30 protein-coding genes and 3 tRNA genes are annotated in these 40454 nt (G+C 59.5%); 17 read left to right on the plus strand and 16 right to left on the minus strand.

From position 1 onward, the window contains the following. Window positions 1–143 precede the first annotated feature (143 nt). A complete protein-coding gene (locus tag I4W07_RS01795) occupies window positions 144–1562 on the minus strand; it encodes an alpha/beta fold hydrolase (protein WP_196025424.1) in 1419 nt (472 codons plus the stop codon). A gap of 112 nt (window positions 1563–1674) precedes the next feature. On the opposite strand from I4W07_RS01795, the gene I4W07_RS01800 reads away from it, so the two are divergent. Both I4W07_RS01800 and I4W07_RS01805 read left to right on the plus strand, forming a co-directional pair. Beyond that, window positions 1675–2961, plus strand: a complete 1287-nt coding sequence (locus I4W07_RS01800) for a glutamate-5-semialdehyde dehydrogenase (protein ID WP_196025425.1) — start codon at window positions 1675–1677, stop codon at window positions 2959–2961. Between the two features lie 171 nt (window positions 2962–3132). Beyond that, on the plus strand, window positions 3133–3732 hold the full coding sequence (locus tag I4W07_RS01805) for an HD domain-containing protein (protein WP_196025426.1): 600 nt from the start codon (window positions 3133–3135) through the stop codon (window positions 3730–3732). A 169-nt stretch (window positions 3733–3901) separates the two neighbouring features. Here the strand turns inward: I4W07_RS01805 and I4W07_RS01810 are convergent, their stop codons facing one another. Continuing rightward, window positions 3902–4660, minus strand: coding sequence for a transposase (locus I4W07_RS01810; protein WP_196025427.1), 759 nt, complete (start codon window positions 4658–4660; stop codon window positions 3902–3904). 356 nt (window positions 4661–5016) lie between these two features. Continuing rightward, on the minus strand, window positions 5017–5502 hold the full coding sequence (locus I4W07_RS01815; RefSeq protein ID WP_006235480.1) for a CarD family transcriptional regulator: 486 nt from the start codon (window positions 5500–5502) through the stop codon (window positions 5017–5019). 342 nt (window positions 5503–5844) lie between these two features. Between I4W07_RS01815 and argS the strand changes: the two genes are divergently transcribed. From argS to I4W07_RS01835, 4 genes are all read left to right on the plus strand, one after another. Beyond that, window positions 5845–7698: an arginine--tRNA ligase gene (gene argS, locus I4W07_RS01820; protein ID WP_196025428.1), complete on the plus strand. Its 1854-nt coding sequence runs from the start codon at window positions 5845–5847 to the stop codon at window positions 7696–7698. 786 nt (window positions 7699–8484) lie between these two features. Beyond that, entirely contained in the window at window positions 8485–11022 is a 2538-nt protein-coding gene (gene rho, locus I4W07_RS01825) for a transcription termination factor Rho (RefSeq protein ID WP_271739728.1), read from the plus strand. Between the two features lie 313 nt (window positions 11023–11335). Continuing rightward, window positions 11336–12736 (plus strand): hypothetical protein, encoded by a 1401-nt coding sequence (locus I4W07_RS01830; protein WP_196025429.1) that lies wholly within the window; start codon window positions 11336–11338, stop codon window positions 12734–12736. A gap of 7 nt (window positions 12737–12743) precedes the next feature. Then, a complete protein-coding gene (locus I4W07_RS01835) occupies window positions 12744–13193 on the plus strand; it encodes a VanZ family protein (protein ID WP_006235485.1) in 450 nt (149 codons plus the stop codon). A 114-nt stretch (window positions 13194–13307) separates the two neighbouring features. Here I4W07_RS01835 and I4W07_RS01840 read toward each other — a convergent pair whose 3' ends face one another. Beyond that, a complete protein-coding gene (locus tag I4W07_RS01840; RefSeq protein ID WP_196025430.1) occupies window positions 13308–14198 on the minus strand; it encodes an ROK family protein in 891 nt (296 codons plus the stop codon). 140 nt (window positions 14199–14338) lie between these two features. Next, window positions 14339–15520: a pyridoxal phosphate-dependent aminotransferase gene (locus I4W07_RS01845; protein WP_196025431.1), complete on the minus strand. Its 1182-nt coding sequence runs from the start codon at window positions 15518–15520 to the stop codon at window positions 14339–14341. A 166-nt stretch (window positions 15521–15686) separates the two neighbouring features. Between I4W07_RS01845 and I4W07_RS01850 the strand changes: the two genes are divergently transcribed. The 3 genes from I4W07_RS01850 (at window position 15687) to I4W07_RS01860 (ending at window position 15977) form a co-directional block, all read left to right on the plus strand. Then, a tRNA-His gene (locus I4W07_RS01850) sits at window positions 15687–15763 on the plus strand. 22 nt (window positions 15764–15785) lie between these two features. Continuing rightward, window positions 15786–15861 (plus strand) — tRNA-Lys (locus tag I4W07_RS01855). Between the two features lie 43 nt (window positions 15862–15904). Continuing rightward, window positions 15905–15977 (plus strand) — tRNA-Lys (locus I4W07_RS01860). A 218-nt stretch (window positions 15978–16195) separates the two neighbouring features. On the opposite strand, the gene I4W07_RS01865 is transcribed toward I4W07_RS01860, so the two are convergent. The 3 genes from I4W07_RS01865 to I4W07_RS01875 all read right to left on the minus strand — a co-directional run bounded on the left by I4W07_RS01865 (window position 16196) and on the right by I4W07_RS01875 (window position 19736). Next, window positions 16196–17722, minus strand: a complete 1527-nt coding sequence (locus I4W07_RS01865) for an FAD-dependent oxidoreductase (RefSeq protein ID WP_196025432.1) — start codon at window positions 17720–17722, stop codon at window positions 16196–16198. Window positions 17723–17978: 256 nt separating this feature from the next. Then, on the minus strand, window positions 17979–18983 hold the full coding sequence (locus tag I4W07_RS01870; RefSeq protein WP_055252290.1) for a GGGtGRT protein: 1005 nt from the start codon (window positions 18981–18983) through the stop codon (window positions 17979–17981). Between the two features lie 18 nt (window positions 18984–19001). Then, window positions 19002–19736: an iron-sulfur cluster assembly scaffold protein gene (locus I4W07_RS01875; RefSeq protein WP_022094816.1), complete on the minus strand. Its 735-nt coding sequence runs from the start codon at window positions 19734–19736 to the stop codon at window positions 19002–19004. A 317-nt stretch (window positions 19737–20053) separates the two neighbouring features. Between I4W07_RS01875 and I4W07_RS01880 the strand changes: the two genes are divergently transcribed. After that, on the plus strand, window positions 20054–20941 hold the full coding sequence (locus I4W07_RS01880; protein ID WP_196025433.1) for a transposase: 888 nt from the start codon (window positions 20054–20056) through the stop codon (window positions 20939–20941). Between the two features lie 659 nt (window positions 20942–21600). Here I4W07_RS01880 and sufU read toward each other — a convergent pair. Genes sufU through sufC form a run of 5 tightly spaced genes read right to left on the minus strand, consistent with a single transcriptional unit; the run spans window position 21601 to window position 26846 of the window. Next, entirely contained in the window at window positions 21601–22035 is a 435-nt protein-coding gene (sufU, locus tag I4W07_RS01885; RefSeq protein ID WP_196025434.1) for a Fe-S cluster assembly sulfur transfer protein SufU, read from the minus strand. Further along, window positions 22028–23353, minus strand: a complete 1326-nt coding sequence (locus I4W07_RS01890; protein WP_230317425.1) for an aminotransferase class V-fold PLP-dependent enzyme — start codon at window positions 23351–23353, stop codon at window positions 22028–22030. Before I4W07_RS01890 ends, sufU begins: the two co-directional genes overlap by 8 nt. Continuing rightward, window positions 23350–24621, minus strand: a complete 1272-nt coding sequence (locus tag I4W07_RS01895) for a SufB/SufD family protein (protein WP_196025435.1) — start codon at window positions 24619–24621, stop codon at window positions 23350–23352. Before I4W07_RS01895 ends, I4W07_RS01890 begins: the two co-directional genes overlap by 4 nt. Then, a complete protein-coding gene (gene sufB, locus I4W07_RS01900) occupies window positions 24621–26033 on the minus strand; it encodes a Fe-S cluster assembly protein SufB (protein ID WP_196025436.1) in 1413 nt (470 codons plus the stop codon). The genes I4W07_RS01895 and sufB overlap by 1 nt, the downstream gene beginning before the upstream one ends. Before the next feature lie 12 nt (window positions 26034–26045). After that, on the minus strand, window positions 26046–26846 hold the full coding sequence (sufC, locus tag I4W07_RS01905; RefSeq protein ID WP_196025437.1) for a Fe-S cluster assembly ATPase SufC: 801 nt from the start codon (window positions 26844–26846) through the stop codon (window positions 26046–26048). A gap of 224 nt (window positions 26847–27070) precedes the next feature. Between sufC and I4W07_RS01910 the strand changes: the two genes are divergently transcribed. From I4W07_RS01910 to I4W07_RS01920, 3 genes are all read left to right on the plus strand, one after another. Then, window positions 27071–27502: an RrF2 family transcriptional regulator gene (locus I4W07_RS01910; protein WP_055310594.1), complete on the plus strand. Its 432-nt coding sequence runs from the start codon at window positions 27071–27073 to the stop codon at window positions 27500–27502. A 139-nt stretch (window positions 27503–27641) separates the two neighbouring features. After that, window positions 27642–29462, plus strand: coding sequence for a hypothetical protein (locus tag I4W07_RS01915; RefSeq protein WP_196025438.1), 1821 nt, complete (start codon window positions 27642–27644; stop codon window positions 29460–29462). 202 nt (window positions 29463–29664) lie between these two features. After that, window positions 29665–31461, plus strand: a complete 1797-nt coding sequence (locus I4W07_RS01920; protein WP_196025439.1) for an AAA family ATPase — start codon at window positions 29665–29667, stop codon at window positions 31459–31461. A gap of 20 nt (window positions 31462–31481) precedes the next feature. On the opposite strand, the gene I4W07_RS01925 is transcribed toward I4W07_RS01920, so the two are convergent. From I4W07_RS01925 to I4W07_RS01935, 3 genes are all read right to left on the minus strand, one after another. Continuing rightward, the gene (locus tag I4W07_RS01925) at window positions 31482–32501 is read right to left on the minus strand and encodes a glycosyltransferase (protein ID WP_195361697.1); all 1020 of its coding nucleotides are present in this window, start codon (window positions 32499–32501) and stop codon (window positions 31482–31484) included. A 170-nt stretch (window positions 32502–32671) separates the two neighbouring features. After that, window positions 32672–33802 carry an acyltransferase family protein gene (locus tag I4W07_RS01930; RefSeq protein ID WP_196025440.1) on the minus strand — a complete coding sequence of 377 codons (1131 nt, stop codon included), beginning with the start codon at window positions 33800–33802 and terminating at the stop codon, window positions 32672–32674. 4 nt (window positions 33803–33806) lie between these two features. Then, on the minus strand, window positions 33807–34907 hold the full coding sequence (locus I4W07_RS01935) for a glycosyltransferase family 2 protein (RefSeq protein ID WP_118405878.1): 1101 nt from the start codon (window positions 34905–34907) through the stop codon (window positions 33807–33809). A gap of 514 nt (window positions 34908–35421) precedes the next feature. On the opposite strand from I4W07_RS01935, the gene I4W07_RS01940 reads away from it, so the two are divergent. The 4 genes from I4W07_RS01940 to I4W07_RS01955 all read left to right on the plus strand — a co-directional run. Beyond that, window positions 35422–35571 (plus strand): hypothetical protein, encoded by a 150-nt coding sequence (locus I4W07_RS01940; protein ID WP_195535193.1) that lies wholly within the window; start codon window positions 35422–35424, stop codon window positions 35569–35571. Window positions 35572–35918: 347 nt separating this feature from the next. Then, a complete protein-coding gene (locus I4W07_RS01945; RefSeq protein ID WP_196025441.1) occupies window positions 35919–36884 on the plus strand; it encodes a hypothetical protein in 966 nt (321 codons plus the stop codon). Window positions 36885–36890: 6 nt separating this feature from the next. Further along, window positions 36891–38981, plus strand: coding sequence for an NlpC/P60 family protein (locus I4W07_RS01950; RefSeq protein WP_196025442.1), 2091 nt, complete (start codon window positions 36891–36893; stop codon window positions 38979–38981). Between the two features lie 145 nt (window positions 38982–39126). After that, the coding region (locus tag I4W07_RS01955) for a GH25 family lysozyme (RefSeq protein ID WP_268865702.1) at window positions 39127–40454 on the plus strand (1328 nt) is incomplete at its 3' end.

Genomic DNA, 40454 nt, shown 5'->3' on the forward strand with positions numbered 1-40454 from the left:
CCATGAATGCGGCGTGGCCGCCACGGTTGGATTAGACACTCACCATTGTCGGCCTAATCCGCGGTCTTTCATGCAGCAGGGGCTCTCAATGTTTTTATGTCCTGCTCATATCGTCTCTGCCGGCAGGTGGGGACACTCCTTTGTTAGAAGATCCGGCGCAGGTCTCCGCGGTTGAGGGCCTCGTCGAAGAGGTGCTTGAACACCACGCCGCCGTGCAGGCCGTCGTGCTCGAACTCGTTGGTCACCCAGGCATGCGAGTTGCCCACGCGGCTGAGCGTATCGAGCTGCAGGCCCGAATCCACGTACATGTCGTCGAAATACACCGCGGCCTGCAGGGGCACCTCGTTGCAGGCCAGGCGCTGCGGGTCGTAGATCTTGTCCCAGCTGGTGTCTTCCATCAGCAGGTCCATGGCGGGCTTAAACGGCTTAAGCTCGGGCATCTGCTCAAACATCCACGGGAACATGGCCTCGCCGGTAAACATGAGCGGGCGTGCGAGCGTGTCGAACTCGGCGCGGTGCGCCTTCTCTTCAGCCGCGGCCCAGCCAATGGGCATAGTGTCGCCGTCGGCGTATATGAACTCCTGCAGCGTCCAGTACAGCGGATTCGTGCGCGTGTTGGTGCGCTCGAAGGCGCGCATCAAAAAGCTGTCGGATACCGAGGAGCCGCAGGTCAGCGTGCCGTCGCCGTCAACAAAAGCGTGATCGATAATCCAATGCATGCGCTCAAAGCTCGGCTTCATGCCAAAGTCGCTGCCCATGAGCTGTAGACGCTCGACCGTCATCGGCGAGCCGTCGGGCAGCACGGGCTTCTGGGCCTCGAGCGTATCGGCCAGGGCCGCCACGCGTTCGACGTCGGCGGGGTAGCGGTCGTAATACTGCTGAGTTTTAGCTGCCATGCGCGGGAAGGTGTGCGCGTAGACCTCGCTGGCGCTCGCTGGCACGTGTGGAATGCCGCCGCAGGTAAAGCTTGCCGCCACGCCTTCGGGGAAGAGCGACAGATAGCTCAACGTCAAAAAGCCGCCGTAGCTCTGGCCGAGCGTGACCCAGGGCTTGCCGCCAAAGCCCACCAGACGCAGGTACTCAAAATCGCGCACGATGGAGCTGGCGAGGTGGCGCTTGAGGAAGTCGGCCTGCGAGCGTGCTGTATCGGCGCCGGCGGCCGTTGCGCGATCACCCAGTGCCTTGATCGTGCGTCCGTCCACGCAGCTACTGCGTCCGGTGCCGCGCTGGTCGGGAAGGACCACACGGAAGTGCTTGACGGCCTCCTCGATCCAGCCGTCGCTTGTAGGCGACAGCGGACGCGGGCTCTCGCCGCCGGGGCCGCCCTGCAAAAACAGGAGCAGCGGCAGATCGTCGTTGATGCGGTCGGGCGCGCAAACCACGCGGTAGAAGAGCTTGATGCTCTCGGGCGCGCCGGCGATTGGTGCCGGCATAGCGCCGCGGCGCATGGTGCTGCCGACGGCCAGGAGCATCGGCTCCAGGCCGCGCCAGTCAAGGGGGACGTCGATGCTGTGGTCCTCGACGTAAAGGCCGGGGACGTGGTACGAAGTGATGAGGGCCATGTGAGTCTTCCGTTCGTTGCGGTGTTTCGGGTTGACCAATTCTACCGCCGCGGGCGAGGCCATGCGCAAATCGGCTACCATGGTTGCAAACTTCTAGGAGAAAGGGCCGCCCATGTCGGTCGATATAGCCACGTATGTCCACGATCTTGCCGTTGCCGCCAAGGCAGCGTCGGCCTCGCTTGCCACGGCGAGCGATGAGCAGCGCCAGGAGGCCGTGCGCGCCATGGCCGCAGCACTGCGCAACGGTGTCGACTCCATCGTCGCCGCCAACGAGCTCGATATGTCCGCCGCGCGCGATGCGGGCACTTCGGCCGGTCTGCTCGACCGTCTGCTGCTGACGCCTGAGCGCGTCGAGGGCATGGCCGCCGGTTTGGAGAAGCTCGCCGAGCTGCCCGATCCCGTCGGCCGCGTGCTCGACCACCGCGTGCTTGCGAGCGGTGTGGACCTGACCCGCGTGAGCGTGCCGTTGGGCCTGGTCGCCATGGTCTACGAGGCGCGCCCCAACGTGACGGCCGACGCCGCAGGCATCTGCATCCGTACCGGCAACGCCTGCATTCTACGCGGCGGCTCGCTGGCCTATCACTCGTGTGCCATGATCGCCGAGCTGCTGGCCGATGCGCTCGAGGCCAAGGGCTTCCCGCGCGAGGCCGTGTCGATGATCGAGTCCACCGACCGCGAGGCCACCGGCGAGCTCATGAAGCTCCGCGGTATTGTCGACGTACTCATTCCGCGCGGAGGTGCAGGCCTGATCCAGCGCTGCGTACGCGAGTCGCTTGTGCCGGTGATCGAGACGGGCACGGGCAACTGCCACATCTACGTGCATGAATCCGCCGACTTTGATAAGGCGCTCAACATTATCGTTAATGCCAAGACCCAGCGCGTAGGCGTGTGCAATGCCGCCGAGTCGCTGCTGGTCGACCGTGCTGTGGCCGATGCGTTTTTGCCCGCGGTCGTGACCGTGCTGCATGACCACGGCGTGCTGATTCACGGCGACGAGGCAACCTGCGCCGCATGCGCCGATGCCGGGCTTGTGGAGGGCGATGACTACGTCGCCGCGACTGAGGAGGACTGGGGTCGCGAGTACCTGGCGCTCGAGATGAGCGTGAAGGTCGTGGCAAACGAGGACGAGGCCATCGCACACATCAACCGCTACGGCACGATGCACTCCGAGGCCATCGTTGCCGAGGATACGGATGCTTGCGAGCGCTTCCTCGATGCTGTCGATGCCTCGGCCGTGTACTCCAACGCCAGCACTCGCTTCACTGACGGCGGCGAGTTTGGCCTGGGTGCCGAGATCGGCATCTCGACCCAAAAACTCCACGCCCGTGGCCCCTTTGCCGCCGAGGCCCTCACCACCTACAAATACAAGCTCCGCGGCACCGGCCAGGTCCGCCCCTAAACCTACCAAAAAGGGACAGGTTTATTTTGGCAGGTTTTATCTGCGGTTTTGCCGGGCGACGCGTTCGCCCGGCTTTTTCCTCCGCATGCTTTTTCTGCCTTTCGGCTTGAGCCGCGGCGATATACGATAGTGACACCGTGTCTTAGCACCGACTCACCTGGAGGTATTGCCATGTCCCAGACGCTTTCCGCCGGAATCACCCGCGACCGTGCGTTCGAATTGCTCAACGAGCACAACAAGGACCCGTTCCACATCACCCACGGCGAAACGGTCGAGGGCACCATGCGCTACTTTGCGCGCGAGTTCGACCCCGAGAACGAGGAGTTTTGGGGCATCGTCGGTTTGCTGCACGACCTGGATTGGGAGGAGCATGAGGACGATCCCGTGAACCACACCATCTATGCGGCCGAGATCCTTGAGGGCGAGGGTGCCTCTCCCGAACTCATTCGCGCTATTCAGACGCACACGTCCGATTTCAATACCTCGCTGCCCAAGCCCGAGCTGCAGATGGAGAAGATCCTGTTTGCTTGCGACGAGCTCACCGGCCTGATCGGTGCTGCCGTGATCATGCGTCCGAGCAAGAGCGTCATGGACTTTACGGCCAAGTCGCTCAAGAAGAAGTTCAAGGACAAGCGCTTTGCCGCCGGCTGCTCGCGCGACGTGATTTCGCAGGGCGCCGAGATGCTCGGCTGGGAGCTCCCCGAGCTCTTTGACCGCACCATCGCGGCCATGCAGTCCTTCGCGCCCGACCGCGACACCTTCCAGGCCTAACCTGCCAAATTGGGACAGGTTTATTTTGGTAGATTTTATCTGGGAAAACGCTTCCGTTGGACGTTATTCAGCGGAAGCGTTTTCTGTTTGACATGGAGACGCTGGCGAATGCGGTGCCTCGCGGCAGGCAGTTGCGCTTCGCCGTATCCGTAACTCGGTAAACGCGACGTTAGGACGCGTTCTTGATAATCCATGTTCCCAGTCCGGTCAGCAGCTGAACCTGCTTAACCGTTACCCCTTGTTTTCGAAGCGCGAGAATCGCCTCATTGCGAAGTGGCTTGGAGACGGATTTAAGTTCCGTCGGAGCACATCCTGCGACACTCTGCACGATTGCCGTGCCAAATTCGCATAGATCTTCCTCGCGAACCTTGGCTGTTGCGCTGGGGCGATAGGGAAGCGACGGCGTGCTTTCCATGAGCTTAAGGTATGAGCGAGGTGTTGGGAATAAAACACCGACAACGCTGCCGGTGACATGCGGCCGTGACCTGGCGCTCATTAGATACTCGCGATGGCTGCTCCAGGGATATTCGTCATATGCCGCCAGTCCTGCTTTTTGTGGATTCAGATGGATGTATCGAATTGCTTCGAGTAAATATACTTCCGACTTAATGGGCGAATCCCAAAACCGTTCCTGAAACACGTGGCCGATATGCCCTGTCCGCGCATTGTACCTGCCCGCATACGATACGGCTACCGCGTGCATCGCGTCGCTCTTACGGTCGTCCGGATCGTCGATGAGTAGATGAATGTGGCTCCCCATAAGACACCAAGCGATAAGCTCGATATTGTGTTTGGGGAGGATCGCATCGAGGATCTGAAGCATGGCGATTCGGTCCTCGGCATCGTCAAACAGCAATTGCCCTCCGTTTCCACGCAACGTGACGTGGAAATAACCGGTTGGTGACTTTGAACGAGGTTTTCTCGGCATGGCCCCTCCTTTAGCTTGGATGGGCTGAAGATACCTCATTCGGGGGCTTCGGTTGTCGAGATTCAGTTCACCGACTATAGCTGCTACCTGCCGAAATATAATTGCGTTTTCAAATTGATGCTTTTTAATGGTAATTGAGTAAGACGGGCGCGCTTGTTGTGGATGCGGGCGTTGGTTACGTCGATCTGGACGGCCCTTGCGTGATGTCATCGCAAATGGGCTTCACGCATTTTTACGGCGATAGAAAAATGGTCGGGCGCTCTTAAACAAAACGGAGCACCCGACCATTTACTGATTGTTTGTTGATGGTTGGCCAGATAAAACCTGCCAAAATAAACCTGTCCCTTTTTGGCAGGTTAATTGAGGGCGGCTTGAGCTAGACGGGCTTCGGCGGCCTCCTCGGTGACACCAAGGGCTACGGCGAACTCCTCGATGGAGCGGCGTTTGGCCTCCTTGAGTACGCGCATGTAGTAGGAGCTGGGTTTTTTATCAGCTTCCTCGGCCTGGCGAATGCGGTGCATCATGGTCTTTGCCACACGGACCGTCTCGGGCGCGCCCAGCTTGAGCTGCTGCTTAAAGTGCGTCTCCTCAAGTGAACTGTTGCGCTCGGTAAAAGTGTCGCACTCCAGCTCGTCATAGTGGCTCAGCAGGTGCTCGGCATCTTGCTGCGAGATGGCGGCGTGCAAACGGTCGGCCTGCGCCACGGGGTACATGAGGATCGTCTGCGCATGTCCCTGCTTGGTCTCGAGCAGTAGCATGGGCTGCGGTGTGTCGTCCCTAAAACCGACGACGGTGCAGACTCCCTGACCCGGATGAATGACGTGTTGACCGATTGAGAACATGCTACCTCCAACTTATACGAATTTACGTATGTCTAGAATAACACGCTGACGTGCGCAAACCCTTACTTTATGCAGGAAAAGCACACAACTCCGATAGGTAAGAGTATTCGATAACAGGCGCAGCTCATTCACACCTTTATGCATTTTCAACGCCTGCATAATCTGCAGGCAGACTGGCATCTTTGAGTGACTCCATACAAGCTGTAGTCAATTTTGTGCATATGCAATATCGATTGGCTTTACCCTGCGACAGTGCCCGTCGCTTGTGATAGAGTGCTACAAACTCTGGCTTTTGCCCTACGAGTGACCAAGAGCTCGGGGGCTTTAACACAAGGAGGATCTATGCCCGAGAAGATTGAAGAGCTGGTACGCGCTGCGCTTGCTGCGGCCCAGGAGGCCGGCGACCTTTCCGCATTTGAACTTGACGATTGCGCTATCGAGCGACCGGCTGACACTTCTCATGGCGAGTGGACCTCTACCATGGCCCTGAAGTCCGCCAAGCTGGCCCATTGCGCCCCGCGCAAGATCGCCGAGGCCATCGTTGCCCATATGCCCGAGGACCCCGCGATCGAGAAGGTCGAGATCGCAGGCCCCGGCTTCATCAACTTCTACCTCTCCGTTGCCGTCAAGAATGCCATCTTTGGCGAGGCTCGCGAGAAGGGTATGGACTTCGCTAAGTCCAACGTCGGTGGCGGCCTGAAGACCCAGGTCGAGTTCGTCTCCGCCAACCCCGTCGGCCCCATGCACATCGGCCATGGCCGCTGGGCCGCTCTGGGCGACTCCCTTTGCCGTGTGATGGACCACGCCGGTTACGATATCCAGCGTGAGTTCTACATTAACGACCACGGCTCTCAGATGAACACCTTCGGCAACTCCATCAGCACGCGCTATATGCAGCTTGCCGACATCATCGCCAAGCAGGGCGTGGATATCGACGAGGCTCACAAGCTGCTGATCGCCGACCGCGACGCCTTTGTTGCCGATGAGAACGACGAGCATCCCGAGGCCCATCCGTATCAGGACAACTTTGCCGAGACTCTGGGCAAGGACTCCTACGGCGGCGACTACATCATCGACGAGGCCGCCGAGTTCTGGCGCACCGACGGCGATAAGTGGGTCAACGCCGATCCGCAGGAGCGCATGGAGAGCTTCCGCGAGCGCGGCTATGTAAAGATGGTCGACAACATGCGCGACCTTTGCCATGCCGTTAACTGCGACTTCGATCGTTGGTTCTCCGAGCGCTCGCTGTATGTGAAGGACACCGAGGGTGAGACCGCCGGCACCTCCGCCGTCGACCGCGCCTTTGAGAAGCTCGACAAGATGGGCTACCTCTACACCAAGGACGGCGCCCTGTGGTTCCGCTCCACCGACCTGGGCGACGACAAGGACCGCGTGCTGATCAAGTCCGACGGCGAGTACACCTACTTTGCCTCCGACGTCGCCTATCACTGGGATAAGTTCCAGCGCGTCGACCACGTCATCGACATCTGGGGCGCCGACCACCACGGCTACATCGAGCGCGTCCGCTGCGTCTGCGATGCCTTGGGTTACCCCGGCAAGTTCGAGGTTCTGCTGGGCCAGCTCGTCAACCTGCTGCGTAACGGCAAGCCCGTCCGTATGTCCAAGCGCAAGGGCACCATGGTGACCCTGCAGGAGCTCGTCGACGAGGTTGGCTCCGACGCCGCTCGTTACACGCTCATCTCCAAGAGCTCCAACCAGATGGTCGACTTCGATATCGAGGCCGTCAAGAAGCGCGACAACTCCAACCCGGTCTATTACGTGCAGTACGCTCACGCCCGCGTGTGCTCCATCCTGCGTCGTGCCGCTGACGTTACGCCCGAGCAGGCTGACGAGATGGGCATGAAGGCCGTCGCCGCCAAGGCCATCGGTGAGAACGTCGATTACTCGCTGCTGACCGACCCGACCGAGCTCGCCCTTTCGCGTAAGCTCAACGAGCTCACCGACCTCATCGCCAGCTGCGCTCGCGACCGCGCCCCGTTCCGTCTGACGCACTTTGCCGAGGAACTCGCCGGCGACTTCCACAGCTTCTACGCTGCCTGCCAGGTTCTGCCGAGCGAGGGCCGTCCCGTCGACCCCGAGCTTTCGCGCGCCCGTCTGGCCGCTTGCGACGCCGTCCGCGTGACGCTCGCCCTGGTGCTCACCCTTGTTGGTGTCTCCGCTCCCGAGCAGATGTAAGCTACGGGTCATTTGACCGCGCAGGTTTGGTTTAACTGAGCCTTGAAAGCCCGATCTCCCACGGAGGTCGGGCTTTTTGCGTTTGGTGAGACTATTTGGTTTGCCGGGAAATGCTACCAAATCGCAACTATACCGGTTTACGGGGCTGAATCGCCAACTGGCGACCATGGTGCCAATAGCAAAATTAAACCCGCAGGTAGATGGCTTATTGTTTCTTGAAAATGCAGGGTATGGTTGGCTTGCAGCATTCTGGCCCCGTAATCCGGCATAGTTTTGAAAATTGTCCCTTGGGGACGGGGGAAACGGATCATTTTTGTCTCGTGGAGGGGTGGTGGGATACCGTCCGCCACGAATTGGGCTCATCTCCTACGTTTGGACGCATATCCCGAACCATGCCGAAATGTACGATATTAAAAGCGCAGGTAGCAGACTCGTTGTTTTTGAAAAACAAGGGTATGGTCAGGGGCCCGTGGGTAAACGTAGTAGATGGGCGCGATTCGTGGCTCGGCCATTCCGGATGTCACGGTTTCACTCCTCTGACGTGACATTTCAGGCGCTTTTGAGGAGGAGTGCCCCTTTTGACTAGTCGTTTAAGAACGTCCCCAATGACTAAGTTGCAGGTGGCGGCGGTTGTGTTACACTAACACTGCGTATATGACGCAAATATCTCGATACAGATCAATGATGTCCGTCGGTATTTGACGGAGCTAGACTGTTTAGCCGCCCTGAAGGTTTATGCAGGGAGCATGTGATCACAGGGCTTGAAAAGAAAGTTGAGCAAACACTGTGTCTGATCAACAGCAAGAAAACGAAATAACGACGACGCAAGCCGCTCCCGCTGCACCGGTTGTGTCGGACCAGGTCGCGGCGCCCGCGCAAGCCTCGGCTCCTGAGACGCCTACGCCTGCAACGGCTGAGAAGGCCGTTCCTGCAACTGGTGAGGAGGCTGTTCCGGCAAAGCCCAAGCGCACGCGCCGCGCGGCCAAGCCTGCCGCTGACGGCGAGGAGGTCACCAAGCCCAAGCGCCGTACTACGCGCACGACACGCGCCAAGCGCACCGTTGTAGCTGACTCCTCGGCGCCGATTTCCGATGAGGTCGCGCAGGCACGTGCGTTGGCGCAGATTAGCGAGGCTCAGGTGGTGCGCGCCCGCCGTCGTGCTGCCGAGCGTGAGGCCGCGGCTCTGACCGAGCTTGCAGCTCCGTCTGTGCCTGAGACGCCTGCCGCCGACCAGCCGACCGAGAAGCCGATACCGCGCACACGCCGACGCACGGCTGCTAAGGCCGAGCAGGTTGCCGATCAGGTAACCCCTGAGCTCACCGAGGCTTCGGTCCGTTCCGCGGCAGGGGAGGGCGCATCGCCTGCTGAGTCCGCTGCGCCTGTCGAGGCCAGCGAAGTTCCCGTTGTCGATCCGGCTTTGCGCCCGCACCGTCGCGGTCGCAAGCCCAAGGCCTTCGTCGAGGCAGAGAAGGCCGCAGCCGCAGCTGCAGCCGCTCGGGATGCTGCGGCGACCGCCGAGTCTGCAACCGCCGCCGACGCGCCCGTCCAGGATGCTACGACTTCCGAGGCTGCTCCCGCCGATGTCGAGCCCGCCGACGTCCGTCCCGGTCGCAGCCGTCGCACTGCTGCTAAGCGCACGTCCAAGGCCAAGGCTGCTAAGAAGGGTGCATCCGAGGATTCCGCCGAGACGACCGTCGATGCATCGACTGATGCCGCCGAGCCCCAGGACGTTGAACAGCCTGCGTCCGAGAAGCCCAAGCGCGGTCGCAAGAAGTCCGCTAAGGCCAAGGCGTCCGAGCAGCAGGCCGAGGCCGAGCTGCAGGGCGATTCCAAGGCCGAGGCCAGCGATGATACTGCGGCTAACGCCGATGCCGCCGCAACCGGTGGCGCCGCGCCCGCCGAGGCCGAAGACGGCGCTCGCCCCAACCGTCGCCAGCACAAGCGCAACGACGAGCGCAGCGAGCGCAAGGACGACCGCAACAACGACCGTCGCAACCGCCAGCGCGATCGCAAACAGCGCAACAAGGAGCGCAACGCCGCCCCCACCGAGCCCACGCTTTCGCGTGAGGAACTTGCGGCCATGAAGGTCGCCGAACTGCGCGAGAAGGGCAAGGAGTTCGAGATTGAGACGACCGGCAAGAAGAAAGCCGAGCTCGTCGAGGAGATCTACGTCACCGCCGCGAAGGCCGAGGGCTTCCGCGACATCAAGGGCATCCTGCAGATTCGTCCGGACAGCTCCGGTATCATCCATGCCCACGGTTACATGAAGTCCAACGACGACGCCTTCGTCCCTGCCTACCTCATCCGCTCCGCGCGTCTGCGCACGGGCGACGTCATCGAGGGCTCGCTTCGTCCTTCGCGCGGCGGTGACAAGCGCGCCGGCCTCGCCAAAATCACGACCGTCAACGGTCTAGACCCCGAGCAGATTCGCAACCGCCCCAAGTTTGGTGACCTCACCCCGGTCTATCCCAACGAGCCGCTGCGCATGGAGCACGGCAAAGACTCCATTACCGGTCGCGCCATCGACATCGTGTCGCCGATCGGCAAGGGTCAGCGTGGCCTGATCGTGTCCCCGCCCAAGGCCGGCAAGACCACGATCCTCAAGAAGATCTGCCAGTCTATCTCGATTAACAACCCCGAGGTGCACCTCATCTGCCTGCTCGTCGACGAGCGCCCCGAAGAGGTCACCGATATGCAGCGTTCCATCAAGGGTGAGGTTGTGGCGTCGACCTTCGATATGCCCGCCGACAACCACACTCGCGTGGCAGAGCTCGTCATCGAGCGCGCCAAGCGCATCGTGGAGCTGGGCGGCGATGTCGTGGTGGTGCTCGACTCCATTACGCGTCTTGCCCGCGCCTACAACTTGGCGGCGCCCGCCTCGGGCCGCATCCTTTCGGGCGGCGTCGATTCGGCGGCCCTGTATCCTCCCAAGCGCTTCCTGGGCGCAGCCCGTAATATCGAGAACGGTGGCTCGCTCACCATCCTGGCCTCTGCCCTCATCGACACCGGTTCCAAGATGGACGAGGTCATCTTCGAGGAGTTCAAGGGTACCGGCAACATGGAGCTTAAGCTCGACCGCGACCTGGCCGACCGCCGCATCTTCCCGGCTATCGACCCCGTTGCCTCCGGTACGCGCAACGAAGACCTGTTGGTCGACGAGCAGATGCGTCCGTTTGTCTTTGGTCTGCGTCGCATTCTTGCCGGCATGAACAACACCGAGCGCGCAGCCGCGTCGTTTATCAAGGGTCTTAAGGGCACCAACACCAACCAGGAGTTCCTGGTGCGTTCGGCCAAAAAGCACAGCGACTACGAGCAGACGTTCTAGGTTGTCATCCACGCGCAGCGATAGTCATCAATGCGATAAAGGGTCGGGGCTTTGAGCCTCGGCCCTTTTCCATATCGCCGCTCCGCGCTTATTTTTGACCATAAGACTGGCAAGCAGCAGGTTTCCCGTTTCAATCCGACATCGTCGCTTGCAATCGACAGGGCGGTTTCGCATAATAGCTTTTAAGCTTCGCGACGGAAAACGCAGATGAAACGAACCATATACCGTTGCTTTGGGGCATAGCCCCGCTTCATCTTCTCTCGCGCAGCCAACTGAATGATGCGATTTGGGTGCTGGAAGATGGGGAGAGCTCATGGCTTCTTCTGATGCAACACAACGAGCAGTCCTTGCCGGACTTTCGTGCGGGATCGGCCTTGCCGCTCCCGTGGTTATGTATGCCGCGACGCTGCCGTTTTCGTCTGTGAACGAGACGGTCGTGGCGGGTGCGGTTCCCTTCGCCGTGGGCGCGGTGGCGGGCGTGGGTATCTATGCCGCCTCGCTGGGTATCTCCGAGTATCGTGCGCAGCGTGAAGAGCGTCTGTTCCAGCCCGATGCCATGGGCGGTGCCGCCAATCTCAATCAGCATCAAAGCGAGTTCAAGACCGCCTCGATTCCAGCTCAGCAGCAGGATGCGACTCCTTACGCTGCGGCTTCTGCTTCTCAGGCTCAGGCGGAGCAGTCTACCTCGGCATTCCTTTCCGGCCTGACCGGTGCGTTCCAGCGCCGTCATGCCGATGATGGTGTCCCTACCATCGCTCGAGCCGCAGATGCTATGGACGAGGACGAGGCTTGGTCCATGATCGACAGTATGCTCGACGACGATTCGCCGGTGAGCTGCGACCCTGCACATTCGCGCGACGTCTATCAAGTCGCCATCGACGAGCTCACCAACGGCGGGCAGACCGGCTCCTTCAATCGCGACGACATCGCCGCCGCGGCACGCGCCGTGTCTGGTTCCCAGGCCGCCCCTGCGGGCAGCACGGCGGCTTTCGTGGCACTCGTTGCCAACGCGGCAGCCAATAACGCCTACAACGCTACCTCGGGCGACGCGAACGCTTCTGCCGACAATTCGTACGTTGATGAAGCCATGACCGCTGACGAGGAGGCCGTTGCCGCCCGCCGTGCCGCCGAAAGCTCATTGTGGGGCGCTCCTGCCCAGCAGCAGGCGGCTGAGGCTGTGCCGTACAATGCAAACCTCGCCAGCATGCCTATCATCTCCGGTGCCGCGGACATCGATCTCGATGACCTCGATGAGCCTGCAGCCATCACCGCATCGATTGATGCCCAAGATCGCATCGACACCGGCGACCTTCCGGACGCCTCGCTCGAGGTTGATGTTCCCATGGCCGATTACTCGGGCCACGAGGGCATGTGGGCCGCCGCCACCGCGATTCTGGATGAGATTGACGAGCCTGCTCCTGTTGCAGCCCCCGCTCCCGTCGCTGCCCCTCAGCCTGCTGCCCCCGCCTATGTCGGCCGTCACAGTGCTGTGTTCCCCGAGGATACTGCCCGTATCTCGCGCGAGAGCATCGAGCGGGCCGAGGCTATTGCCGCCGGCATTATGGAAAACCGTCGTCACGAGCGCGTCAATCAGATCCTCGAGGAAGAGATCGAGCGCCTGCAGTCCTCAACCGCCAAGCGTACGGGCCGTGCCTATCTGAGCGTTATCGAGGGCGGTACCGCCAGCTTCGCGCCGCTCCGCGCGGAGGCATAACTTCTGCATGGTTAAGATCAATCGAAAATGGGCGGTTGTAACCTGCCTGATGGCGCTCTTGATCTGGGGCAATTCGCTGGTTCCCGGCTCGGGGTCGGGCTCGCTGAGCCTAACGGTTATGGAAGCTATCCGCGGTTTCCTGCACGGCGTGGGACTTCCATATGAATGGGTGACCAACTTTGTTGTTCGCAAGTGCGCGCATTTTACCGAGTATATGGTGCTCGGCATCCTGGCAACGCACGCCTTTGATTTTGAGGGCCGGCGCACCTTTGACGTGCTGCTGCCCACGGCGGTGTTCCTGCTGCTGATTCCCTCGATCGACGAGACGATTCAGCTCTTTGTGCCGGGACGAGCCGGCATGATCACCGATGTGATGATCGACTGCTGTGGAGCGGCAACGGGCGTTGTGCTCCGATATCTCTTACGGTCGCTGATGTGCGCCAAAAAGGCCGCCTAGGACGTATTGTTTGGTCCTAGGCGGCCTTTTTTATTTGAGGGCTTATATGAGGCGTGGTGGCGTCGTTCCGTAGGTTGGATTTGCCGAGCGCGCCACGCCCTGTGGGTGCGTCTGCTACTGAAGCGCCTGTGCGCCCAGGGCCAGGCAGCCCATAATGCCCTGCTTGCCCTCGAGGCTGTTGTTGACGATGTAGTTATCGATGTCGTTGACCTCGGGCGTGACGATATAGCCGTTGAGCATCTCGGCGCACTTCTTGCGCGCGAGCGGCACGATGGGGGTGTGGTCGGCCACGCCGCCGCCGATGATGATCTTTTGCGGCGCGTAGCACAGCGTGTAGGTCATGAGCGCCTGTGCCAGATAGCCGGCGAGCAGGTCCATGGCCTCCGGGTCATCGGCCATGTCTCCGGCGCTCTTGCCATCCCAGCGCTTTTTAACGCCGGGGCCGGCGATGAGGCCCTCGAGGCAGTTGTCGTGGAAGGGGCAGGCGCTATGCTCGCCGATGGTGTCGCGCGGGTCGCGCGTGACCAGGATATGGCCGGCCTCGGGATGCATCATGCCGTGTACGAGCTTGCCGCCCGATAGCACGCCGGCGCCCACGCCGGTGCCGATGGTCAGGTAGATCACGTCTGTGAGGCCCTGGGCGCAACCAAAGGTGACCTCGCCCAGGCAGGCGACGTTGACGTCGGTGTCGTAGCCGCAGGGAATATTGAGCTCGTTTTGAATGGTGCCCAGCAGATCGAAGTAGCGCCATGCCGTCTTGGGGGTCTCCAAGATCTTGCCGTACTGGGGTGAGGCGGGGTTGACCGCGGTGGGGCCAAAGGCGCCGATTCCGAGCGCGGCGATGCCCTTGTTCGCAAACCACGCGTTGACGGCCTCAACGGTCTCCAGCGGGGTCGTGGTCGCGATCTGCTCACGTTCCAGGACCGTACCGTCTGCATAGCCCGTGGCGCAGACCATCTTGGTGCCGCCGGCCTCGAGCGCTCCGATAAGCTGCTGCTCTGCCATAATATTCCTCTCTCTGGGACGAGTTGCTCCGTGACTAAAGTATAGAGCTCAAACCATTTAAGAAAGCGCTATAGAAAGAAGCCTCGCAACGCGGCGGGCGGTGCGAGGCTTCTTTGGTTGCTTTAGTTGCCGGGCCGTCCTTACCCGCGCGGCTTGATTTTATCACGTAGCGACTTGAGGTTCTCCAGTGCCGCGTTAAGCGTCTCGTCTCGCTTGGCAAAGTGGAAACGAATCAGATGGTTGACGGGCTCGCGGAAGAAGCTCGAGCCGGGCACTGCGCCCACGCCCACTTTAGACGCGAGGTCCTCACAGAATTCGAGGTCGCTGTCATAGCCAAACTCTGAGATGTCCATCATGACGTAGTAGGCGCCCTGCGGCACGTTATGCTCAAGACCGATACTGTCGAGTCCCTGGCAGAACAGGTCGCGTTTGGCGGTATAGAGGTCAAGGACCTCATCGTAATAGCTGTCGTCGAAGTTGAGGGCGGTGACGACAGCTTCCTGCAGGGGAGCGGCGGCGCCCACGGTGAGGAAGTCGTGGACCTTCTTGATGCGCTCGGTGATCTCGGCAGGGGCGATGGTGTAGCCCAGGCGCCAGCCGGTGATGGAGTAGGTCTTGGACAGCGAGCTGCAGCTGATGGTGCGCTCAAACATGCCGGGCAGCGTGGCCATATAGACGTGCTCGTGGGGCGCGTAGACGATGTGCTCGTAGACCTCGTCGGTGATGCAGTAGGTGTCGTACTTTTTGCAGAGGTCGGCGATAAAGGTGAGCTCCTCGCGCGTGAAGACCTTGCCGCAGGGGTTGGAAGGGTTGCACAGGACGATTGCCTTGGGGTCGTTGTCGCGGAAGGCCGCCTCGAGTGTCTCGCGGTCAAAGTCGAATGTGGGCGGGTTGAGCGGCACATAGATGGGCTCGGCACCCGAAAGGATCGTGTCGGCGCCGTAGTTCTCGTAGAACGGCGAGAAGATGACGACCTTGTCGCCGGGGTTCGTGACCGTCATCATGGCGGCCATCATGGCCTCGGTGGAGCCGCAGGTGACTACGATATTCTCGTTGGGGTTCACCGGCATGCCCATAAAGTGCTCCTGTTTGGCGGCGAGTGCCTCGCGCATGGCCTGGGAGCCCCAGGTTATGGAGTACTGGTGATAGAGCGGCTTGGGATCGGCGGCGATGGCGCTGAGGCTATCGAGCAGCTGCGCCGGGGGATCGAAGTCGGGGAAGCCCTGCGACAGGTTGACGGCGCCGTACTTATTGGAGATGCGTGTCATGCGGCGGATGACCGAATCGGTAAATCTTGCCGTGCGGTTGGAGAGTTCTTTCATGACGGTCCTTTCGAGCATTTGCAGTGGGGCAAGTTTACTCCTATAGAACCGGTAGGATTTGCCCGAAATGGATCCAAAAAACTCTTTTCAAAATTCTTGAAAATTGGGGCTTGCATCGCGTGGCGTTCCTTGCAATAATAGTCGAGCGCGAAGCGCACAGGACACGGTGGGTGTAGCTCAGTTGGCTAGAGCGACGGGTTGTGGTCCCGTAGGTCGAGGGTTCGAGTCCCTTTACCCACCCCAGTTTTTGCTTCGTGTTGATATCGGGTCGTTAGCTCAGTTGGTAGAGCAGGGGACTCTTAATCCCAAGGTCCAGGGTTCGACCCCCTGACGGCCCACCACACGATATCTCCTCTAAAGTCCGCCACAACGGACTTTAGCTTTGGGTCGTTAGCTCAGTTGGTAGAGCAGGGGACTCTTAATCCCAAGGTCCAGGGTTCGACCCCCTGACGGCCCACCCAAAGATTGTTAAAGCGACTGGCTCAGGCTGGTCGCTTTTTTGTTGATCTCGCATGGGGTCGAACCCGAAAGGGCGCGGAGCTGAGAAATCTGCACCGTGATTCCCTTAGGGAAACACGGCTAAAGCCCCGTAAGTGTGTTCTCCTTAGAGGGATCATGCTTACGGGGCTCGATGCATGTTGAGAAGTTGTGATCAAACTCAAAGTGAGAATCTATTTAGTCTGCTCGATAGTGTGATCCGAGACTTTCGGTTCGCTTACGCATGGCTTTGACCATTTCCTGTGCTAGTTGAATCTGCGATTGCAGGCGGGCGAGGGCTGCGACTTCGCTGTCCTGGGCTTTCTGTGTGCTCAAGGTCGTTGCCTCTGTCTTCAAGCCCTCAAGCTCGTGTAGTGCCTCGGATAGGCCCGTCTCGGTGCGGTTGATCATGCAATAGGTGCTCATCGTGTGCTTAAGGCTGTGTGTCAGGCGTTCGGCATCTGTTGTGGCAATGCCATGCTGGGGGAGGTCGATATCCGTCTTCGGGGCCATCTCAGGTGCATTCTGCGCTGCAAGGGCTGCCGATGCGCCTGCGATGCGCCCGAACACGATGCCGTTGGCACTTGATAAGCCACCAATGCGGTCGGCGCCGTGCATGCCGCCTGTCGCCTCGCCGCAAGCGTAGAGGCCCTCAACGCCCGTGTACGCGGTCTTATCGATCTTGATGCCGCCGTTAGCGGCGTGGGCATACATCGCAACGCGCATCTCGTCGGTCGGCGCGATGCCGTGCTCGTCTTGTAGCCAGGTGGCAAAGGTCTGCACAAACTCTGGGATATCCTCGCGGGGGAAATCGTAGTGGAGTGCCAGGCCTTCGGCACCTGCCTGATCAATGACGAGATCGATAGCGCGGGAGGTCAAGCGTGACGTGAAGGGACCATATCCAGAGCGCTGCTCGAGCAGATCGTCCAGCTTGTCGTCTGCAATATCTACCGGCTGGTCTACATGTACGTAGCGCCAGGTTTTCTCGTTGAAGACCAAGTTGCGCCTGGGCTCGATGAAGCCGGGCATCATCTGCATGAACTCTATATTAGTAAGTGTTGCGCCGTGCGCGAGTGCGATGGCCTGCGAGGAGCTGAGCACATCAGCCGACGTAAGGCTGCGCTCGAACAGGCCGCCTGTGCCACCGGCTGCGATGATCGTGGCCTTGGCAGCAAAGGGTACGATTCGATTTTCGGTGAGGTCGTAGAGCACGGTTCCGGTTACTCTGCCGTTCGTGTCTTTAACAAGGTCGATAAGCTCATGGCGGGGGAGCAGGCGAATGCCGAGCGACTCGATCCTGGTCGTCAGAGCGTCCTCAAGGGTCTTGCGGGTGAGGCCGCGCCACATGCGCGTCTTGTGGTCAAAGCAGGGAATAAACTGCTTTTGCTGAGCACTCTCGGCGCTTTGCGGACGCTGAAGCTCAACGCCCAGGTCTTGCTCGAGCCATTCTATTGCATGGGGAATGCCGTGGACAAACGTCTGGACAAGCTCGGGGTCGGCGACGCCGCCACCAACGGTCTGAATGGTGTCGATGAGGTCTTGTTCGTCGTCTTCGTTAACGGGTCCGATAAGCCCCAGGCCCCAGGTTCCGGGGAAGAAGCTCGATCCACTCATAGTCTTGCCGGCGCTTGCCACGGTGACGGTTGCGCCCGTGCGTGCCGCTTCGATGGCGGCGCAAAGGCCCGCAATGCCAGATCCAATTACCAGTACATCAGTCGATTCCATCGGATTCCTTTCTCGTCCGGCGCATTGTCGCACGGGTGATCGGCAATGGGGCCGCAAAGACTCGGCAAATCGGTAAAGGGCAAATATGGCAGGTGGGCGTCATGGACGCTCGGACGCTCCATCTCTTCACATCTCGTATTTCGCCCCAGCTGATATACCGGCATTAGCTACCCTGCGCCAGCGCAAACAAAAAGAGCCGCTACCTCGAAAGGTAGCGGCTCCAAATCTCAACTATATGAGCATCGCGCGGGCGCGATTAGGCCTTGAGGGCCTCCTCGACGGCGACAGCGCAGGCGACGGTGGCACCGACCATGGGGTTGTTGCCCATGCCGATGAGACCCATCATGTCGACGTGCGCAGGCACGGAGGAAGAACCGGCGAACTGGGCGTCGGAGTGCATACGGCCCATGGTGTCGGTCATGCCGTAAGAGGCAGGGCCGGCGCCCATGTTGTCCGGGTGCAGGGTACGGCCAGTGCCGCCACCAGAAGCGACGGAGAAGTACTTCTTGCCAGCCTCGAGGCGCTCCTTCTTGTAAGTGCCAGCGACGGGGTGCTGGAAGCGCGTGGGGTTGGTGGAGTTACCGGTGATCGAGATGTCGACGTTCTCGTGCCACATGATGGCAACGCCCTCGCGGACATCGTCGGAGCCGTAGCAGTTAACGGCAGCGCGGGGACCATCGGAGTAGGGGATGGTCTCGACGACCTTGAGCTCGCCCGTGTAGTAGTCGAACTGGGTCTTCACGTAGGTGAAGCCGTTGATGCGGGCGATAATCTGAGCAGCGTCCTTGCCCAGACCGTTGAGGATAACGCGCAGCGGCTTCTTGCGAGCCTTGTTGGCGTTCAGAGCCAGACCGATAGCGCCCTCAGCGGCAGCGAAGGACTCGTGGCCAGCCAAGAAGGCGAAGCACTCGGTGTCGTCGGAGAGCAGCATAGCGCCCAGGTTGCCGTGGCCCAGACCGACCTTGCGGTCCTCGGCGACGGAGCCGGGAACGGTGAAGGCCTGGATGCCCTCGCCGATGATGGCGGCAGCCTCAGAAGCGGTTTTGGCGCCACGCTTAACAGCGAGAGCGCAACCGAGGGTGTAGGCCCACTCGGCGTTCTGGAAGGCGATGGACTGGGTGTTGTTGACGATCTCACGCGGGTTGAAGCCCTTGTCGGTGCAGATCTGCAGAGCTTCCTCGAGGGAGGCGATGCCGTTGTCGGCGAGGCACTTGTTGATCTTGTCAGCGCGGCGCTCGTAACCTTCGAACGTAACAGTCATAGTTATTTCCCTCCCTTTCTACTCGTGAACCGGGAACACGCTGGCGACGGAGTGAGTCTCCTCGTCGGTGCGCGGGTCGATGTACTTGGCAGCGTTGTCCCACTGACCATAGTGGCCCATAGCGCCAGCGATGGCCTCCTCGGGGGTCTTGCCGGCCTTGACGGCGTCGGTGAACTTGCCGAGGTTCAGGAACTCGAATGCGATGATCTCGTTCTTGTCGTTGAGGGCCATGCGGGTGACGTAGCCCTGAGCGAGCTCGAGGTAACGAGCGCCCTTGGCCTTGGTGCCGAACATGGTGCCGACCTGAGAGCGAAGGCCCTTGCCGAGGTCGTCGAGGGAGGCGCCCACGGGCAGGCCGCCCTCGGAGAACGCGGTCTGGCTGCGGCCGTAAACGATCTGCAGGAAGATCTCGCGCATAGCAACGTTGATGGCGTCGCAGACGAGGTCGGTGTTGAGGGCCTCGAGGATGGTCTTACCGGGAAGGATCTCGGAAGCCATGGCGGCAGAGTGGGTCATGCCCGAGCAGCCGATGGTCTCAACGAGGGCCTCCTCGATGATGCCGTCCTTGACGTTCAGCGTGAGCTTGCAGGCGCCCTGCTGAGGTGCGCACCAACCCACACCGTGCGTAAGACCGGAGATGTCGGAAATCTCCTTAGCCTGGACCCACTTGCCCTCCTCGGGGATGGGTGCGGGGCCGTGGTATGCACCCTTGGCAACGGGGCACATGTTCTCCACTTCCTGTGAGTACTGCATGCCTCTCCTCTCTATCGTGTTGGCGTCCCGTCTGGGGGTCGTGGCTGGCGATTGCCGGGCGACCCTTTGAAAGGGACATGACATGCAGCCCCTATAATACCGCGAAATGCACGGAATATTCGGCGAACGGCTCAGTTTTCGTAGCGAGAAGCGCGGAACTTTCAATTGAAGCGATTTAACAAAGCTGTTTGCGGCTGTGCGGTTCGCTGAAGGGGGTCGGTTCTGTTCAAGCTTTTGACTATGTCGCGTTGTCTGACCTGTAGCTATGATGCCGTTCGCCGCCTGTATACTGCCTTTTGCCGTGTGGCGTAGTTGTTTTGCGTGAATGTTTTGATGGCACGCTTCAATCGTGCTGTATTGGATGGCAAGCAGATCCCGGCGAAGGGAGCGTCATGCAGCGCGTTTGGAGAACGGTTACCGGCTTTTACCATGTCTGTGCCCGCGGTACAGGCAAGCAACTGATCTTTGAGACCGATGACGACCGCTGGGAGTTTCTGGAACTGATGCGCGAGTGCTGCCGCGAGGAGGGTGTGACGGTTATCGCTTGGTGCCTTATGGGCAATCACGTGCATTTGGTGCTTGCAGATTACGAGGACAGGATGAGCGCGGCGATGCACCGGCTGCTTTTGACGTACGCGCGGCGGTTCAATAAACGCACGAGGCGCACAGGCCATCTGTTCCAGAACCGTTTTGACCGGCGCTCGCTCGATACCGACTGGCAGGTGATGGAGGCTATTCGCTCCGTACACGCCGATCCGCAGGAGGCGGGCGTTAGCCTAATCGAGCGTTATCCCTGGAGTAGCTTTGCGGAGCATTTGTGCGCTTACGACGGTGACGCGGCTGATGTCGCGAGGGGATTTTCTGATCCTTCTTGCGTGCTTGAGCTTTTTGGTTCTGCCGAGGGCTTTATTGCCTATTCGCTTTCGACGCCCGACGGCAGCGAGCCAGCGCTGTGCGATATGAAAGAGACGGAGTGGGAACGCCACGCCTTTGCCGAAAAGTTGGCGAAGGGGCTCGGGGTTCCGCTCCACGGTGTTAAAACTGCACCGCCGGCGCAGCGCGATACTGTTATTGTTGGATTGAACAATGCCGGCTTTACGGTGCGCCAGATTGAGCGGTATACCGGGATTGGCAAAAGTACCGTCTCTCGTATCGTGCGCGCCCGCGCGCGAACGGCGATGCGGGCTGGCGGAAACGTGATGTAAGGTCGCCTGTTCACCGCAGCTGGGGTCGTCCATACGCCGCAACCAGCGTTCAAAAGCTTGGTACGGTAACTGCACTTCTTAATATGCATAGAACAATCGTCATCTTGCATAAAATAACAGCTCAGTCCGGGTTTGCCCGTGCCTACCCCCGTCTGCGCCGTGCAAAAAACGGAGTTTTCATCATCGTGGTGCTGTCGGCACTGCCACAATCTTGCAACATACGGGTCCCGAAGCTATTTATGCCTTCCGATGCGCCTCCGAAGCGCATGTATGTGATCCCTGAGACCGCGATGCTTGTTCTAAAACACAATATATATGCGCCTGGAGACGTTGATTAACGCTTTCGATGCGTATACATACAGCTTGGCGTGCTGAATACTCGCAAAAATGCACGTCGCACCCTATGGGACCCGTCTGCGGCAGGCGCGAAGCGAGTCGGAGCTCAGCAGAACGGGGCTTGGCGCATTGCTTGGCGGGCCCGGGGCCCTGCCGCAGGCCTTTGGTGCTGTGAAAAACGCCCGTGTTCGCGTCTGGCCGTGTGGTAAACGACAGACGGGGCGCCGGACGCGCTGATTTTGTGCGTTCGTGCTCATTAGGAAAAACAGAGCCGCCCGTATCGGGCGGCTCGGCAATCAAAAACCTTGGATTCGGAGCATACGCTACTGGTTAGCTTGCCCCTCGAGCATGCCGCCGAGGGTGCGCCAGGCGAGCTCGGCGCATTTGACGCGGGCGGGCATGTGCGAGATGTCCTGGAGCTGGGCGGCTTCGTCCAGGTCTTCCAGGTCCTCCTCGGAGAGCTGCTCGCCGCGGATCATGGCGAGGAAGAGCTCTGCCAAGCGGTGAGCTTCCTCGACGGTCTCGCCGGTGATGAGGTCGGCCATGATGTCGGCGCTGGCCTGGCTGATGGCGCAGCCATGACCGGTAAAGGAGGCCTCCTCGATCACGCCCTTCTCGACACGCAGCTGCAAGGTGAGCTCGTCGCCACAGCTGGGGTTGATGCCGTCGTGCTCGTGCGTGGGGGCATCCATCTCGTACTTATAGTCGGGGTGCGAGTTGTGCTCCATAAACGTGGTGGAGGTGTATAGATTACCCATTGAACGTGCTCCAAACGTGATGCAGACCGGCGATGAACTTGTCGATGTCGGCCTTGTCGTTGTAGAAGGCCACGCTGGCGCGGCAGCAGGCAAGGTTCTCGACGCCCAGCCAGGTGAGCAGCGGCTGCGCGCAGTGGTGGCCGGCGCGGATGCAGACGCCGTCCATGTCCATGATGCTCGCGACGTCGTGCGGGTGAATTCCCTTGACGTTAAAGCTCACAACGCCGTGGTGGTTGTCCCAGTAGATGGAACCGATGATTTGGACAAAGTCGAGCTGCATGAGTTCGCCCATCAGATAGTGGACGAGTGCCCGCTCGCGGGCCTGGATGTTCTCGTAACCCACCGTGTTGACCAGGTAGTCGAGTGCCGCACCCGTGGCGAAGATGCCGGCGGCGTCCTGCGTGCCGGCCTCGAATTTCTCGGGAACGGGCGCCCAGATGGCGTCCTGCTCGGTGACCGAGTCGATCATCTCGCCGCCGGTGAGCATGGGCGGCATGGCGTTGAGCAGGTCCATTTTGCCCCACAGCACGCCGATGCCCATGGGGCCCATGGCCTTGTGCGCGCTAAAGGCAAAGAAGTCGGCGCCCAGGTCGGCCACATCGACCGGCATGTGCGGCAGCGACTGTGCACCGTCGACGACCAGGTAGCCGCCGTACTTGTGCACGAGCTTGCCGAGGTTCTTGACTGGGTTCTCGACGCCCAACACGTTGGAGACCTGTCCCACGGCCAGGATCTTGGTCTTGGGACCCACCTTGGCAAGAACCTCCTCGGTGGTGAGCTGGCCGGTCTTGGTGGGGTAGAGGTAGACGAGCTTGGCGCCGGTCTCGTGGCAGACCTGCTGCCACGGAATCAGGTTGGAGTGGTGTTCCATGATGGTGATGACGACCTCGTCGCCCGGTTCGAGCACTGTGGGCGCAAAGCTCTTGGCGACCAGGTTGAGCGACTCGCTCGTGTTGCGGGTGAAGATGACCTCGTTGGCCTGTGAGGCACCGATGAGGTCGGCGATCTGCTGGCGGACTTTCGCGATGGCGTCGGTGGCCTCGACGGACAGCGAGTACAGGCCACGCAGGGGGTTGGCGTTCATGCGCTGATAGAAGTCGTGCTCGGCGTCGAGCACACAGGCAGGGCGCTGCGCGGTGGCGGCGCTATCGAGGAAGGCGATCTCGGGGTGCTGCTGGAAGAGCGGGAACTGCGCCTTGTAGGGGTTGGTCTCGATGTCCACGGTGGGCCAGCCGCGCGAGGCCTCGTCGCTGGCGTCGAGCTCCATGGGCTCAGGCGCGGTGCAGGTATCGCATTTAACGTGCTCGGTGTCAATCATGCGAGCTCCTCTTCAAAGTTGTCGATCAGGTTGTTGCCCAGGCGGACGACGGCTGCGCGGGTGCGCTCGTCGGTGGCGGAAAGCGCGGCGTCCTCCAGCTTGGCGCGGATGAACAGGTCCTCGGCGGCGTTTTGGTCAAGGCCGCGGCAGGCGAGGTAGAACAGCTGCTCGTCGCGGACGTGACCGATGGTGGCGCCGTGGTTGCCGGCGACGTCGTCCTCGTCGCAGAGAATGACGGGAACGGTCTTGTTGTCGACGCCCTTGTTGGCCAAAAGCACCGTCTCGCGCTCGGTGCCGGTTGCACCCTTGCAGCCGTGCACGAGGTCGATGGTGCCGCGGTAGACCTTCTTGGACGTACCGGTCAGCACGCCGTTGGCGTCGATCTCGCACTCGGTCTTGCGACCGCGGTGGCGCAGCTCGTAGTTAAAGTCGCGCACCTGCTCGCGGGCGCCCAGGTAGTCAGTATCGATGGTGACCTTGGCGGTATCGCCCAGCAGGTCGCCGGCAAGGCCGGTGGCGCTGGCGCCGGCACCCAGGACGGTGTGCTGCACGTTGACGCGCGTGCCCTCGTCCAGGAACAGGCCGGTGTCGTCGAGCGCGATCCAGCTATCGTCGAGCGTCTGCGTGCAGGTCACGTTGACGGTGGCGTACTCGTGGGCACACACGCGTAGCACGGAGCCCACGACGCCTTGGCCGGCAACGGGGGAGTCCAGGGCTATGCGCAGGTCGAGCGTTGCCTGCGGACGGGCGACGACATCGATGGCGGCGATGGCCGCGGCAGTGTCGACGCCACTCACGTGCACGGTAACCGTGGCGTGCTGGTATGCGGGCACATCGATGACGATGCGCTTGGTGGCGTGGTCGACCAAGTAGGTGTAGGCAGCCTCGCCCATGCCGGTCTCGAAGGCTTCAGCAGGGGAGAGCTCCTCCTCGAGCTTGATGGCACCGGCCTGGTAGATGGAGGTGGCGGGCACGTCAAGCTCGGTCTCGGGCGTGATGCGGGCGCGGTCGGCGGCATCGCCAGGGGCGGAGGCGCGGCGCTCGGGGAAGCGCTCGGCCATGGCGTCCATGGCGGCGTCGAACGCGTCTGCCACGCCAGCAAACTGCTCTTCCAAGCCCTCAACCTCAATGGTCTCGGCGGGAGCGGCGGCAAGCTCGTCAGAGAGCTCGAGCTTGGTCTGGTTCATCTTGAGCCAACCCCAAGTGGCAGCCGGCATCGCATTGACCTGCTCAAGGGTGGTAGCAGCGGTGTTCGTGGTCTGTTCCATTATCCGATCGCTCCTTCCATCTCGAGCTTGATCAGGTTGTTCATCTCGACGGCGTACTCAAGCGGTAGCTCCTTGGAGACCGGGTTGGCAAAGCCGTTGACGATCATGGTGCGAGCCTCTTCCTCCGGGATACCGCGGCTCATCAGGTAGAATACCTTGTCGTCGCCGATACGTCCGATGGTGGCCTCGTGGCCGATGTCGACGTTCTTGGCGCGGATGTCCATGGCCGGGATGGTGTCGGAGCGGCTCTGGTCGTCGAGCATCAGTGACTGGCAGCTCACGGTTGCCTTGGAGCCCTCGGCCTTGGGCGTGGCAACGATAGAGCTGCGGAACGTCTGGATGCCGCCGCTCTTGGAGATGCCCTTGGTCTCGACGGTTGCCGAGGTCTCGGGCGCGTTGAGCACGACCTTGCAGCCGGTGTCGAGGTTCTGCCCGGCGCCGGCAAAGGTGATGCCGGTAAAGCTCGAGCGGGCGCGACGGCCGTTGAGCACGCTCATGGGGTAGAGGTAGCCCACGTGGCTACCGAAGGAGCCGCTGATCCACTCGATGTCGCCGTCCTCGTCCACGCGCGCACGCTTGGTGTTGAGGTTGTACATGTTCTTGGACCAGTTCTCGATGGTCGAGTAGCGCAGGTGCGCACGCTTGCCCACAAAGAGCTCGACGGCGCCGGCGTGGAGGTTGGCTACGTTGTACTTGGGCGCGGAGCAACCCTCGATAAAGTGCAGGTCGGCGTCGTCCTCGACGATGATGAGCGTGTGCTCAAACTGGCCGGCGCCCTTGGCGTTAAGACGGAAGTAGCTCTGCAGCGGGAAGTCGAGCTTGGTGCCCTTGGGCACGTAGACAAACGAGCCGCCCGACCATACGGCGCCGTGCAGGGCCGCAAACTTGTGGTCGGTGGGCGGGATGAGCGTCATAAACTTCTCGTGGATGAGCGGTTCCCACTGCGGGTCGTGCAGGGCCTCCTCGATGCCGGAGTAGACGATGCCCATCTTAGACGCTGTGTCCTGCATGTTGTGGTAGACGAGCTCGGAGTCGTACTGCGCGCCGACGCCTGCCAGATAGCTGCGCTCGGCCTCGGGGATGCCCAGGCGCTCAAAGGTGCTCTTGATGTCGTCGGGCACCGACTCCCAGTCGTGCTTTTGGTCGGTGTTGGGCTTGACATAGGCGACGATGTTATCCATGTCCAGGCCCTCGATGGAGGGGCCCCACGTCGGGTCGGGGAAGCGGTTGAAGATCTCGAGGGACTTTAAGCGCAGGTCGAGCATCCACTGCGGCTCGTCCTTCTTGGCGCTGATCTCGCGCACGATGTCGGGCGTGATGCCGGCGTCGAGGCGCTCAAATCCCTCCTCGCCATAGGTGAAGTCGTAGAGGCTGCGGTCGATGTCCGCGACCTCGGTGCGGTTCTTGGTCATTGCGTCGCCCCTTTACGCCTGCTGCTCGGCAGCGGCGGCCTCGGCCTGGGCGCGCTGCTCGGCGGCCTCGCGCTCGAAGTTCTCAAAGCCGTTCTTGTCGATCCAGGGGATGAGCGAGGCGTCGTCCTCGCGCACGATGTGGCCCTTGACCATAACGTGGACGCGGTCGACATCCAGGTGCTCCAGGATGCGCGTGTTGTGCGTGATGATGAGCATGGAGCCGTCGCAGCTCTTGCGGTAGGCGTCCATGCCATGACTGACGGTGGAAAGGGCGTCGACGTCCAGGCCGGAGTCAGTCTCGTCCAGGATGGCGAGCTTGGGCTGCAGCAGCAGAAGCTGGAGCATCTCGACCTTCTTTTTCTCGCCGCCCGAGAAACCCACGCCCAGCTCGCGGTTGAGGTAGGCGGTATCCATGTTGAGCTCGGCCGCGAGCTCCTTCACGCGGCGGCGGAACTCCTTGCCCTTCATCTCCAGGCCGGGGCGGCCGGCGATGCTGGCGCGCAAAAAGCTCGACAGTGGCACGCCCGGAATCTCGACCGGGGCCTGGAAGCTCAGGAACAGGCCGGCGCGCGAACGCTTGTCGGTGGTGAGCTCGGTGATGTTCTGGCCGTCAAAGACGATGCGGCCGTCGTTGACCGTGTAGACGGGGTCGCCCATGACCAGGTGGCCGAGGGTGGACTTGCCGGCGCCGTTGGGTCCCATCAGCACGTGGGTCTCGCCGGCGGCGACGTTGAGGTTGACGTTGTGGAGGATGGTCTTCTCGTCCACGGAGGCGGTCAGACCTTCGATGGAAAGCAGCGGATTTGCGCTCATGCTGTCCCTCTCTGTATATGGTGTACTCATAGGTGTACTAAACCCTAGGAATCTTCTCGGAATAAAGTTACTATGGGTTCGGCGTTAGTCAAGGGAAAACCCGACTAATCCACTCGACTTTTCAAATTCTGGGACAAAATAACCTGTTGTGTTTGTCCCATTTACTTAAGATTTGGGACAAACAAACCTGGTTATGTTGTCCCAGATGCGATGGGAGGGTAGGTATGCTCATTTCTTCCAAGGGCCGCTATGCCCTCCGGCTGATGATCTATATCGCGGCGCTGGGCGACGCCGAGGGCAAGATTGCCCTGCGCGAGGTTGCCGACCGCGAGCATATCTCACAAAAGTATTTGGAGCAGCTGGTTCGTCCGCTTATGAAGGCGGGCCTGCTTAAGAGCGTGCGCGGCAAGGGCGGCGGCTACATGATGGCCAAGGATCCAGCCGAGGTGCGTGCCGGCGACATCCTGCGCGCCGTCGAGGGCAGCACGGCTCCAGTGGCGTGCGATGGCATCGACAACAGCTGCACCCGCAGCGATCTTTGCTCGACCGTCAAGTTCTGGCGCGGTCTGGACGACGTGATCGAAAAGTACGTCGACGGCGTGACGTTGGCCGACCTGGCCGCCGTCCCCGAGATCAACTTTGACATTAAGCTGTAGGTTGAGCGCAATTCCTTAAGATTTCGCGGAGGGTTGTTGCCGTTTACCGAGGGGTTGTTGTGCAACAACGGGCGAGCTGCAATACTTATTTTTATCTTTGCAAACTGAACTTTAACTACACCAATGCAGGGAGGATCTTATGCAGCCCAAGCATTCTGCTATTGTCGCGGGCCTGACGCTGGCGCTTTCGTTTGGCGCCGTTTCCGCGCCGGCACCCGCCGCTGCCGAGGAGCCCACGCCGGGCATTGCCTCGGATGCCACCGATATTGATAAGGGCCTTTACACCCAACAGTCCTTCTCGGGCGTGTTGAGGTCGGTTCAGGGTGTCTCGTTTGTCAACGTGACTCCCGAGATGAAGTACTTCACCAAATATGAGAGCCATGGCAACTATAACCAGGGCTTTTCGTATGGTGACGGCTACAACGCGCTGGGCTATTACCAGTTCGACCGTCGTTGGTCGCTCATTCCGTTTATGAAGCAGGTTTACAACTACGATTCTGCCAAGTACGGCATGCTCAAGGATGCGATTGATCGCGGCAGCGAGGTTTCCAACGCGAGCAATGCCATGTACGAGAACGGACAGCTCACCGAGCTGGGCCATATCGCGCAGGATGCCTTCCAAGGTGCGTACAACACCGATCCTGTTGAGTTCTCAGCACTTCAAGATGCCTATGCGTACAACTCGTACTATGCGGTTACCGAGGCGTGGCTCAAGAGCGGCCTGGGTATTGATATTTCGGGCCGCGCCGATTGCGTCAAGGGCATGGTGTGGAGCATTACCAACATGTGCGGCACTGGTGGCTGCAGGGACTTTTTCCGCTGGGCGAATCTTTCCAACGATATGTCCGACCGCGAGTTTGTGACGGCGCTTTCCAGCAGCGTGGTCAATAACGTGGCGACCAAGTATGCAAGCCAGCCCCAGTACCACGAGGGCTGGAAGAACCGCTACCGCAACGAGCTAAAGGACTGCCTGGTCTATATCGCCGAGGACGAGGCTGCCGCTGCGAAGGACAACAAGCCCGAGCAGCCCGAGCCTACGCCGGCGCCCTCGCCGACACCTGATTCGAATGACGGCTCGAGTGACGATGTCAACGATGACAGGATGGATGCGCCCTCGACCGATGCTGACGGTAATGGCTCTGCTGGCGGCACTACCAACGACGGCTCTACCTCGAACGGCTCCAATTCGAACGGCTCTGCTGCGGGCGATTCGTCTTCAAGCTCTGTCGGCAATACGGACAGCGACGCTTCTGGTTCGACCGACGCTGACACCTCTAACTCATCTACCGGCTCGAGCGATTCGTCCGTTGGCACCGGCTCTAACAATGGCTCCGGCTCTGACACAACCCCTGATTCCGATGCTTCCAAGGACGACTCGAATAAGGCGCCGGACGCTCCCGTTGCTTCGCCGGACAAGAAGCCTTCTTTCTCCGTGCAGCTTGGTTCTACGCTGGGCTCTTCGCTGATGGCTGGCGTCAATAACGGCTCGACCCAGAACAAGGACAACTCTGATCAGGTTTCCACGGAAAAGACCGAGGCCGCAAAGGGCGACTCCAAGGGCAAGGCTTCCGAGAAGAACGAATCTGATAAGGGTTCTAGCTCTGAGGAGAAGGGCGACGAGTCCGAACAGAAGAAGGACGAGGATAAGAAGTCTGAATCTGAGGAGAAGGACGAGAGCAAGGGCAAGACCAAGGACGGAAAGCAGCAGGGCGAGGACAACGGTAAAGGCAACACTGACAACCGGAACCAGGAGCAAAATGACTCCAAAACGGTGACCAACACGACGACTACAACAACCAAGTCCTCGGGCGGCAACATGCCCAAGACGGGCGATTTGATTGTGATGGCGAGCCTTGCCAGCGCGAGCTTGGCCACGCTGGGCGCTACGTCTATCGTAAGTGGTAAGCATAAGCTCGATCAGCAGAAGAAGGCTTCTGGGGAGGACGGCTCGGAGGAGTAGCCTCTTGGTTGCTAGATAACTAAAGAGTTGGGACGGGGTCCGGTGCGAATGCATCGGGCCCCGTTTTGTTGTGCAACGATTAGTTGTGCCCCCTCACACCTCTTGTTGCTACCGTTGCCCGATATGTTCGCGCGGCGTCGTCGGTACGCGCGAGGCGGTCATTACAATTGGCATCGTGCAGCGATTTAGGGGGAACATTTTGGTGTCTGAACAGGCAAATGTTGATTGTGCTGCTGGCTTTGGCGTGCGCTTGATCGGCTGTGCCGACGATGCGGTTTTGCCCATTGGCATGCACGACTATGCGGAGGCCCTTGGTTGCTGCATGCTGGTTGACAAGACCATGTTTATTGCCGATGTGTTGGACTGCGACGCGTCCGTTGTGGTGTGCTGTCGACCCGAGGGTTTTGGCAAGAGCATGAACTTGTCGATGCTCAGGGCTTTTCTGGAGCGTCCAGCGGTCGGTCGCTCTGGTCAGCGTTTGTTTGCCGATGCTCAGATTTGGGATGCGAACGGCGGGCGCTATCGGGATGAGTATGCTTGCTATCCGGTGATATCGCTGGACTTTTCTGGCGCTGCGAGGCGTGGCCCCGCTGTTGCCGGCGTCGTGCGCGATGCCCTTTCGGGCGAGTGCGCTCGCTTGTTGGCGCTCTTGGAGGCTCCGGATTTAGCTCGAGATAAGGTGCGTCACATCGAACACGTCGCGCGTGGCGTGGCGAGCGCGGACGAGGTTGACTCGGTGCTCGGTGTGCTCATTGAGCTGCTGGAGATGGCCTGCGATGAGCAGGTTGTATTGCTCGTTGATGGGTACGATGCGGCGTGGTCTCGCCGTGCGAGCGCGAGGGACGCTTCCGACGCCGATCCGGCAGGGCTATTCGATCGCGTACTGTTCGACGCCATTGCCACTGCGCACGATTCGTTGCGGCTGACGTGTTTGATGGGGGAGTATCCCGGCCCTGCCGAAGCGGCGCTTTCTTTGCATGGTTGCTCGTATTGTCTGACGGCGCCGCTTTCGACCTGGTGTGACCGTTGTTTCGGCTTTTCGGATGCCGAGGTCCAGGCTCTGTTGAATCATGTTGGGCGCGAGGAATACCTGGATGATGCGCGTGAATGGCTCGAGGGATATCGGTTTGGTAGGGCCTATTGCTCGAGTCCAGCGCGTGTGATCGGTTTTCTGGACCGAGGCTGCACGGCGCCCGTGCGTGCCGATCTGTATGGGTATGCGGATTGCCTGAGTAGGGTAGTTAGTGACTGGAATCTCGACCGCCTTTCGGTCTTGTTTGATTTGCTCGAGGCCCATGGATGCGTTGGGGTCCCGCTTTGTTTGGGCGCTGCGGGGCTAGGGGCCTCGCCTGATGATGGCTTGTGGACGGCGCTGTATCTGTCAGGTTTCCTGACGACAGATATGACTGAGGAGCCAGAGTATGGCGATCGCCTCTGTGCTTTGCGATTGCCCAATAACGAGCTTCGTCAGGCCTTGCGTCTAGTGATTATTGAGTGGTTTGAGTGCGCTGCAGAAGACATTCGAGACGTCGATGCGTTTCGCGACGGGCTGTGCCATGGGAACGAGGATACCGTGAGGCGGGCGCTAAGCCGCATCTTGGGAGATGCGGGAATCGGTGCGACCGACCCAGATACACCGCTGCCATATCACCTACTCTTGCAAGGACTCTGCTTTGGATTGCCGGGCTATGCCAATCCTGCTTCGAGGCGAAAGTGTGGCGCGGATCGCTGGGACATCCAGGTTTTTCCTACGGGCGCTGTGTTTGACATAGCCGATACGATCGGTATGCTCGATGAACGTCCGCTGGTAACGATCAACATGATGTATGACCCCGGTGTGGATGCGCTGGGCCTGGAATTGCTGGCTGTGCAGGCGCTGCTCGACATAGAGCGCGACGGTATCGACGAAATCCGTGTGCCGCGACCCGGCGTTGGCCGCATACGCTGGGGGTTTGGGTTTGATGGGCAGCGCGTGTCCGTGGTGTGCCAGCGGTTATAGGGGATGGCGAAAGCCCTTTACTACTCCGCGTCCTTCATGGGCGGCATGGGCTTCCAGTTGGGATCCTTGATGATCTTGCGGGCGTCCTTCATGCCGCGGCGCAGCGCCGGAATGCCGGTCTTAAAGCACTTATCGACCGCAGCCAGGCGAATGAATTCCTTGCAGAAGGTCGCGGCATTGCCCAGGCGGAACAGCATGGGGTGGTAGTCACCGTAGATCTGCATATAGCGAGCGAGGAAGCCTCGGTTGCGCATGATGTAGTAGCGGTTGGTGTCGCTCGTAGAGTTGAGCTGGCGCTTGCCGGCGATATCCCAGTTAGAGACGGCGCGGGCTCGCTTGAGAACCACGTCGGCAACAACGGCGGCGGGGAAGTGTTGGCTGGCTACGTAGCCGTAGCAGGCATCGTCGCCGTAGATAAAGAAGCGCGCATCGGGCAGGCCGATCTTGTCGACCACGCGGCGCGAGAACATGCCGCCCTCAAAGCACAGCTGGTTCATGGCGCGATAACCCTCTGGACCCAAGTCCCACTTGGCGACGGGGTTGGGAATGCCGAGCGAAAGGATGAGTTGGTACTGCCAAAAGAAGGCGCCGCCGTCAAAGTCCAGGCGCGAACCCTGGATGACATCATAGCGGTCGGTCCACTTGGCAAGACGCTTGATGCCTTCGGGGATGACGAGCACGTCGTCGTCCATGACCCAGAACCACTGGGCCCCCAAGTCGTAGGCGCATTTAGTACCGGCGGAGAAGCCGCCCGCACCGCCGCCGTTTTCGAGCTGCGGGACGTAGATGACACGGTCGGTGCCGCCCTGCGCGTCAGGCTGCTCGGTGTCGATGCCCCACAGGTTAGCCAGGCGCTCGTTGAATGCGGTGCACATGGCCTCGGTCTCGCGCGAATTTTCGTTATCGACAATCACGATGCGCCAGGGCGTTGCTGTGAGCTCGGTCATGGAGTCGAACAAGTTGGCCAGGAGTTCCTGGCGCTTGTACGTAACGACGACGATGGCGAGCTTGTCGATGGGGGCGGGAAGGGTTGAAGGCATGGGGCAATATATCCTTTCACGCGCGGCGCGCATGCGCTGCACGGAAGCTATCGAATACGTCCTTGGGACTGTCCTATTGTAAAGGCTCGGCGCACCTTGACGGCAAGCTTTGAATAAAACGCAGGAACCTGCCACGGCTGTAGCGGCTTTAGCGTCTGACGGCAGCGTGTCTATTGCCGCTTGAGCTTGCGAGCGATAAAGCTTCTGGCTGCATCGATGATGAGAAGTGCCAGAGCAAAGACGATGCTAATGACGGTACCCGTGACGATGTATATAGCTACCGGGCTGTTTTGGCTGACCAGTATGTTTGCGAGTAACGTATTGAAGACGGGACGCCACAGGCTACTGGTGAGTGACTGCATCACATAGAAACCAAGCGTGGCGGTCGATAAGGTGACGATGACACCTGCAGTCCGCGGATTGCCTGAGGCACTGCGTCGGGTTGCCGCAAAGAGCAGGCAGGCGGCAGCGAGGGCAAACGAGATCAGCGAGGTCGATTTGTAGGAGAGGATTGTCATCGCTGTGAGGTTGTCGGTGAAGGAGAGTGCTCCTTCCAGGATGATGGTGAGCACCAAAACCGTTACGAGCGAGCGCATGCCCAAGGCGCCCACCCTGTCCGAATCCATGACATCGGTAACGTCGCGGAGCAGTCCGCCGATCAAAAACGCGACTACGTACGTGACGGCGCTCATGAACTTTTGGAGCCAAGAAAACTCGCCGGCGCTTGTCGCACTCATAGCGGCTAAATACCCGTTAACAACAAATGCGAGGATGCCAACGGCGATGACCGTCGCCGTGTAGCTCTTCCGGGGGAGTCGACTCCTTGCTAGTCCAAACCATGGCGCCATGAAGACCGTGGCGGCATAGACCCAAATGAACTCGAGTCCCAGGGTATACCAGTTGTGCGTGTTGAGGGCTACATCAGGAATGGGTGAGACGACCGTGGACCACGCGAGCGCCACGAGGCAATAAAACGCAGTGCGCATAATGACCTTGCCAAGGCGCTGCGCCGTCCGTTGCATTTGCGACTTCCACGTTGCTCCACCGTCCCAAGCACGCGCGGCCGAAGCGATGAGAAAATAGCCCGAGATCATAAAGAAGACCTCGTTGGCCCAGCAGCCCAGCAAGTTAATGAACCCCAGCAGTCCCGAATAGGGGAAGGCGGCGAGCGGTGCATATTCCGGCACGCTGATGCAGACGGCCTGGAAGGTCCACTGAAACGTGTGGAATACCGCGATGCCAGCGACCGCTACCAAGCGCAGCGCTTCGATGGAGGTGTTTCTGCTTGTTTTGCTGCCCATCAGACTATTTTCCAGCGCGTGCGTTGTATGAACCAAAGTGCGATGTGATCATTTTTAGAGTTTGCTTGGGCCCCTTGTTCCATACGTTATACAGGCCCTCGCCCACGAGGTCCTTGGCGTATGCGCAGTAGCTGATTTTAGGGTTGGCGATGCCCATATACTCGGCATAGAGCTTTTTGGCCGCAGGGGTAATGCGAGGATTGGCAAATACCAGCTCTTGCGGCATGCGTTCGAACATCCTGTGGATCGCCCGCTCGATTTCGGGGTGGCCATCAATTCCGGTGTGCTCAATCATGATGCCCATATAGGTGAAGCCACGTGTGATTTGGGGTGTCCAAACGGCGGGGTCGGTGACGTTGAGCCGCTCAAGAATATCGACCATGTCGTTCCAGCGATTAAACGGCATCAAGGGGTCACGCTTTGCCAGAGCAGCTGCCTTTTCGGGTGTTTCCTCGCGGTAGCAGTAATACGGCTTGGGCCAGTAAGCGATCGCCTTTGCCTGACAGAGCGTTTCGACAAGGAATGGATTGTCGGCCCAGCCCGCACCGGGGATTTCCTTAAACCAGATATTGTTTTGCATTAGGAAGTCGCGACGATAGATTGCCGACCAAATGGACGGATGATGGGCCAGCAGGTGTGGAGCGTCGTGAATGGTGAACGGTTGCCGAGACGGTTTGATGCGACCACGATATGCGCAATGTAGTTTGACCTCTTGGGGGGTATCGGGGTTGCGAATGATCCAATACGGGGTCTCAATAATATCGAGCTTGTTCGGACCGCCAAATTCGCGCTTGGCAAAGGCAAACATGTCGGAGTACATTCCGGGCTCGATCCAGTCATCGGGCTCGAGGATGGCAATCCAGTCGCCCATTGCCTCGCGAATGCCCAGATTGCAGGTTGCGCCGTAACCCTGGTTTGCCTTATCGATCACTCGAACGCGTGAGTCGCGCGCAGCAAAATCTTGCATAATGGCGAGCGAGTTGTCGGTGGATCCGTCGTTGATGGCGAGGATTTCCAGTTCGATTTTGTTTTCGTTTAATAGGCTGCCTATAGCCTGAGAAAGATACGGCTCGGCATTGTAAGTAGGCACGATTACGGTCAGCATTCAAACACTTTCTCTAGGCGATTTGGAAGAATTATACCTAATTGCATTTGCAGCGGTTTTAGTTGCGTTCGCCTAATACTGCCAAGGGCTGCACGACTATTGCTGACGCTGCGCCTGTAATGGATGTCAGCGATCGGCTGCAATAAAAATGTCGGCAGTGGCGAGACGGTTGTCCTTCCCATTCTTGCTCGTTATGGGACCGATCGATTGTGGACGCGGACTGAACCTAAAGACCAATCGTTGCCCAACAGGACGCGTGGGTTCGAAGGTGCCCTACAGGCATCTTCGAACGATGCACGTATGAATGCATGGTTTAAATCTCAATCCATTTGGGAGTAGCAGAATAGGCGTGACAGCGCACTGTTCTCTGCGGTTAAAAAGGCACCGGCCTCATGTTTTGATGCCGCTGCTTCTACCGTGAACGCGATGGTCGATTTTGATGCCGAACTCGGCCAGCTGGTGTTTACATATAAGCACTGCCGATGGTAGTTACCATCGCGATAGGATTCACTCTATGAGCGACGGATATCGTGGCACGTCGAGCCTTTTTGCGGACATCGCATATCGCATGGCGATGTTGAACCCCGCACTAGGGGATCGTGTGCTCAAGACGCCGGGCGTGGTAATGATTGACGAGATCGACCTTCATTTGCACCCTCGTTGACAGGCACGAATTCTGGAGGACCTCGTTCGCATCTTCCCCAACGTGCAGTTTGTCGTGACCACGCATTCGCCGGTTGTCGTGGCTTCAGTGCCTCCTGACAATATTTGCATTCTTGATGGCGAGACCACGTCGGTTCCTGCGACGGAGACACACGGACGTGATGCGGGAGACATTCTCAACACTGTTTTAGATGCTTCCTCGCGTCCCGAGGAAGCAGCCCATTTGTTCGATGCATTTAACCGTGCTGTAGACGAAGGACGTCACGCCGACGCTAACTGTGCGGGCTTGGCCCCCGTCCCCCCCAATCTAGTAGACTCTAAACCGTTGCTAGATTAGGGAGATTTTCCATGAAACGCTCCATGAAACGAGTTTCCGGGGCCGCCGCCGTCCTCGCGGTCGCTGCCGCCCTGGCCCTGTGCGGGCCCGCGGCCTACGCCGCCCCCGCCGCGGCGGGGGACACGCAGCCGCTCCCCGGCGAGGCGCAGCCCGCCGGCGGGGAGTCCGGCGCCCAGGACGAGGCCGCCCAGGCCGAAACCGCCCAGGCCGACGGGGGCCAGGCGGAGGCCGCGCAGTCCGATGGGGCCACTGCCGTCTCGCTGTCTTATTCCGCCCACGTCTCCAATATCGGCTGGATGGGCGCCGTCGCCGGCGGCGAGACCGCCGGCACGACCGGCAGGGGGCTCCCCCTCGAGGCGCTTCGCCTCGTCCTGTCCGACGCCTCGACCGGCGAGCCCCTCGGCGCCGACGCCATATCCGTCGAGGCCCACGTCTCGAACGTCGGCTGGCAGCCCGCCGTCGGCAACGGCGGCACCGCCGGCACCACCGGCCAGGCCCGGGCCGTCGAGGCCCTGAGGGTCAGGCTGTCCGGCGAGCTGGCCGCCCGCTACACCGTCTGGTACCGCGTCCACTCCGCGGAGTTCGGCTGGCTGGGCTGGGCGTGCGACGGCGCCGACGCCGGCTCGGCGGGCTACGGCCGCGCCGTCCAGGCCGTCCAGGTCGCGGTCCTGCCCAAGGGCGACCCCGCCCCGGGCGACACTACCTCTCCCTTTAAGAACCGTAGCGATGATCCCGCTTCGATTTCCGTTCGCTCGCATACCTCGAATATTGGCTGGATGTCGCCCGTTAGAAGTGGATCTGTTGCGGGGACAACCGGTAGGGGCCTTTCCATGGAAGCTCTTGAAGCCCAGCTTGACTGGTACGGCCATTCGGGTGCTATTGAACTTCGTGGCCATGTGTCGAATATTGGATGGCAACAGTGGTCTGAAGGGCGTTGCGGTACGACTGGTAAGGCGCAACGCCTTGAGGCCGTCTAGATTCGCTTGACCGGTGAGGCGTCCGAGAAATATGACATTTGGTATTGCGCTCATGTGTCAGGCATAGGCTGGCTCGATTGGGCCTGCAATGGTGCTGCCGCTGGATCTGCCGGTAAGGGCAGGGCTATCGAAGCCGTCAAAGTGGTTCTCGTTGAGAAAGGCGGAGCGGCGCCCGGCTCTTCGGCTAAGGTCTTTATCGGCGATCCAGATGCTGTTACGGTTTCCGGATCGGCCGTTTCTGGGGAGAGTCTAGCTTCCTCTTCCGGTCAAAAGGCCACGATCGGAGGCAAGGGCGCTAGGCTGCTGAACTCTATTGCCCTGAGCGTTGCCGGTCAAACTGATAACGGGTCTATTACTTATTCTGTTATGGATGGGTATTCAGGCTGGGGCGCTTCGTCAACGGATGGCGGTGCTGCCAAAGCAGTATCAGGAGCTCCTGTTAAAGCGATTAAGTTGTCGCTGAGCGGTCAGCTCGCTGCTAATTACGACATTTGGTATCGAGCATGCGATTCCGGTAATGGTTGGACGGGCTGGACGTCTAATGGTCAGGCATGTGGCGTTTCTGGTGGCTCTTCCGGTTTGTGCGGCATTGAAATTGCGCTCGTAAGTAAGGGTCAGTCTTCGCCTGGCTCCACCGCCAATGCGTTTATCGAAACGCCTGGAATCGGTCTTGTATCTCAGGCGCACGTTGCTTCTGCGGGCTGGTTGACTCCCGTTGGCAATGGCGAGATTGCGGGTCAGACGGGCATGTCTCGTTCCCTGCAGGCGCTGTATGTTACGACGCAAGGCATCGATGCCTCAGTTGAAGTGTCGGCACATGTTGCGAATATCGGTTGGCAACCATACGTCTCGGGCGCTTCCTATGCTGGCACCGTTGGCAAGAGCCTCGCAATTCAGGCGGTTAAATTAAGACTGACCGGCAACGACGCTTCAAAATACGATATTTACTACCGTATCCATGCGGCGGATTATGGCTGGCTTGGCTGGGCTAAAAATGACGCTGCAGCCGGCACCGTTGGACTGTCTAAGCAGGCCGAGGCAATTCAAATTAAGTTGGTTGCCAAGGGTTCGTCCGACGCTCCCGTTCAAGATCATGCTGCGTTGATCCAGCTTCCCGGACTATCTGCTAAGGCAATTTGCTCCGGTCTCGGCTGGCAAGCGTCTGTTGGCAATGGCGGAGTTGCCGGAACGGTTGGGCAGAACCGTGCCATGGAGGCCATGGAGCTATCGCTTTCCGATGGCTCCATGAGCGGTGGCATTTCGTATTCCGCTCACGTATCCAATATCGGCTGGCAATCTGCTGTCTCAGATGGGGCCACATCGGGAACTACTGGTCAAGGTCAGCAAATCCAAGCTGTGAAGATTAACTTGGTTGGCGAGATATCTAATTACTTTGATGTTTGGTATCGCGTCCATGTATCAAATTACGGATGGCTTGGCTGGACCAAAAATGGATCACCGGCGGGCACCACGAAGCTTGGCATTCCTGTTCAGGCTTTACAGGTAAAGATTGTCCCCAAGGGCGCTTCTGCACCAGGCTCTACGTCTGATTCGTATTTTGAGACCTATCGTTATATGGGATATCAGACCCCGGGATCTTATCCAAAGGTTAGTTGCAATAGCGTTCAGCTTCCTTCGTACTGCACCGGTTACTTTACGTACGTTACGCCTTCTCGAATTCCCTATAACGCTTCGCGTCAGGATTGCATTAACGCTTTTGTTCAGCGCGCTCGCGAGTATATTGGAACGCGTTATATTGAGCCGTGGTCCTCTTGGCCAGGGGATGCGGTTGATTGCTCGGGCTTGGTACTGCAATGTCTGTATGCGACTGGCATGGATATGGGTTGGTATAACCCCTATAACCATCGTTGGCTGCCTGAGCAGACGTATAACTCTATGAACTGGTATCGCAACAATACGTTTATGCCGGTAAGCACCTCTGCCATGCAGAGGGGAGATGTGGTCTACTACCAGGGTCATATTGGAATCTATATCGGAAACGGTCGAATTATCGATTCGTGGCCGGGAATTGGAGTTACCGAACGTTCGGTTAACGCTCCCGGTCGTGTGATCGGTGCCGCAAGACCTTTTGCATAGAGCCTATTGAGGTGCTCCGTAATAGGAGCGCCTCTTTTTGTGTCGGGGGGCATCGCTTTTCCAAGCTCAAAATGTGTTCTTTGAAGTGCGGTAATATAACCATTGATTGTGTTGCTGTATTCAGCTGTTATCTTGGGGGATATATATGAAACGTCTAAAAGCGTATGCGGTTTTGGCTTGCGCGCTAGTAATGATTTGGTCGCAAGTCTCTCAGCCTTACTGTGCATATGCGCTGTCAGCTGAATCTGGCGCTATCTCGCAATCGACATCTCAAGTGTCTGTAGAGTGCGGATCCCAAGATGAAAGTTCCCAGGGGACACAGGACGATGTTTCGGATTCCCAAGGTCCAACCGAATGGTACGGCGACGATGCAAATGCTGCTCGTCCTGACGAGGATTCAGACTTTATTTCCGACGATCAGGCCGGAGTTGGTGCCGATGAGCCGGGCACTGATGATTCTGATGGTGAGGCTTCGGGCGATGTTTCCATCGAGACAGATTCCTCTGAAGCCGACTCCCTAGAGCCTAACTCTTGGCGTTATGAAAACGGCGTGCTTATCGATTCTGACAATGGCGACATCGATGCGCAGTCTTTAACTGACGATCCTTTGCCCAATGGTGCTATTGCGCGCGGTATTGACGTCAGTAATTACCAGGGGATCGTTGATTGGGATATGGTTAAGGCCGCAGGGATTGATTTTGCCATCCTCAGGGTTGGGCCTGTTTATGGAAAGCCTGACGATTCCTTTGAAAGGAACGCTGCTGAATGTGAGCGCCTCAGTATTCCTTATGGCGTCTACTACTACTCCTATGCTCGATCTGTTGCGGATGCAAATAAAGAAGCCGATCGAACGCTTGCTTGGCTCGGTGGCCATCATCCGTCGCTTCCCGTTTATTACGATCTTGAGGATAACTATATCTTGCAGGATCCGAATTTCAGCAAAGACAAGCTCGCTCAGATTGCGCAGACTTTTTGCAACCGTATGGAGGCCGTTGGCTTTAAGTCGGGTATCTATGCGAACCTTAACTGGCTCAACAACTACTTGGATAGTCCGTCTCTGAGCGGTTATGACCATTGGGTTGCTCAATATAATTGGCGTTGCGATTATGCTGGCAGCTACAGTTTCTGGCAGTATTCAAGCAGCGGCAATGTCCCGGGCGTTAACGGGTGCTGTGACATGAACTACTGCTTCAACGGTTCTCTTCTGAACGTAGATGACAGCAAGATGCATATTCAGTATGAGGCGCATGTCTCGAATATTGGCTGGATGAGCAGTAAGCGCGACGGGTCTACGGCTGGCACTACGGGGCAGTCTAAATCAGTGGAGGATCTTAAAGTCAGCATCTTGAATCCCGTTGAAGATGGCTCTGTACAAATTAACGCTAATGTAAGTGGCATCGGCTGGCAGGGCTGGGACACCCCCTCGGCCTCCGAGGGCGGAACCACCGGCCAGGGGCGCGCCGTCGAGGCCGT

It is taken from the genome of Collinsella aerofaciens (assembly GCF_015670745.1).
GTDB lineage: Bacteria > Actinomycetota > Coriobacteriia > Coriobacteriales > Coriobacteriaceae > Collinsella > Collinsella aerofaciens_T.

Bases quoted from the DNA above. Each gene is read 5' to 3' on its own strand.
- I4W07_RS01835 (WP_006235485.1), top strand. From the start codon at position 12,744: ATGGTTAAGATCAATCGAAAATGGGCGGTTGTAACCTGCCTGATGGCG.
- I4W07_RS01865 (WP_196025432.1), bottom strand. From the start codon at position 17,722: ATGGAATCGACTGATGTACTGGTAATTGGATCTGGCATTGCGGGCCTT.
- I4W07_RS01945 (WP_196025441.1), top strand. From the start codon at position 35,919: ATGAAACGCTCCATGAAACGAGTTTCCGGGGCCGCCGCCGTCCTCGCG.
- I4W07_RS01795 (WP_196025424.1), bottom strand. From the start codon at position 1,562: ATGGCCCTCATCACTTCGTACCACGTCCCCGGCCTTTACGTCGAGGAC.
- argS (WP_196025428.1), top strand. From the start codon at position 5,845: ATGCCCGAGAAGATTGAAGAGCTGGTACGCGCTGCGCTTGCTGCGGCC.
- I4W07_RS01830 (WP_196025429.1), top strand. From the start codon at position 11,336: ATGGCTTCTTCTGATGCAACACAACGAGCAGTCCTTGCCGGACTTTCG.
- I4W07_RS01915 (WP_196025438.1), top strand. From the start codon at position 27,642: ATGCAGCCCAAGCATTCTGCTATTGTCGCGGGCCTGACGCTGGCGCTT.
- I4W07_RS01870 (WP_055252290.1), bottom strand. From the start codon at position 18,983: ATGACTGTTACGTTCGAAGGTTACGAGCGCCGCGCTGACAAGATCAAC.
- sufC (WP_196025437.1), bottom strand. From the start codon at position 26,846: ATGAGCGCAAATCCGCTGCTTTCCATCGAAGGTCTGACCGCCTCCGTG.
- I4W07_RS01840 (WP_196025430.1), bottom strand. From the start codon at position 14,198: ATGGCAGAGCAGCAGCTTATCGGAGCGCTCGAGGCCGGCGGCACCAAG.
- I4W07_RS01940 (WP_195535193.1), top strand. From the start codon at position 35,422: ATGAGCGACGGATATCGTGGCACGTCGAGCCTTTTTGCGGACATCGCA.
- I4W07_RS01925 (WP_195361697.1), bottom strand. From the start codon at position 32,501: ATGCCTTCAACCCTTCCCGCCCCCATCGACAAGCTCGCCATCGTCGTC.
- I4W07_RS01805 (WP_196025426.1), top strand. From the start codon at position 3,133: ATGTCCCAGACGCTTTCCGCCGGAATCACCCGCGACCGTGCGTTCGAA.
- I4W07_RS01910 (WP_055310594.1), top strand. From the start codon at position 27,071: ATGCTCATTTCTTCCAAGGGCCGCTATGCCCTCCGGCTGATGATCTAT.
- I4W07_RS01815 (WP_006235480.1), bottom strand. From the start codon at position 5,502: ATGTTCTCAATCGGTCAACACGTCATTCATCCGGGTCAGGGAGTCTGC.
- I4W07_RS01845 (WP_196025431.1), bottom strand. From the start codon at position 15,520: ATGAAAGAACTCTCCAACCGCACGGCAAGATTTACCGATTCGGTCATC.
- I4W07_RS01930 (WP_196025440.1), bottom strand. From the start codon at position 33,802: ATGGGCAGCAAAACAAGCAGAAACACCTCCATCGAAGCGCTGCGCTTG.
- sufU (WP_196025434.1), bottom strand. From the start codon at position 22,035: ATGGGTAATCTATACACCTCCACCACGTTTATGGAGCACAACTCGCAC.
- I4W07_RS01875 (WP_022094816.1), bottom strand. From the start codon at position 19,736: ATGCAGTACTCACAGGAAGTGGAGAACATGTGCCCCGTTGCCAAGGGT.
- I4W07_RS01890 (WP_230317425.1), bottom strand. From the start codon at position 23,353: ATGATTGACACCGAGCACGTTAAATGCGATACCTGCACCGCGCCTGAG.
- I4W07_RS01810 (WP_196025427.1), bottom strand. From the start codon at position 4,660: ATGCCGAGAAAACCTCGTTCAAAGTCACCAACCGGTTATTTCCACGTC.
- I4W07_RS01895 (WP_196025435.1), bottom strand. From the start codon at position 24,621: ATGGAACAGACCACGAACACCGCTGCTACCACCCTTGAGCAGGTCAAT.
- I4W07_RS01800 (WP_196025425.1), top strand. From the start codon at position 1,675: ATGTCGGTCGATATAGCCACGTATGTCCACGATCTTGCCGTTGCCGCC.
- sufB (WP_196025436.1), bottom strand. From the start codon at position 26,033: ATGACCAAGAACCGCACCGAGGTCGCGGACATCGACCGCAGCCTCTAC.
- I4W07_RS01935 (WP_118405878.1), bottom strand. From the start codon at position 34,907: ATGCTGACCGTAATCGTGCCTACTTACAATGCCGAGCCGTATCTTTCT.